Source organism: Mesorhizobium sp. WSM4810, assembly GCF_055811235.1.
This window is the reverse complement of record NZ_JBVVQV010000008.1, coordinates 1-54716: the sequence shown is the minus strand read 5'-3', so window position 1 is coordinate 54716 and position 54716 is coordinate 1. Positions and strand designations below refer to the sequence as shown.

At 62.8% G+C, this 54716-nt stretch carries 58 protein-coding genes, 1 tRNA gene and 1 pseudogene (1 of these 60 running past the window's edge); 29 read left to right on the top strand and 31 right to left on the bottom strand.

What is annotated here, in order from left to right; translation table 11 throughout:
* The 12 genes and pseudogenes from AC0L3O_RS14235 to AC0L3O_RS14180 form a co-directional block, all read right to left on the bottom strand.
* A pseudogene (locus AC0L3O_RS14235) lies at positions 1–855 on the bottom strand (DUF4118 domain-containing protein) (it extends 1862 nt beyond the left edge of the window).
* Between the two features lie 69 nt (positions 856–924).
* Entirely contained in the window at positions 925–1494 is a 570-nt protein-coding gene (gene kdpC, locus AC0L3O_RS14230; RefSeq protein ID WP_023797475.1) for a potassium-transporting ATPase subunit KdpC, read from the bottom strand.
* Positions 1495–1506: 12 nt separating this feature from the next.
* On the bottom strand, positions 1507–3600 hold the full coding sequence (gene kdpB, locus AC0L3O_RS14225; RefSeq protein ID WP_473615874.1) for a potassium-transporting ATPase subunit KdpB: 2094 nt from the start codon (positions 3598–3600) through the stop codon (positions 1507–1509).
* Positions 3597–3809 carry a hypothetical protein gene (locus AC0L3O_RS14220; RefSeq protein WP_473535396.1) on the bottom strand — a complete coding sequence of 71 codons (213 nt, stop codon included), beginning with the start codon at positions 3807–3809 and terminating at the stop codon, positions 3597–3599. The genes kdpB and AC0L3O_RS14220 overlap by 4 nt, the downstream gene beginning before the upstream one ends.
* Before the next feature lie 24 nt (positions 3810–3833).
* Positions 3834–5537: a potassium-transporting ATPase subunit KdpA gene (gene kdpA, locus AC0L3O_RS14215; protein ID WP_473615873.1), complete on the bottom strand. Its 1704-nt coding sequence runs from the start codon at positions 5535–5537 to the stop codon at positions 3834–3836.
* Between the two features lie 33 nt (positions 5538–5570).
* The gene (gene kdpF, locus AC0L3O_RS14210) at positions 5571–5660 is read right to left on the bottom strand and encodes a K(+)-transporting ATPase subunit F (protein WP_287230395.1); all 90 of its coding nucleotides are present in this window, start codon (positions 5658–5660) and stop codon (positions 5571–5573) included.
* 514 nt (positions 5661–6174) lie between these two features.
* Positions 6175–6357, bottom strand: a complete 183-nt coding sequence (locus AC0L3O_RS14205; RefSeq protein WP_473535394.1) for a hypothetical protein — start codon at positions 6355–6357, stop codon at positions 6175–6177.
* Entirely contained in the window at positions 6357–6545 is a 189-nt protein-coding gene (locus AC0L3O_RS14200) for a DUF3606 domain-containing protein (RefSeq protein WP_023797481.1), read from the bottom strand. The genes AC0L3O_RS14205 and AC0L3O_RS14200 overlap by 1 nt, the downstream gene beginning before the upstream one ends.
* Before the next feature lie 195 nt (positions 6546–6740).
* Positions 6741–7001: a DUF982 domain-containing protein gene (locus AC0L3O_RS14195; protein WP_287230391.1), complete on the bottom strand. Its 261-nt coding sequence runs from the start codon at positions 6999–7001 to the stop codon at positions 6741–6743.
* Positions 7002–7530: 529 nt separating this feature from the next.
* Entirely contained in the window at positions 7531–8292 is a 762-nt protein-coding gene (locus tag AC0L3O_RS14190) for an NYN domain-containing protein (protein ID WP_091595693.1), read from the bottom strand.
* Positions 8293–8378: 86 nt separating this feature from the next.
* On the bottom strand, positions 8379–8651 hold the full coding sequence (locus tag AC0L3O_RS14185; protein ID WP_473535476.1) for an Atu4866 domain-containing protein: 273 nt from the start codon (positions 8649–8651) through the stop codon (positions 8379–8381).
* 85 nt (positions 8652–8736) lie between these two features.
* Complete coding sequence (locus AC0L3O_RS14180) at positions 8737–9480, bottom strand: SDR family oxidoreductase (protein WP_473535393.1); 744 nt, start codon at positions 9478–9480, stop codon at positions 8737–8739.
* A 121-nt stretch (positions 9481–9601) separates the two neighbouring features.
* Here AC0L3O_RS14180 and AC0L3O_RS14175 point away from each other — a divergent pair, with 121 nt between their 5' ends.
* From AC0L3O_RS14175 to AC0L3O_RS14165, 3 genes are all read left to right on the top strand, one after another.
* Complete coding sequence (locus AC0L3O_RS14175; RefSeq protein ID WP_287295534.1) at positions 9602–10492, top strand: LysR family transcriptional regulator; 891 nt, start codon at positions 9602–9604, stop codon at positions 10490–10492.
* 227 nt (positions 10493–10719) lie between these two features.
* The gene (locus tag AC0L3O_RS14170; RefSeq protein WP_128173515.1) at positions 10720–11127 is read left to right on the top strand and encodes a hypothetical protein; all 408 of its coding nucleotides are present in this window, start codon (positions 10720–10722) and stop codon (positions 11125–11127) included.
* A gap of 208 nt (positions 11128–11335) precedes the next feature.
* Positions 11336–11791: a YybH family protein gene (locus AC0L3O_RS14165; RefSeq protein WP_236392813.1), complete on the top strand. Its 456-nt coding sequence runs from the start codon at positions 11336–11338 to the stop codon at positions 11789–11791.
* Positions 11792–12046: 255 nt separating this feature from the next.
* On the opposite strand, the gene AC0L3O_RS14160 is transcribed toward AC0L3O_RS14165, so the two are convergent.
* Complete coding sequence (locus AC0L3O_RS14160; protein WP_287230387.1) at positions 12047–12235, bottom strand: DUF3606 domain-containing protein; 189 nt, start codon at positions 12233–12235, stop codon at positions 12047–12049.
* Positions 12236–12306: 71 nt separating this feature from the next.
* Here AC0L3O_RS14160 and AC0L3O_RS14155 point away from each other — a divergent pair, with 71 nt between their 5' ends.
* The 3 genes from AC0L3O_RS14155 (at position 12307) to AC0L3O_RS14145 (ending at position 15312) form a co-directional block, all read left to right on the top strand.
* Complete coding sequence (locus tag AC0L3O_RS14155; RefSeq protein ID WP_473481005.1) at positions 12307–13203, top strand: ATP-dependent DNA ligase; 897 nt, start codon at positions 12307–12309, stop codon at positions 13201–13203.
* A gap of 357 nt (positions 13204–13560) precedes the next feature.
* The gene (locus AC0L3O_RS14150; protein WP_287230423.1) at positions 13561–14277 is read left to right on the top strand and encodes a hypothetical protein; all 717 of its coding nucleotides are present in this window, start codon (positions 13561–13563) and stop codon (positions 14275–14277) included.
* Positions 14278–14955: 678 nt separating this feature from the next.
* Complete coding sequence (locus AC0L3O_RS14145) at positions 14956–15312, top strand: hypothetical protein (protein WP_473615872.1); 357 nt, start codon at positions 14956–14958, stop codon at positions 15310–15312.
* Between the two features lie 1075 nt (positions 15313–16387).
* Here the strand turns inward: AC0L3O_RS14145 and AC0L3O_RS14140 are convergent.
* Positions 16388–16477, bottom strand: a tRNA-Ser gene (locus AC0L3O_RS14140).
* Positions 16478–16904: 427 nt separating this feature from the next.
* Between AC0L3O_RS14140 and AC0L3O_RS14135 the strand changes: the two genes are divergently transcribed.
* The 3 genes from AC0L3O_RS14135 to AC0L3O_RS14125 all read left to right on the top strand — a co-directional run bounded on the left by AC0L3O_RS14135 (position 16905) and on the right by AC0L3O_RS14125 (position 19108).
* Positions 16905–17222 carry a hypothetical protein gene (locus tag AC0L3O_RS14135; protein WP_287230361.1) on the top strand — a complete coding sequence of 106 codons (318 nt, stop codon included), beginning with the start codon at positions 16905–16907 and terminating at the stop codon, positions 17220–17222.
* A 47-nt stretch (positions 17223–17269) separates the two neighbouring features.
* Positions 17270–17932 carry a peptide-methionine (S)-S-oxide reductase MsrA gene (gene msrA / locus AC0L3O_RS14130; protein WP_473615870.1) on the top strand — a complete coding sequence of 221 codons (663 nt, stop codon included), beginning with the start codon at positions 17270–17272 and terminating at the stop codon, positions 17930–17932.
* Positions 17933–18118: 186 nt separating this feature from the next.
* Positions 18119–19108: a BMP family lipoprotein gene (locus tag AC0L3O_RS14125; protein WP_473615869.1), complete on the top strand. Its 990-nt coding sequence runs from the start codon at positions 18119–18121 to the stop codon at positions 19106–19108.
* Between the two features lie 66 nt (positions 19109–19174).
* On the opposite strand, the gene AC0L3O_RS14120 is transcribed toward AC0L3O_RS14125, so the two are convergent.
* On the bottom strand, positions 19175–19384 hold the full coding sequence (locus AC0L3O_RS14120) for a SlyX family protein (RefSeq protein ID WP_128247401.1): 210 nt from the start codon (positions 19382–19384) through the stop codon (positions 19175–19177).
* A gap of 163 nt (positions 19385–19547) precedes the next feature.
* Here AC0L3O_RS14120 and AC0L3O_RS14115 point away from each other — a divergent pair, with 163 nt between their 5' ends.
* The 6 genes from AC0L3O_RS14115 to deoA all read left to right on the top strand — a co-directional run bounded on the left by AC0L3O_RS14115 (position 19548) and on the right by deoA (position 25904).
* On the top strand, positions 19548–21080 hold the full coding sequence (locus AC0L3O_RS14115) for an ABC transporter ATP-binding protein (RefSeq protein WP_287222401.1): 1533 nt from the start codon (positions 19548–19550) through the stop codon (positions 21078–21080).
* Positions 21077–22216, top strand: a complete 1140-nt coding sequence (locus tag AC0L3O_RS14110; protein WP_287064698.1) for an ABC transporter permease — start codon at positions 21077–21079, stop codon at positions 22214–22216. The genes AC0L3O_RS14115 and AC0L3O_RS14110 overlap by 4 nt, the downstream gene beginning before the upstream one ends.
* Before the next feature lies 1 nt (position 22217).
* The gene (locus tag AC0L3O_RS14105) at positions 22218–23189 is read left to right on the top strand and encodes an ABC transporter permease (protein WP_023797500.1); all 972 of its coding nucleotides are present in this window, start codon (positions 22218–22220) and stop codon (positions 23187–23189) included.
* A 153-nt stretch (positions 23190–23342) separates the two neighbouring features.
* The gene (gene cdd / locus AC0L3O_RS14100; protein WP_287064696.1) at positions 23343–23735 is read left to right on the top strand and encodes a cytidine deaminase; all 393 of its coding nucleotides are present in this window, start codon (positions 23343–23345) and stop codon (positions 23733–23735) included.
* Between the two features lie 31 nt (positions 23736–23766).
* Positions 23767–24585, top strand: coding sequence for a purine-nucleoside phosphorylase (locus AC0L3O_RS14095; RefSeq protein ID WP_473535388.1), 819 nt, complete (start codon positions 23767–23769; stop codon positions 24583–24585).
* Positions 24585–25904: a thymidine phosphorylase gene (gene deoA / locus AC0L3O_RS14090; protein WP_287230354.1), complete on the top strand. Its 1320-nt coding sequence runs from the start codon at positions 24585–24587 to the stop codon at positions 25902–25904. The genes AC0L3O_RS14095 and deoA overlap by 1 nt, the downstream gene beginning before the upstream one ends.
* 59 nt (positions 25905–25963) lie before the next feature.
* Here deoA and AC0L3O_RS14085 read toward each other — a convergent pair whose 3' ends face one another.
* From AC0L3O_RS14085 to AC0L3O_RS14075, 3 genes are all read right to left on the bottom strand, one after another.
* A complete protein-coding gene (locus AC0L3O_RS14085; protein ID WP_473535387.1) occupies positions 25964–26515 on the bottom strand; it encodes a TIGR02281 family clan AA aspartic protease in 552 nt (183 codons plus the stop codon).
* Positions 26516–26625: 110 nt separating this feature from the next.
* On the bottom strand, positions 26626–27255 hold the full coding sequence (upp, locus tag AC0L3O_RS14080) for a uracil phosphoribosyltransferase (protein WP_023797505.1): 630 nt from the start codon (positions 27253–27255) through the stop codon (positions 26626–26628).
* A 156-nt stretch (positions 27256–27411) separates the two neighbouring features.
* On the bottom strand, positions 27412–28386 hold the full coding sequence (locus AC0L3O_RS14075) for an adenosine deaminase (RefSeq protein WP_473615867.1): 975 nt from the start codon (positions 28384–28386) through the stop codon (positions 27412–27414).
* A 148-nt stretch (positions 28387–28534) separates the two neighbouring features.
* Here AC0L3O_RS14075 and ubiE point away from each other — a divergent pair, with 148 nt between their 5' ends.
* From ubiE to coaBC, 6 genes are all read left to right on the top strand, one after another.
* The gene (gene ubiE, locus AC0L3O_RS14070) at positions 28535–29311 is read left to right on the top strand and encodes a bifunctional demethylmenaquinone methyltransferase/2-methoxy-6-polyprenyl-1,4-benzoquinol methylase UbiE (RefSeq protein WP_473615866.1); all 777 of its coding nucleotides are present in this window, start codon (positions 28535–28537) and stop codon (positions 29309–29311) included.
* A gap of 70 nt (positions 29312–29381) precedes the next feature.
* Positions 29382–30956 (top strand): 2-polyprenylphenol 6-hydroxylase, encoded by a 1575-nt coding sequence (ubiB, locus tag AC0L3O_RS14065; protein WP_473535385.1) that lies wholly within the window; start codon positions 29382–29384, stop codon positions 30954–30956.
* 76 nt (positions 30957–31032) lie between these two features.
* Positions 31033–31242, top strand: a complete 210-nt coding sequence (locus AC0L3O_RS14060; protein ID WP_473615865.1) for a FitA-like ribbon-helix-helix domain-containing protein — start codon at positions 31033–31035, stop codon at positions 31240–31242.
* A gap of 2 nt (positions 31243–31244) precedes the next feature.
* Entirely contained in the window at positions 31245–31499 is a 255-nt protein-coding gene (locus tag AC0L3O_RS14055) for a FitA-like ribbon-helix-helix domain-containing protein (RefSeq protein WP_023797510.1), read from the top strand.
* The gene (locus tag AC0L3O_RS14050) at positions 31496–31903 is read left to right on the top strand and encodes a type II toxin-antitoxin system VapC family toxin (RefSeq protein WP_031254220.1); all 408 of its coding nucleotides are present in this window, start codon (positions 31496–31498) and stop codon (positions 31901–31903) included. The genes AC0L3O_RS14055 and AC0L3O_RS14050 overlap by 4 nt, the downstream gene beginning before the upstream one ends.
* 19 nt (positions 31904–31922) lie before the next feature.
* Complete coding sequence (gene coaBC / locus AC0L3O_RS14045; protein WP_473535383.1) at positions 31923–33140, top strand: bifunctional phosphopantothenoylcysteine decarboxylase/phosphopantothenate--cysteine ligase CoaBC; 1218 nt, start codon at positions 31923–31925, stop codon at positions 33138–33140.
* 139 nt (positions 33141–33279) lie between these two features.
* Here coaBC and AC0L3O_RS14040 read toward each other — a convergent pair whose 3' ends face one another.
* The 4 genes from AC0L3O_RS14040 to rpsU all read right to left on the bottom strand — a co-directional run bounded on the left by AC0L3O_RS14040 (position 33280) and on the right by rpsU (position 36973).
* Complete coding sequence (locus AC0L3O_RS14040; RefSeq protein ID WP_473615864.1) at positions 33280–34785, bottom strand: MFS transporter; 1506 nt, start codon at positions 34783–34785, stop codon at positions 33280–33282.
* A gap of 284 nt (positions 34786–35069) precedes the next feature.
* The gene (locus AC0L3O_RS14035) at positions 35070–35543 is read right to left on the bottom strand and encodes a DUF992 domain-containing protein (RefSeq protein WP_287077006.1); all 474 of its coding nucleotides are present in this window, start codon (positions 35541–35543) and stop codon (positions 35070–35072) included.
* 164 nt (positions 35544–35707) lie between these two features.
* Positions 35708–36553 (bottom strand): tetratricopeptide repeat protein, encoded by an 846-nt coding sequence (locus tag AC0L3O_RS14030; RefSeq protein WP_287230343.1) that lies wholly within the window; start codon positions 36551–36553, stop codon positions 35708–35710.
* A 153-nt stretch (positions 36554–36706) separates the two neighbouring features.
* Entirely contained in the window at positions 36707–36973 is a 267-nt protein-coding gene (gene rpsU, locus AC0L3O_RS14025; RefSeq protein ID WP_023797519.1) for a 30S ribosomal protein S21, read from the bottom strand.
* Between the two features lie 406 nt (positions 36974–37379).
* On the opposite strand from rpsU, the gene AC0L3O_RS14020 reads away from it, so the two are divergent.
* Entirely contained in the window at positions 37380–37889 is a 510-nt protein-coding gene (locus tag AC0L3O_RS14020) for a ferritin-like domain-containing protein (RefSeq protein ID WP_023797520.1), read from the top strand.
* Positions 37876–38319 (top strand): DUF6766 family protein, encoded by a 444-nt coding sequence (locus AC0L3O_RS14015; protein ID WP_023797521.1) that lies wholly within the window; start codon positions 37876–37878, stop codon positions 38317–38319. Before AC0L3O_RS14020 ends, AC0L3O_RS14015 begins: the two co-directional genes overlap by 14 nt.
* Before the next feature lie 88 nt (positions 38320–38407).
* Here AC0L3O_RS14015 and AC0L3O_RS14010 read toward each other — a convergent pair whose 3' ends face one another.
* Both AC0L3O_RS14010 and AC0L3O_RS14005 read right to left on the bottom strand, forming a co-directional pair.
* Entirely contained in the window at positions 38408–38794 is a 387-nt protein-coding gene (locus AC0L3O_RS14010; protein WP_128169930.1) for an SET domain-containing protein, read from the bottom strand.
* An 83-nt stretch (positions 38795–38877) separates the two neighbouring features.
* Positions 38878–39636: an SDR family oxidoreductase gene (locus AC0L3O_RS14005; RefSeq protein ID WP_473615862.1), complete on the bottom strand. Its 759-nt coding sequence runs from the start codon at positions 39634–39636 to the stop codon at positions 38878–38880.
* Positions 39637–39895: 259 nt separating this feature from the next.
* Between AC0L3O_RS14005 and AC0L3O_RS14000 the strand changes: the two genes are divergently transcribed.
* The 5 genes from AC0L3O_RS14000 to AC0L3O_RS13980 all read left to right on the top strand — a co-directional run bounded on the left by AC0L3O_RS14000 (position 39896) and on the right by AC0L3O_RS13980 (position 45377).
* Positions 39896–41149, top strand: coding sequence for a sarcosine oxidase subunit beta (locus AC0L3O_RS14000; protein ID WP_091600443.1), 1254 nt, complete (start codon positions 39896–39898; stop codon positions 41147–41149).
* An 88-nt stretch (positions 41150–41237) separates the two neighbouring features.
* Positions 41238–41534, top strand: coding sequence for a sarcosine oxidase subunit delta (locus AC0L3O_RS13995; RefSeq protein ID WP_023797525.1), 297 nt, complete (start codon positions 41238–41240; stop codon positions 41532–41534).
* Positions 41531–44521 (top strand): sarcosine oxidase subunit alpha, encoded by a 2991-nt coding sequence (locus tag AC0L3O_RS13990; protein WP_473535380.1) that lies wholly within the window; start codon positions 41531–41533, stop codon positions 44519–44521. Before AC0L3O_RS13995 ends, AC0L3O_RS13990 begins: the two co-directional genes overlap by 4 nt.
* Positions 44514–45095, top strand: a complete 582-nt coding sequence (locus tag AC0L3O_RS13985; protein WP_473535379.1) for a sarcosine oxidase subunit gamma — start codon at positions 44514–44516, stop codon at positions 45093–45095. The genes AC0L3O_RS13990 and AC0L3O_RS13985 overlap by 8 nt, the downstream gene beginning before the upstream one ends.
* A 51-nt stretch (positions 45096–45146) precedes the next feature.
* Positions 45147–45377: a hypothetical protein gene (locus AC0L3O_RS13980; protein ID WP_473535378.1), complete on the top strand. Its 231-nt coding sequence runs from the start codon at positions 45147–45149 to the stop codon at positions 45375–45377.
* An 83-nt stretch (positions 45378–45460) separates the two neighbouring features.
* Here AC0L3O_RS13980 and AC0L3O_RS13975 read toward each other — a convergent pair whose 3' ends face one another.
* Together AC0L3O_RS13975 and AC0L3O_RS13970 are read right to left on the bottom strand one after the other, a co-directional pair.
* Positions 45461–45706: a DUF680 domain-containing protein gene (locus AC0L3O_RS13975; RefSeq protein ID WP_473615861.1), complete on the bottom strand. Its 246-nt coding sequence runs from the start codon at positions 45704–45706 to the stop codon at positions 45461–45463.
* Positions 45707–45945: 239 nt separating this feature from the next.
* Complete coding sequence (locus AC0L3O_RS13970; RefSeq protein ID WP_473615860.1) at positions 45946–46590, bottom strand: TetR/AcrR family transcriptional regulator; 645 nt, start codon at positions 46588–46590, stop codon at positions 45946–45948.
* Between the two features lie 214 nt (positions 46591–46804).
* Here AC0L3O_RS13970 and AC0L3O_RS13965 point away from each other — a divergent pair, with 214 nt between their 5' ends.
* Positions 46805–47500, top strand: a complete 696-nt coding sequence (locus AC0L3O_RS13965; protein ID WP_473615858.1) for a hypothetical protein — start codon at positions 46805–46807, stop codon at positions 47498–47500.
* Between the two features lie 5 nt (positions 47501–47505).
* Here the strand turns inward: AC0L3O_RS13965 and AC0L3O_RS13960 are convergent, their stop codons facing one another.
* From AC0L3O_RS13960 to AC0L3O_RS13940, 5 genes are all read right to left on the bottom strand, one after another.
* Entirely contained in the window at positions 47506–48000 is a 495-nt protein-coding gene (locus AC0L3O_RS13960) for a MaoC family dehydratase (protein ID WP_031254237.1), read from the bottom strand.
* 26 nt (positions 48001–48026) lie between these two features.
* Positions 48027–48842 (bottom strand): SDR family oxidoreductase, encoded by an 816-nt coding sequence (locus tag AC0L3O_RS13955; RefSeq protein WP_023797533.1) that lies wholly within the window; start codon positions 48840–48842, stop codon positions 48027–48029.
* A 347-nt stretch (positions 48843–49189) separates the two neighbouring features.
* Positions 49190–52321: an efflux RND transporter permease subunit gene (locus AC0L3O_RS13950; protein ID WP_473615856.1), complete on the bottom strand. Its 3132-nt coding sequence runs from the start codon at positions 52319–52321 to the stop codon at positions 49190–49192.
* Positions 52321–53481, bottom strand: coding sequence for an efflux RND transporter periplasmic adaptor subunit (locus tag AC0L3O_RS13945; RefSeq protein WP_128171160.1), 1161 nt, complete (start codon positions 53479–53481; stop codon positions 52321–52323). The genes AC0L3O_RS13950 and AC0L3O_RS13945 overlap by 1 nt, the downstream gene beginning before the upstream one ends.
* A gap of 300 nt (positions 53482–53781) precedes the next feature.
* The gene (locus AC0L3O_RS13940; protein WP_023797535.1) at positions 53782–54210 is read right to left on the bottom strand and encodes a CBS domain-containing protein; all 429 of its coding nucleotides are present in this window, start codon (positions 54208–54210) and stop codon (positions 53782–53784) included.
* Between the last annotated feature and the right edge of the window lie 506 nt (positions 54211–54716).

The following is a 54716-nucleotide window of genomic DNA, read 5'->3' as shown; positions in this document are numbered from 1 at the left end:
CGTCCAGGGAGCGCGGAGCCGGTCGGCCAATCTCCGCGCATAGCGGACGCGGGCCGCCCCGCCCGGACGCGCATCGACGCAGACGAGAACCCTTTCCCCCGCCGCCCAGGGCCCGGGTATGGCGTGGGCCTGCATGTGGGTCAGCAACTGCTCGTCGACGCGCTGGGCGGTGCGGCGCAGCGCCAGTTCCCTGAGCGCCGTCAGATTGCCCGGCGAGAAATAATTCTCGATCGCGCGCCGGGCGGTGCTGGGGATATAGACCTTGCCTTCCTCGAGCCGCTTGATCAGGTCGTCGGGCGTGAGATCGATGATCTCGATGTCGTCGGCCTGGTCGATGATGGAGTCTGGAACCGTCTCGCGCACCCTGACGCGCGTGATCTGCGCCAAGACATCGTTCAGGCTTTCGACATGTTGTATGTTGAGCGTGGTGTAGACGTCGATGCCGTGCGTCAGGATTTCCTGAACGTCGAGATAGCGCTTGGGATGGCGGCTGCCCGGTGCGTTGGTATGGGCAAGCTCATCAACGAGGACCAGCGCCGGACGCCGGGCAAGGATGGCATCGAGATCCATTTCCTCGAGGATGCGCCCCTTGTACTCGACCCGATGACGGGGAATCACCTCATAGCCGTCGACCAGCACCTGGGTTTCCTTGCGGCCGTGCGTCTCGACGACGCCGATCACCACGTCCACTCCGTCGGCCAATCTTGCACGGCCCGACATCAGCATTTCATAGGTCTTGCCGACACCGGGTGCTGCGCCCAGAAAAATCCGCAGACGACCGCGCGCCTCCCGCTCCGCACGGTCAAGCAGGGCGTCGGGTGAGGGTCGGGTTTCGTTGCTTCTGTCGTCCGGCATCACAATCGATCATGAATGGCGCCGGGGATGGTGTCGATCCCCAGCCTGCCACTCATTGCTTCCCACAATTCATTGCTTGATGGCCTCGTCCAGCGCCAGGTTAAGCGCCAGCACATTGACCACAGGCTCTCCCATGAAGCCGAGCTCGCGGTCCTCCACATGGCTGTCGACAAGCGACTTGACACTGGCTTCATCGGCGCCCCTGGCCCTGGCCACCCTGGCGACCTGGAAATAGGCGGCCTCGGGGCTGATATGCGGATCGAGGCCGCTGGCTGAAGTCGTGACCAGATCGATCGGCACCTTCTGGTTCGGATTTTCCGCATTCAGCCTGTCGGCATCGCTCTTGACGCGGTCGATCAGCCTGGGGTTGGTCGGCCCGAGATTCGAGCCGCTCGAAGCGGCGGCGTCGTAGCCGTCGCCCGCAGCCGACGGCCGGCCATGGAAATAGCGCTCGCTGGCAAAAGCCTGGCCAATCAGTTCGGAGCCGACGACCTTGCCGTCCCTCTCGATCAGGCTGCCATTGGCCTGGCGCGGGAACAAGGCCTGGGCGATGCCGGTCATGCCGATCGGATAGATCAGGCCGGTGAGGATGGTGAAGAAAACGATCATGGTGATGGCGGGTCTGATTTGCTTGAGCATCGACTTCATTCCTTATGCGAGGCCAAGCGCGGTGATGGCCATGTCGATCGCCTTGATGCCGACGAAGGGGACGATGATGCCGCCGAGGCCGTAGACAAGGAGGTTGCGGCTGAGCAGCGCGGCCGCGCCGATCGCGCGATATCTGACGCCTCTCAGCGACAGCGGGATCAGCGCGACGATGATCAGTGCGTTGAAGATGATGGCCGAGAGAATGGCGCTCTGCGGCGTTGCCAGATGCATGATGTTGAGCGCCTGCAGCGGGCCTGATGTCTGCCCCGGCGCAATGTAGAAGACGGCGAATATGGCTGGGATGATGGCAAAATACTTGGCCACGTCGTTGGCGATGGAGAAGGTCGTCAGCGAGCCGCGCGTCATCAGCAGCGCCTTGCCGATTTCCACGATCTCGATCAGCTTGGTCGGATCGCTGTCGAGGTCGACCATATTGCCGGCTTCGCGCGCGGCGACCGTGCCGGTGTTCATGGCGACGCCGACATCGGCCTGCGCGAGGGCAGGCGCATCATTGGTGCCGTCGCCGCACATGGCGACGAGCTTGCCCTTGGCCTGTTCGTCGCGGATGAGCTTCAGCTTGTCCTCGGGCGTCGCCTGGGCAAGGAAATCGTCGACGCCGGCCTCCGCCGCGATCGCCGCCGCCGTCATCGGGTTGTCGCCGGTGATCATCACCGTGCGGATCCCCATCTTGCGCAGTTCGGCGAAGCGCTCCCTGATGCCGCCCTTGATGATGTCCTTGAGATGGACGACGCCGAGCAGGCGTCCGTCGCGCTCGACCGCCAGCGGCGTGCCGCCGGATTTGGCGACGTCGTCGGCGATTGCCTGCAGATCGCGGACGGTGTCGCTGCCGGGGCGCGTGCCATGCGAGGCGACGGTCGACTGATTGACGTGGGCGAGCACCGAATCGACCGCGCCCTTGCGAACCGAAGAGCCATCGATGTCGACGCCGCTCATGCGGGTTTGCGCGGTGAAGGGCACGAAAGTGGCATGCAGTGTTGCCATGTCGCGGGCACGGATGGCGTATTTCTCCTTCGCCAGCACGACGATCGAGCGGCCTTCCGGCGTCTCATCGGCAAGCGAGGCCAACTGCGCCGCGTCGGCCAACTCCTGCTCGGTGACGCCCTTGACCGGGCGGAATGCCGTCGCCTGGCGATTGCCGAGCGTGATCGTGCCGGTCTTGTCGAGCAGCAGCGTGTCGACGTCACCCGCCGCTTCGACCGCGCGGCCCGACATCGCCAGCACGTTGAACCGAACCAGGCGATCCATGCCGGCGATGCCGATGGCCGAAAGCAGCGCGCCGATCGTCGTCGGGATCAAAGTGACGATCAGGGCGACGAGGACGGTCACCGAAATGGTGCCGCTCGAATAGGAGGCGAAACTCGGGATCGTCGCCGTCGCCAGCACGAAGATCAGTGTCATGCCGACGAGCAGGATGTTCAGCGCGATCTCGTTGGGCGTCTTCTGGCGCGCAGCGCCTTCGACCAGCGAGATCATACGGTCGAGGAACGTATGGCCGGAGGCCGCGGTGATGCGCACGCGGATCCAGTCGGACAGAACCTGCGTGCCGCCGGTCACCGCCGAACGGTCGCCGCCGGATTCACGGATCACCGGAGCGGATTCGCCGGTGATCGCCGCCTCGTTGACCGAAGCGACGCCTTCGATCACCTCGCCGTCCGATGGAATGATGTCGTCGGCCTCGACGAGCACCACGTCGTCGACCTTCAGGCTGGTGCCGGGCACCAGCTTGAACGTGGTGCGGTCGTCGCCGCTCAACAGCTTGGCCTGGCTCTCGGTGCGAGCCTTGCGCAGCGAATCGGCCTGCGCCTTGCCTCGGCCTTCGGCGATCGCTTCGGCGAAGTTGGCGAAAAGCACGGTGAACCACAGCCAGATGATGATCTGCAGCGAGAAGCCGAGATCGCCGCCACCAGTGACGAGATCCTTGACGAACAGGACTGAGGTGAGCGCCGAGACGACGGCGACGACGAACATCACCGGATTGCGCATCAGGGTGCGCGGGTTGAGTTTCCTGAAGGCGCCGTTGATGGCGGGCAGCAGGATGCGGGCATCCATGATGACAGCGGATTTGGACTGGCTCATTTGGTGGCTCCAGTATCGATATTATTGGACGGCACCGATCGATCGGATGCCGAACGAAGATGCGGAAGCCCGGAGGCCAGCAGCCAGATCACGATCATGACTGCCGCAATGCCGAAGAACGTGGACATGGTCGGGAAAGGAGGCGGGGTCGCCCCTTTCCGATCGTCTCGATGCCGAATCTTGCGACGTATGGTTTTGAGCCAGGACATGACATTGATCCAAGGTGGGACGGTTCAGAAAGTCTGCCCGTGGATGCCGGCCAGGTGCTCCACGATCGGTCCGACTGCCAGCGCCGGGAAGAAGGTGAGGCCGCCGACGATCAGAATGACGCCGACCAGCAGCCCGACGAACAGCGGCCCGTCGGTCGGAAAGGTGCCGGCGGAGGCCGGCACCGTCTTCTTGGCGACCAGCGAGCCGGCGATCGCCAGAGCCGGGATGATGACCAGGAAGCGGCCCATCAGCATGCCGATGGCAAGCGTGACGTTGTACCAGGGCGTGTTGCCGGTCAGGCCGCCAAAGGCCGAGCCGTTGTTGGCGGCAGCCGAGGTGTAGGCATAGAGAACTTCGGAGAAGCCGTGCGGGCCGGCATTGGCCATCGAAGCGACGCCTGTCGGCAGCACCACCGCGATGGCGGTGAAGATCAGCATCGCCAGCGGCAGGCAGAGAATGGCGAGCATCGCCATCTTGACCTCCTTGGCCTCGATCTTCTTGCCGAGATATTCGGGCGTGCGTCCGACCATCAGTCCGGCGACGAAGACGGCGATCACGATATACATCAGGATGCCGTAGAGACCGGCGCCGACACCGCCGACAATGACCTCGCCGAGCTGCATGTTGATGATCGGGATCATGCCGCCAAGCGCTGTGAAGCTGTCATGCATGGCGTTGACGGCGCCGCAGGACGCGGCGGTGGTGATCACCGCAAACAGCGCCGACAAAGCGATACCGAAGCGCGTTTCCTTGCCTTCCATGTTGCCGCCGTCGATGCCCAGCGCATGCACCAGCGGATTGCCTGATGCTTCCGCCCAGTAGCAGACGGCAACGCCGGCGATGAACAGGACGCCCATTGCAGTCAAGATCGCCCAACCCTGGCGCTGGTCGCCGTTCATGCGGCCGAAGACGTTGGTCAGCGCCGCACCGATGGCGAAGATCGAAACCATCTGGATCAGATTCGAGATCGCGTCGGGGTTTTCGAAGGGATGCGCGGCATTGGCGTTGAAGAAGCCGCCACCATTGGTGCCGAGCATCTTGATGGCGATCTGCGAGGCAACCGGCCCGACCGCGATAGTCTGCCGCGCGCCCTCCAGGGTTGTGGCGTCGAGATAAGCGCTGAGCGTCTGCGGAATGCCGAGATAGACATAGACCAGCGTCAGCACGATGCAGAGCGGCAACAGCAGGTAAAGGGTGCACCGGGTCATATCGACCCAGAAATTGCCGATCGATTTGCCGGAGGCCTTGCTGAAACCGCGGATCAGCGCGATTGCGATTGCGATGCCGGTCGCTGCGGACAGGAAGTTCTGCACGGTGAGGCCGGCCATCTGCACGAGATAGGACATCGTGCTTTCACCGCCGTAGTTCTGCCAGTTGGTGTTGGTCATGAAGCTGGCGGCGGTGTTGAAGGCGAGCCCGGGTTCGACGGAGCTCATGCCGGCCGGATTGTAAGGCAGGCTGCCTTGCAGCCGTTGCAGGGCGTAGAGCACCAGGAAGCCGGCGAGGTTGAAGAACAGCACGGCCGCCGCATAGGTGGTCCAGTGCTGCTCCTCATGCTCGCTGGTCCCCGAGATGCGATAAAGGCTGCGCTCGACAGGACCCAAAATCGGCGAGAGGAATGTGCGGTCGCCGCTGAAAACGCGATACATGTAGCCGCCGAGCGGCTTCACCAGCAAAACCACGATCCCGCAATAGACGAGAATCTGCATCCACCCGTTGAAAGTCATCGAAATAGCCTTCCGTGCCTGCGCCAGTTGCCGTTAGAAACGTTCTGGGCGAATGAGGGCGTATGTCAGGTAGGCGAGAAGGAACAGGGTCACAGCGCCACCGAGGATAAAGTCGACAAGCATGTTGCGGTCCTTCCGCCTAAAGACTGTCGCAGGCTTTGACGAAGGCGAAGAACAGGGCGAAAAACAAAAACCCTATCCCGAGAACGATGATGTCCATCGGAGCTGTTCCTTATTTTCGTTTTTGCACTGGCTTGCCTGCAGCCGGGCAGCGTTGAAGTCATGTGAAGACACTCTGTCGCGATGATAATGGCGACCGAGATGTGTCCTTCCCGACCGAATATGATCCGAACCCCATAAAGGTTCGAGACGTGGCGAAGAGGAAAGAAATAAGAATGCTATAAAGGATTTGCCGTCGCGGCTCTCAGCGCGGCGCTCAAAGATAAGCCGTGCGGCGGGGCGAAGCCGCCGAAAATCAGCGATTTCGCGTATAGATCACGGCATAGTCGTCCGCATACGCCGCTTCCAGCCGAGTTCATCGAAGAATGGGATGGGGCTGTCGTCCAGCGTGCGAATGGCTGGCGCGTGCGAAGCTGATGCGGGAACGAGGGCGGACTCGCTCCGCCAAATCGGCTGCTCAGCCTTCGGCCTTGAAGTTCTTGGCTTCCTTCTCGACCTTGGCGCTGTCCTTGCCGTGCTTGCGCATCAGATCCTTCGCCTGGTTGGGCGAAACGTCAGTTGTCTCGGCCAGTCGCAGGGCCTCCTTGTCGTCCGGTTCGCGTTTCTTCCGATCGGCCATTACGGTCCGTTTGTCAGCCATCACAATGCCTTTATGCTCTTGGCGATTTCGTTCAGCACCTTGCGGTCGGTGCCGTGGCGCTTGATCAGCGTGCGAGCCTGGTCGGGAGTGATGCCGGCTTCCTCGGCGAGATGCCTCACCTCATAGTCTTCGTCGCCGGCTACTTGTGAGCGATCGCGGTTGTCGGTCTTGGTCTTGTCGTCGGGCATGGCAGTTCTCTCCTCGCTTGGACCTTGAGCATAACGGCGGAGATTTCGTGAGGTTCCTTAATGCATGTCGCCCAAAAGTGCGCAGCGGTTTTGGGACAACGACATGCATAAACAGGAGCAATGCATGTCGCCCAAAGCTGCGCAGCGGTCTTGGGCAACGACATGCATAGCGACAGCAATGCGACGTGACGCGCTTTAACGCCGCCCTTCGCGCACAAACACATGGGCTTCCTTGGCTGCCGCCGTGAATGCCCGCCGCGCAGTCCCAACCGCCCGCCGCTGCTCCATCGCATCCATCATGGCTTTCAAGGCCGCGCGATATTTCGGCCCGCGCTTTTCTTTTGGCCATTTGTCGACCAGAAGCGAGGCCGCCTGGACCGTCCTCGTCACAGAAAGCCGGCGTCCGGTGCGTTCGCTCTCGATCGTCACCGGAACGTCGAATTGTTCATCACGCATTGCCGCCACTCCTCGACTCCAAGGACAGCAACGGCGCAGCCGGATTATTCGTTCCGATAGCGAATGGCGCGATCAATCCCGGTCACAATTCATGGTTACTGAACAGCTTACGTCGCCGGTGTCGTCCGGACAGTGCGCAAGCCAATTGCGGGCCGGGCGATGTGTATTAGCGGCACCGATGGTCGAACACGATCCCCATGGTCCTGCCAATTGCGGTCATGACGATAAGCTCGACCAGTTGGTCGTCGCTGTCCGTACAAGCTGGGCCTGCCCGGCGGATGGTATCTATTGCGGCTCTGGTCGATATGGTGTCGCCGGCGCGGAATTTTGAAAGCGCAGATGAAACAAGTTCATGGGCCGGCAAGTCAACGACAGGCGCTCTCGAAACGATGTCCATTGGCCTCCTCCGCCATGAACTCTCTGCCACGAGAATAATACGCCGAATGGTGGTTTTCGCCAGCGAAATTGTGGTCCGACCAGAGGCCGATCGGACACCAATTGGACTGGGACAGCTAGCTTTTTGCAGGGCTCAGCGCGATGCTGCCGACCTCGATTTCTCTCTGCCCTTCGCAGCTGGCTTGACCCTTATACGCATCGCTCCGCCCTCGGGATGATCGATCTCAAAGGCATTGGTCTTGCGCACGAGATCGCTCAGCTTGCGAAAGCCGAAGGTTCTGGGATCGAAGTCCGAAGCCAGATTGGCGAGCTGATTGCCGACAATGCCGAGCGGCACCCAGCCGTCCTCGGTTCCCATCTGTGAAATGACCCTGGTGATGATCGGCGTCGCGGCGCTGGGCGGCTGCAAGGACTTCGTTGGCGCCGCATCGTTCGCGTTGGCTGGCGCAGTCGGCAGCAGGTTCTCGGTGTATACGAACCGGCGGCATGCCTGCCGGAAACTCTCCGGCGTCTTCTGCTCGCCAAACCCATAAACGTCGATCCCGTGCTCCCTGATGCGAGCGGCAAGGCGGGTGAAATCGCTGTCGGACGACACCAGGCAGAAGCCTTCGAACCGCCCGCTGTGGAGAAGGTCCATGGCGTCGATGACGAGCGTGATGTCGGATGCGTTCTTGCCGGTGGTGTAGGCGAATTGCTGCTGCGGGATGATCGCATGCTTCGACAGCACATCGGCCCATGCCTTTGAGCGGGTGCTGGAGAAATCGCCGTAGATGCGACGAACGCTTGCCTCGCCGATCTTTGCGATCTCCTCGAACAAGCCGTCGGCAATCTTGGCCGAGGTATTGTCCGCGTCGATCAGCACTGCAAGCCGTGGAGAACGTGGTTCGGTTGGCAAGGTGAGCCCCTGTTTTTGGCTGCGCACCAGAGACATATGGTGCAGCGGAGCCATGCGAAACCTCTTTATCGAGATACGGACGTCATCTACTTCTCCAGATACAAGATCATGCCGGCGTGGTGCAGCACACCGTCGATGAACGTTCCGTCCGCGGTAAAGCCGGTGTCGTCCCAGTAGTCGATGTGATTTCCCCGGATCTCATAGCGCCCCTGGTATGCGCTGTCACGGTTCCCACGCGCTTCGTCATAGCGACCATTTGGAAGCAAGTTGTGGCGGATATGGCCATCCGCCGTGACCCACATCCCGACATAGGAGTGGCTTGCCGAAGCTGGGGTAACGGAATTTTGCGCGATATTCATTTGGGCGAGGCCTTTCTGTGCGGATAAGCCGGCCGCGCCGGCAACAAGCACGGCAGCGGCAAGTATGGAAATCTGTTTCATAGAACTACTTGCTGGCTGTCGGCCGGATGACGATCTCGTTCACGTCGACATCGTCCGGCTGTTCGATGGCAAAGCGCACGGCACGGCCGATCGCGTCGGGCTGCAGCGCAATGGCGCGATAGGTCTTCATCGCTTCCACTGCGATCGGATCGGTGATCGTGTCGGCGAGCTCGCTCTCGACCACGCCGGGATGAATGCAGGTGACGCGGATGTTGTCGTGCTCCTGCCGCAAGCCATCGGAGATGGCGCGGACCGCGTATTTGCTTGCGCAATAGACAGCGGCTGTCGGCGATACCGAAAGCGCGCCGATGGAGGCGATGTTGACGACATGGCCGGAGCCTCGGGCCGTCATCTGCGGCAGCACCGCAGCGATGCCGTAGAGCACGCCCTTGATGTTGACGTCGACCATTCGGTCCCATTCATCGACCTTCATCGAGATCATCAGCGACAACGGCATGACGCCGGCATTGTTGACGATCACATCGACGCGTCCCCAGGCCTGGCGCGCCGCATCGGCAAAAGCGGCGACATCGTCGCGGTCGGTCACGTCCAGGCGGCGTGTCATTGCCTCCCCGCCCTTTGCCCTGATCTCTTCTGCGAGCGCGTCCAGCCGACCGGTGCGGCGCGCACCGAGCATGACCTTTGCTCCTGCGGCACCGAGCTCCCGGCCGATGGCGGCGCCAATGCCGCTCGAAGCCCCGGTGATGAGCACGACTTTGTTGGGGGAAAAGTTTGGGTTGAGGGACATGTTCGGTCTCCGTCTGGTTGATTTTGCGAACCGCGATGCAGCGGTTGCCACGAAGATGGATCTGTTTCACTGTAGCGATAAGACGACCATTTGTTTACAGCGTCGAAAGCACAGCTAACCAATGCAGCCGGATCTCAATGCGCTTGCCGTCTTTGCCCTCGTCGCCGAGGAGCGGAGCTTTCGCGCGGCTGCGGACCGGATGGGCGTCACCCGCTCGGCGGTCAGCCAGACGATGAAGCGGCTGGAAGAGACGCTCGGTATCGGGCTGGTCCAGCGCACGACGCGAAGCGTCAGCCTGACCGAGGCTGGCGAACGCCTCTACGCCGAGATAGCGCCCGCCATCGCCGACATGCGCGCCGCAATGGAGAGCACCGGGGACCTGCGCGGGCGTCCGCGCGGGCAGTTGCGGCTCGCCGTCTCGTCGATCGCCGAGCGCTTTCTTTCAGGGCCGTTCCTGGCGACCTTTGCCGAAGCCAATCCGGAGGTCCGGATGGACATCACGGTGACGGACGAGGAATTCGATATCGTCGCCGAGGGATACGATGCCGGCGTCAGGCTCGGCGAGGTGATCGAGCAGGACATGATCGCGGTGCCTGTCGCCGGTGACGAGCGGCAGCTGGCCGCCTGCGCGCCGGCCTATCGTGATCGGTTTGGCGAGCCGTCGCATCCGCAGGAACTCGCGGGCCATCGCTGCATTGGCTGGCGTCGCGCCCCGAAGGTCGCGCCCTATCGTTGGGAATTCGCCGAGGACGGCAAGGAGTTCAGCGTCGCGGTCGCGCCGGCGATCACGACCAACGACATGGCGTTGATGATAAAGCTCGCCATTGCCGGAGCCGGCATCACTTTCGGCATGGAGGAAAGCTTTCGCCCGTGGATCGCTCGGGGCGAACTGGTGCCGGTTCTCGTCGACTATTGCCCGCGCTTTGCCGGCTTCTACCTTTATTATCCGAGCCGTCGCAACGTCGCGCCGAAGCTGCGCGCGCTTGTCGAACACCTGCGGCGTCCTGGCTAGCGTTTTCCACGCGGACGATTGAACCGAAATCGCTTTCCGGCCGCCCGCTTTGGGACGGGAGTCCAGATCGTCAAACTCCGCTGTGCGCACCCGGTATCTCGATGTTGCATTTATATTAGTGTGAGCGCATGTTTTCATCAGCCGGCGCAAGCCGGTTAGGCCCGGCGGCCAGCCGGTCACCCCCAACAGGCTGCCGGGCCGCCTGCAACGGCTTGGGAGGACATGACATGCCGAAAATCTCGGAACTCTTTTTCAAGACAGCGATCGTCTTTCTTATTCTGGGAATTGCAGCCGGCCTGCAAATGGCAATTTCAGGCAATCACGGCGCCTACCCGGCTCACGCACACATCAATCTCCTGGGATGGGTAACAAGTGCAATATTCGGTGGGTATTACGCCCTGAACCCGACAAAAGCCGCCCGCAGTATCGCAATGGTCCATTATGGCGTCTATAATTTTGGCCTGGTGGTGATGTTGCCGGCCCTCTACTTGATGCTGCATGGAAATCCGGCGCTTGAGCCGATCGTCGCCACCGGCTCGATGATCGTCGCTGCCAGCGTGCTCATCTTTGCCTTCGTGGTTTTCTCCGCCGAAACGGCGCGCTCAGTCTCGGGAATGCCTGCGGTTCCACGCTAAACGATGTCAGGATATTGCTGAGCCAGGCCCGCGCCTCTGGCGGAGAAGGCGGGCCGATCGGGTAGTGGGCTGAGAGCGTCTGGCGCTTGCGTAATTAGATAAGCCTAATGCAAATCAGGTCTGGCCGATTGAGTGGGCGCGGCGGTGCACTCGGGTTGGGCGTGCTATTCATCCGATAGATATGTCGATCACGCAAAGGGAGGACGAGATGAGACCGGTTAAGTCATTCGCATTTGCTGCTGTGCTGCTTCTATCGTCTGCATTGTCTGCGGCCGCCCAGTCGGCTCGCGAGGACATCGAAGCGGCGCTGCCGAAATTCACGGACGCCTTCAATAGCGGAAACGCGGCGGCGGTGGGTCAATTGTATACCGAGGACGCTGCCTTGCTGCCGCCCGACGGCAAGCGCGTCGATGGCCGCAAGGGCGTGGAAGAGTTCTGGCAGGGCGCGATCAAAGGCGGGATGAAGAATCTCACCCTTAAGGCGCTGGAAGTGGAAGAGAGCGCGAACCTCGCCTACGAAGTTGGCGCATTTACGCTCGATGCGCCGAGCAAAGACGGCGCCCTCTCCACCCTTGTGGGCAAGTACATCGTCGTCTGGAAAAAGGGCGACGACGGGACATGGCGCCTGCATCGGGACATCTGGAATTTAGGTGCCGCCCAATAGGGATTGAAAATCCAGGCCTCATTGACCGGCTTGGCGAAAGGTGCGGCTGGTTTTTTGCGTTGGAACAAAGGCTTAGGTAGAAAGTTCGGCTTCCGCAGCATTATTTCCTGTGCAGACATGCTGCGAGATCGGCTCGTCCCTCCGATCAGCCCGCGTCCTCTTCCCCACCACGGGGCGCGGGCTTTTCTGCCTATCGTACGGAAATAGCCAATGACCAGCCGGCGATCGGCGGCCCCAGGTCTGAGAGTTTTGTCATCATTGTGCCGGCAATGCCTTCGCGGCAGCGGTCAGAGTTGCCCGATCGTTGCCGTGCTTGCGGATCAGCTCGCGCACCTGCTCCGGCGTGATGTTGTTCTGCAGAGCGAAAAAGTTCACTTCATAATCATCGTCCGCCGATATCTTGTTGCGGTAGCGAAAGTCGCGTTTGCTTTTGTCGTCTGCCATATCGCACGTCCTTTTAGAACTTTATCATATTCACTATGGCTAATATACGCAGCTGACCTAGACTGGGTTCCATGCGTAGGCGGGCAGAGGCCGGCACCGGCCGGCTAGAGTTCATTCCCCCGATGGAGCCCAAGCTGGTGGCCATGCCGCCCGCGGGTGACAACTGGATTCATGAGATCAAGCTGGATGGCTACCGCGCCCAGATCATTATCAACGGCCACGAGGATATCCGCGTCTATACCGAAACCGGTAAGGACTGGACGCGTCAATATCTGGGCATCGTGGAAGCCGCGGGTGAGCTTGAGGTCAAGAACGCCATCATCGACGGCGAGGCGGTCGTCACCGACAAGGCCGGCATGCCCGACTTCAACGCGCTCCAGAACGCGGTCCACAACAATCCCTACGGCATGTACCTGTGCGCATTCGACATTCTGCACCTGAACGGCCATGATCTGCGCGACATCGGCTGCAAGGCACGCCGTGAACTTCTCAGCGGTATCATCAAGCCGCACAGCCGCATTCGGTTCAGCGAGGCCCTGCCTGGTGACGCGCAGTCGCTCTTCCACCTCGTCGAGGAGGTCGAGCTTGAGGGAATTGTCTCGAAGCGCGCCGACAGCAAATATCGCAGCGGCCTGACCTCGAACTGGCTGAAGACCAAGAGCTTCACGGTCGATGAATTCGAACTGCTGGGCGTCGAGCGCCAGCCCGGCGAGGCAGCCTTCGCCCTTTTGGCACAGCCCGGCACCGGGAAATATGTCGGTTCCGCCCTGATCAGCCTGGGCTGCGACATGAAGGAGCGGCTGTTCAAGCGGGTTCGGGAGCACGCCGGGCCGCCGCCAGAGGCCATGAAGAAACGGCCGGGGACACAATGGCTCAGGCCCGGGGTGAAGCTGCGCATCAGGCATCTTCGCGGCGACCACAGCCACATACGCAATGCGTCGCTGCTGGGTTTCGGTGACGAGAGCTAGTGCGCTTTGTCTGCCCCTTTGAGCGACGGGCGCTTCGGCGCCGCAGCCAGAAGGACGTCGTGACCTGGGAGTGGTTCACGCGGCTGGCCAACGACTGGCTGCCCAAACCGCGCATCCTTCATCCTTGGCCGCACCAGCGCCGTCAATTACCCGAGGCAGGAGTTGTATGCGCTAATCGGGCTCGTCGGATTTGTGCGGGGCGCGCTCGGCAATGGGAGTGCCACCGCGATCTGTATTATGTGACGATCGAGCCGCTACGGACATGCCCGGCTGGGCGGCAACCAGGCCGCGAATTGGCCGCCATGCCCCGGTTCAACTACCTGCCGTGGCTCATGCTATCGCTGAGGTGCGTGAAGTATGAAGTATCTGTTGTCTCTGGGCATTGTGCTCTTTTCGGTACCTTTATCGGCATCGGAGATCATCCTGGAGCAGGTCACATTGCGCCGAGGGATGGAAGGCGACACCAGGCAGTCGGGAGCCTTGGACGATCCGAAAACCTACAGCAAAAACAAGGTGTACCGTGAGGAAAAGGCGCTCGCAGCGAACGCTGGCGTCGAGCTAGACCAATTCCTGGATGATTACTATGCGAAAGGATTTCGGAAGGAATCTGGAGCCAACAGAGCAGTACACTACCTGATATTCTACAATTCAATCTCGGCACCACGGTGCAAGAGGGAATATTTGATCCAGCGGGTAAGGCACACCAAAATATACTACAGAAATAATAGAAGGATTGCGGATAAAACAGTCGAGTATCTTGTGGAAGTTTTCAAGCTGAACAACTACGGGCATACCAAACGCGCGGACGGTCACGTTCAGCTTCATTTTCTGGGGGACGTCCAATCGCGAAAGACTGTCGTCGACATCGAGGTCGGTTGCGGCGAGGTGCGCAGCGTGGCCGATGGAATGGCTAGGCCTTTCGAGCAGAAAATCCTGTTTAAAGAGTTGCAGGATTATTCCAGCAAACCCGGCCTCTACGACAAGGTCAGCTTCGAGTTCTCCAGGTCTTACAGCTTTGCTTCGGAATTCGACCGAAATGGACACACGATAACGTTGCCGGATTTTCTCCAGTAACCTTCCTCGAAGTAGATCCGACCTTGCTGCCTTTCTGCCGCCGGACCCGAAGGTTTTTTCCGGTGACAGTGCACCTTATTGCCTTCAGTTCCCGCATTCCACCCGTCGCCCGCTGCCTCACGGTGGCGGGGCCTTTTGATGGGCACACCGGAACCAGAGCTTGGCGATCCGGTTAACTGGATATGCCAAACAAAATCAAAGACCCGCCACCGAAGCCCGCCCCGAAGAAGACACCTGTCCGTCGTCCCGACAAGGAAGCGTCGCCGGAGCCTGAACATGTGGACCCGCCGCCACGAGACGTGCGCGAGGCTCCGGCACCAAATCCAAACGGCGACAGGAAGTCATAACCGCCGCGCAAGAACGACGTAGCGCCTCGCCGCCTCATGACGGCGGCCTTCATTTCGAACCGGAATGACCCCTCAAAAGCAAGCTTTCGCCTGATCTATAGGCAACTACGGTGACAGTGCACTATTTCTTTCCTCGCCTGCTGCGTCCCCATTACGCTGCGTGTTTTCAGTTTTCAGAGGCCCAACCGGCCAGCAGTAGGCGAGGCAAGCAACTGCGGGAACGGATACATTTTTGTCAGCAGACAACGCTGCCCCATTCCATAGCGCCTCTCCGAACTGTTGTTTCGGTGCTATGGTGTTCCTGCATGATCAGACTGCAAGGATATGAGGCATGCCCGAAATCACCCGCCGTACACTTCTTGCGTTCACCGCCGTAGCCTCGGTCGTTGAACCGACGTTTGCTGAAAGGGAAGGTGCCTCGCGCGAATTGCAGGCGCTGATTGGAGCCCATGAGGCGGCCTATGTCGCGCTCCACAGGGTTGTTCATCGAACGGACAGCAGCAGCCACGACCGCAAGAGGGCAGACCGGATTGAAGAGGAAGCATTGCTGGCCATCTGCTCCTATCCTGCGATCAGTCGAGGCGACCGCCGAGCCAAGGCCGAGTACCTGTTAGCCACTGAGGCACGGGGCGAACTTGACCTGGAAGAGCACATGCAGGCCATCCTGCACTCGATGATGCGTGGCTGATACCATTGTCACCGGCAGCCACCGCAATTCGATGGCTCCGGCGAGTTCAATGGAAAGCGGATGGTTCTGCGGCTCTCTTGGACTGCTCGGCCCGACGATGTGGGTGCCCGAACACGTGGGAGAGCATCACATCGAGCCCTTGAGACCGGTTCGAGGTGCAGCCCCCCGGTATCTGCTTACGCGGCGCGTCGTTGAGCGAGGTGGAAACCCGAACGGGCTCGACGAGGCTCGACGGCGGTCACGATGCTGTGGTGGTGATCGCAGTACACGCGGTCAGGCGAAGTTGGCCCAGCACAAAAGCGGTGACCGCCGGGCACTGACCGATCTTCGCGAACCGGGAAGCGGCATTGACAACTGCCCAGCTTGATGAGGGGGACGTCACTTGTTGGCAGTCTGGTATTTTCAGGCATGATGTCTTTCTGGTTCCTAAAGGTTGGCCGTACGTCTCGCCATGATCCAATAGTCTGATTTCCACCGTGGAGGGCAGCGACTGCGTCGGGCGAGTTCATCTCGCTTGGCTGGCTATGGAACACCATGTGGTGTCGGGAACTGCTTCAAGCAATTGCTTGCGGCTAGAAGCCACACCGCCGCTGATGGGTGCGCGAAGCAGGCATCCTTGTCCGTGCCGGTTGACCCCCGGGGAAGCTTGTCCGAAGGCGGGGTGGGTGCGGATTGTGGGGCCCACCACGCTGCGTTCTTTTCGGCTTTTAGGGAACCGGCCAGCAATGCGGATACATTTTGTCAGCAAACGATGTAGTCGCGTCCTAGAGCGCCTCTCCGAAGTGTTGCGCCGGCCGGCCTGTCAGATAGCAAGGATATGACGCATGCCCGAAGTCACCCGCCGTACACTACTTGCGTTCACCGCCGTGGCGTCCGTCGTTGAACCACGTTTGGTGAAGGGGAAACTGCCTGACGCGAATGCAGGCGGAAGCGTCGTTTCGGATGGTTCGAGAATGCGGCAGGCTGTCGCGGATCGGGCCTGCGCAAAGCGCCAACCGAAGGTGCAAGGAAGGTGCAAATAAATTCGACAACGATCGATATTTCTTAGCTAAAACAACCTTTTGGTAGGGAAATGTGGCGGAGAGAGCGGGATTCGAACCCGCGTTACGGTCTCCCGTAAACACACTTTCCAGGCGTGCGCCTTCAACCACTCGGCCACCTCTCCGTCCTGGCATTTTCGCTGCGGCCGGTTTCGCCGCGCGGGTTGGGGAGATGCCGTCTCCTTGTTGGGGGATTCCCGGTCCGGAACTTCGCACCGTAGGCGCCGTCAACCAGCGGACACCTTTTCCCCACACCTGAGCCGTCAAAGCAAAAGGCGCGGGGCTCATCTAGTCGATCCGGTGCCGAATGCCAAGACATAACAGCACTCTATTCGCTTTGTCGGATAGGGATGCACTGTCCATGCCGCCAGCGCTGCTTGGCAAGCCGATCGCCGCGATCGGCGGCGTCGTCTTGGCCGACCGGCGCCTCAGCGGCGAAACCGGCGGCGCAGGTTCAACTTCGCGTGTCGCGATTGCGGATAAAGCGCGCAGATCCTATTTATCAGGCCGATACAGATATTTCTGAAAAGCTTGCGGGGAGGTAGGGTCTGGATGTTCCGCTTCGTCTTCCGTCTTGCCGCAATGGTTGCGCTTTCGGTTTCGGTCATCATGGCGGTGGTCGACGCGACGCGCTCGGTGGCGGCATCCGCCCTCGTCATGACCCCGCTCAACACCAGCTGGCTCGCCGTCTCGCCGGATACGCGGAGCGCCTTCGAAAGCTTCGTCCGCGACAGGCTTGGTCCGCTGCTGTGGGACGGCGCCATCGCCTGGGTGCTCAACCAGCCCGGTTTCGCGGTGTTCGCGGTGCTTGCCTTCATTCTCTACATGATAGGCTACAGGCGGGAGCGGGCGACCGGGCGGTTCGCCTAGACTTGAATTTTCCAGCGTTCCCAACCAAAGAGAAAGGGAGACTGCACATGTTTCTCAGCGACATGCTGAACAAGAAGCTCAACCTGCCGAAGCCTGCCGAGGCGCTGCCGGGCCGCGCCAATCCTATCCCGACGGCATCCAATCACTTCGTCTCGAAGCGGCCGTTGAAGGGGCCCTACCCAGACGGGCTGGAGAAGGCCATGTTCGGGCTGGGCTGCTTCTGGGGTGCAGAACGCCTGTTCTGGCAGGCCGAGGGCGTATGGGTCACGGCCGTCGGCTATGCCGGTGGCGTCACCCCCAATCCGACCTACCAGGAAACCTGCACCGGTTTGACCGGCCATGCCGAAGTCGTGCTGGTCGTCTACGACCCAAAAATCGTGTCCTATGTACAGCTTCTGAAGCTGTTCTGGGAAAGCCACGATCCGACGCAAGGCATGCGCCAGGGCAACGATGTCGGCACCACCTACCGCTCGGCGATCTACACCTTCGGCGATGCGCAATACCAGGCGGCGATCGCCTCGCGCGATGCCTACGAGGCCTCGCTGCGCGGCGCCGGTGGCGGCAAGATCACCACCGAGATCGCTCCGGCACCGGAATTCTACTTCGCCGAGGAAGACCACCAGCAATATCTGGCGAAGAATCCCTACGGCTATTGCAATCTGCAGGGCACCGGCGTCACCTGCGCCATCCCGGCTGCCGTCTCCGCCTGAGGCCTTGGCGGGACAATGATCCCGGCTTTTCCAACAGGTCAAAATTCCGCGTGAATTTTGCTTCGGGCCGTGCCAGATTGGCCCGAAGCGGGAGGAAGACACTCCTGTCTGATGTCGCATGCCTGCCGGAGAACCGGGCAGGCAGGCGGTGCATAACGGAAAAATAACCGACAGGGTGTGGATCACATGAAACGTATCGTTCTCGGCCTCCTGGCCGCAACTGCGATGGTTCTTCCGGCCTTCGCCGCGGACATCCAGCCAGCACTTCTCTACGATCTCGGCGGCAAGTTCGACAAGTCATTCAACGAAGCGTCCTACAACGGCGCCGAAAAGTTCAAGGCCGAAACCGGCATCGCCTATGTGGAATTCGAGGTCTCAAACGCCACCCAGCGCGAGCAGGCGCTGCGCCGTTTCGCCGAGGATGGCCGCAATCCAATCGCCATGGCGGGCTTCTCCTGGGCAGATGCGCTGGAGAAGATCGCCGTCGAGTTTCCCGAGACCAAATTCGCCATCATCGACATGGTCGTCGACAAGCCCAACGTCCGCTCCGTCGTCTACAAGGAGCAGGAAGGCTCCTATCTCGTCGGCGTGATGGCGGCGATGGCCTCGAAGACCAAAAAGGTCGGCTTCATCGGCGGCATGGACATTCCGCTGATCCGCCGATTCGGCTGCGGTTATATCGGCGGCGCCAAGGCGGCCGGCGCGACCGATGTCATCCAGAACATGACCGGCGACACGCCGGCAGCCTGGAACGATCCGGCCAAGGGCGGCGAGATCGCCAAGACGCAGATCGACCAGGGCGCCGACGTGATCTACGCAGCGGCAGGCGGCACCGGTGTCGGCGTGCTGCAGGCAGCGGCCGACGGCGGCAAGCTCGGTATCGGCGTCGATTCCAACCAGAACGGCCTGCAGCCCGGCAAGGTGCTGACCTCGATGGTCAAGCGCGTCGATGTTGCCGTCTACAACACGTTCATGGATGCCAAGAACGACAAGTTCACCGGCGGCATCAACGATCTCGGCCTCAAGGAAGGCGGCGTCGACTATGCCATGGATGACAACAACAAGGCACTTGTCGACGACGCGATGAAGGCCGCGGTCGAAAAGGCCAAGGCCGATATCATCGCCGGTACCATCAAGGTGCACGATTACATGTCGGACAATGCCTGCCCCTATTGACCGCGAGATTGCCGATCTGCTCGACGCCGCCGGGTGAAAACCCGGCGGCTTTTCTTATCCGCAAGCTCACCAGTGCGGCGGCTTGGTCACCGGCACGTCGGGCGCGGCCTGATCCTCCAGCTCCAGGAAGCGGTCGGCCAGCGCATCGAGCTTGCGCTGCATTCGCTCGATCACCTTCCACTGCTCGGCGATCTGGCCGGACAGTTCCTCGATGGTCTTCTCCTGCTCGGCGGCGCGGATTTCCAGCGTCGTCAGCCGGTCGTCGGGCATGGTCATTTGAAATCCTCGATCCAGGCGATTGTGCAGGCTGCGGCCACGTTCGAAATTGACAAGCGCGCGGGGATTTGTCGAGAGTGAACGCTGCTCCGGCAATTGGCACGGGCGGGGCGTCATGCTAGGCGTTTTGACCAAGCGATAAAAATACGATGGGAAAGGCTGCATGGCGCAAGCCGCAATCGAGCTGATCGGCATCAACAAGAGTTTTGGCGCCGTGCGCGCCAATCGCGACATCAATCTGGAGATCGCGCGCGGCACCATCCACGGCATTGTCGGCGAGAACGGCGCCGGCAAGTCGACGCTGATGTCGATCCTTTATGGTTTCTACCAGGCCGACAGCGGCGAGATCCGCGTCGGCGGCCAGCCGGCGTCGATCAAATCGCCCAACGACGCCATCGCGCTCGGCATCGGCATGGTGCATCAGCATTTCATGCTGGTCGACAATTTCACGGTGCTGGAAAACGTCATTCTCGGCGCTGAAAGCGATGCGCTGCTGAAGAAGAGCATCGCCAAGGCGCGGTCCGAGCTGGAACGGCTCGAGCGCGAATATGGGCTGGAGGTCGATCCCGATGCGATCATCGAGGAGTTGCCGGTCGGACTGCAGCAGCGTGTCGAAATCCTCAAGGCGCTGTATCGCGGCGCCGAGATCCTGATTCTCGACGAGCCGACGGGCGTGCTGACGCCCGCAGAAGCCGACCATCTGTTCCGCATCCTCAGGCAGTTGAAGGAGCAGGGTAAAACGATCGTGTTGATCACCCATAAGCTGCGCGAGATCATGGCGATCACCGACACGGTCTCGGTCATGCGCCAGGGCACGATGGTGGCGACACGGGAAACCACGAAGACCACGGTCGGGGAACTGGCCGAGCTGATGGTCGGGCGCCGCGTGCTGCTCAGGGTCGAGAAGGGCGAGGCTGAAGCCGGCGGGGTCAAGCTCGCGGTGAGGAACCTGACGGTGAAGGATTCGCGTGGCGTCACCATGGTGGACGACGTCTCCTTCGATGTGCGCGCCGGCGAGATCGTTGGCATCGCCGGCGTCGCCGGCAACGGGCAATCCGAAATGCTCGAGGCGATTTCCGGCATCAGGCGCGCCGTCTCGGGCTCCGTCATGCTCGACGGCAAGCCGATCGATCTGACCGGGGCCGCCGATCCCGGCGAACTGCGCGACCGCGGCCTCGCCCATGTGCCGGAAGACCGTCATCATGTCGGGCTGGTGCTGGCCTTCGAGGAGAACGAGAATTCGATACTCGGCTATCACGACGATCCGCGATACCTGAAGGGACCGTTCCTCGACATCGACGCGATCCGCGACGACGCGAGGGACAAGATCGCCAAATACGACATCCGCCCGGCGGACTGCCGTCTCAAGACCGCGAATTTCTCCGGCGGCAACCAGCAGAAGATCGTGCTGGCGCGGGAAATGGAACAGGACCCGGGCGTGCTGATCGTCGGCCAGCCGACGCGCGGCGTCGATGTCGGCGCCATCGAATTCATCCACAAGCGGCTCATCGCCATGCGCGATCAGGGCAAGGCGGTGCTGGTGGTGTCGGTCGAGCTCGACGAGATCCGTTCGCTCTCCGACCGCATCCTGGTGATGTTTGCTGGCCGCATCGTCGGCGAGCGCGGCCCCGAGGCGAGCGAAGGCGAGCTTGGACTGCTGATGGCCGGCGTCGAGCACCGGGAGGCGGCGGAATGAGTACGCCTTACGCCAAGCTGCCGGCCTGGGCGGATTACGGGCTGATCCCGGTGATCAATCTCGCCGTTGCCTTCGTCGTCGCCGGCCTCGTCGTGCTTCTGGTCGGCGAAAATCCGTTCCGCGCTGCCGCCGTCCTGATCGAGGGCGCCTTCGGCCGTGGGCAAGGCATTGCGTTCACGCTGTTCTACGCCACCACCTTCATTTTCAGCGGGCTGTCGGTGGCGGTTGCCGCGCATTGCGGCCTGTTCAACATCGGTGGCGAGGGCCAGGGCTATATCGCCGGTCTCGGCATCGGCATCGTCTGCCTGGCCTTCGACAGCGTGCTGCCATGGTGGCTCACCTTTCCGCTGGCGATCATTGCCGCTGCGGCGATGGGGGCGCTGTGGGCGCTGATCCCGGCCTATCTGCAGGCCAGGCGCGGCTCGCACATCGTCATCACCACCATCATGTTCAATTTCATCGCCGCCAGCGTCATGGTCTACGCGCTGGTCGGATTCTTGAAGCCGGCCAATTCGATGGCGCCGCAGACACGCACCTTCCTCGACGGCGCGCAACTGCCGAAGCTCAACTGGGTCATCGAATTGTTCGGCGCCAAGATCCGCTCGGCGCCGTTCAACATCAGCTTCCTGCTGGCGCTGGCCATGGCGTTTCTGGTCTGGATGCTGATCTGGCGCACCAGGCTCGGTTACGAGATGCGCACCTACGGCCACAGCGCGAAAGCGGCGCGCTATGCCGGCATTTCGGAGACCCGCATCATCATCGTCGCCATGATGATTTCGGGCGCGCTGGCCGGCATGATGGCGCTCAACCCGACGATGGGCGACCAGCACAATGTCGCGCTCGAATTCGTTTCGGGCGCCGGTTTCGTCGGCATCGCAGTAGCGCTGATGGGACGCCTGCACCCGGTCGGCATCGTGCTCGCCGCAATATTGTTCGGCATGCTCTACCAGGGCGGCGCCGAGCTCGCCTTCGAGATGCCGGCGATCAGCCGCGACATGATCGTCATCATCCAGGGCCTGGTCATCCTGTTCGCCGGCGCGCTCGAGCACATGTTCCGGCCCTATGTCCAGGCGCTGTTCGCCTCGCTCAGCCCGAGATCTGTCGGCATCGAAGCGATCAAGGGGAAGGGCGCCTGAGATGGATCTGTTCAACGCCATCATCCAGGTTCTGGACTCGACCATCCGCCTGTCGGTGCCGTTGCTGCTCGCCTGCCTCGCCGGCCTCTATTCGGAGCGGGCCGGCATTTTCGACATCGGGCTCGAGGGCAAGATGCTGGTCGGCGCCTTCGCCGGTGCTGCCTCCGCCTCCGTCTTCCATTCCGCCTATATCGGCCTCGGCATGGCCATCCTCATCTCGGTCGCTTTTGCGCTGGTCCACGGCTTTGCCTCGATCACCCATCGCGGCAACCAGATCGTCTCCGGCGTGGCGATCAATTTCATCGCCGCCGGATCGACGATCATGCTCGGCCAGGCCTGGTTCCAGCAAGGTGGACGTACGCCGGCTCTGGCCTCGGACGAGCGGTTCGGGGCGATCGTCTGGCCCGGCGCGGACGCGCTCAGGGGCGTGCCGATCCTCGGACCGATATATTCGGAACTGATCTCCGGTCATTCCGTGCTGGTCTATGTCGCGTTCCTCGCCGTGCCGTTCACCTGGTGGGTGCTGTTCCGCACCCGTTTCGGCTTGCGCATGCGCGCGGTCGGCGAGAACCCGGCCGCGGTCGACACCGCCGGCATCTCGGTCGCCTGGCTGCGCTACCGGGCGCTGATCTGCACCGGCGTGCTCACCGGTATTGCCGGCGCCTATCTGTCGATGGTGCAGAATGGCGGCTTCGTCAAGGACATGACTGCCGGCAAGGGCTACATCGCGCTTGCCGCGCTGATCTTCGCCAAGTGGAAGCCGGTCAACGCCATGTTCGCCTGCCTGTTGTTCGGCTTCCTCGACGCGCTGTCGATCCGCCTGCAGGGCACGCCGCTGCCGCTGATCGGCAAGGTGCCGGTGCAGCTCATGCAGGCGCTGCCCTATATCCTCACCGTCATCCTGCTCGCCGGCTTTATCGGCAAGGCAATTCCGCCGCGCGCCGGCGGCGTGCCCTATGTCAAGGAACGCTAAGCGTGATTTCGAACCGCAGGTCAGCGAAAAGCGGAAGCCGGTTTCCGGACAGGATCATGCAATGGAAAAATATGAGCATGATTTCGAACCGCAGGTCCGCGTCAGCGAAAAGTGGAAGCCGGCTTTCGGACAAGATCATGCAATGGAAAAACAATGTCGCATGATCTGTTCGAAGAGGCCAAGGCCGCCATGGCCAAGGCCTATGCGCCCTATTCGAAATTCCCGGTCGGGGCGGCACTGCGCACCGAGGACGGCCGCGTCTTTACCGGCGCCAACGTCGAGGTCGCGTCCTATCCGGAAGGTTGGTGCGCCGAAACCACCGCGCTCGGCCACTTCATCATGGCCGGCGGCGGCAGGATAACGGAAATCGCTGTCATCGCAGAGCGCATGGCGAAATGCTCGCCCTGCGGCGGCTGCCGGCAGCGGCTGGCCGAATTCTGCCGGCCGGACACCAAACTCTATCTTTGCGACAATGACGGCGTGGTCGAAACCGTGACCATGGGCGAGATGCTGCCCTACGGCTTTCAGGGCGATATGCTGAAATGAAGAGCTTGGTTGAAATGAAGAGCTGGTTGACATGAAGGAAGCGCTTGATCGTCTGGTCGAAAGGCTGGACGGGCTGGCGCCCGCCACCGCGCTGGTGCTGGGTTCGGGCCTTGGCGGGCTTGTCGACCAGGTCGAGGATGCTGTCCGCATTTCCTATGGCGAATTGCCGGGCTTTCCCAGAAGCGGCGTCACCGGCCATGCCGGCGAGGTGGTGGCGGGACGTTTTGCCGGCACGCCTGTGCTGATGCTGTCCGGCCGCGCTCACTACTACGAGCACGGCAACGCGGCGGCGATGCGGCCGGCGCTTGAAGTGCTTGCCGGCCTCGGCATCTCGCAACTGATCCTCACCAATGCCGCCGGCTCGGTCGATCCGGGCATGGGGCCGGGCTCGGTGATGCTGATCACCGACCACATCAATTTCTCGGGTTCCAATCCGCTGATCGGCGAGCCGAGCGACCGCCGCTTCGTCGGCCTGACCGAAGCCTATGATGCCGGTCTTCGCTCAGCGATCGAGACGGCGGCGAAGGCGACGGACACCGCGCTGCACAAGGGCGTCTATATGTGGTTTTCGGGGCCGTGCTTCGAGACGCCCGCCGAGATCCGCATGGCGCGCGTCATGGGCGCCAATGCCGTCGGCATGTCGACCGTGCCGGAGGTCATCCTCGCCCGTTTTCTCGGCCTGCGCGTCGCCGCCTGCTCGGTCATCACCAATCTCGCCGCAGGGATGACAGGGGCGGAGCTTTCGCACCAGGAGACCAAGGACATGGCGCCGATTGGCGGCGCGCGGCTGGCGACGATCCTCCAGCGTGTGTTCCAGGATGGGTTGCCGGAGCGTAAGGTCCCGGCCTGATGCTTCCCCAGGAAATCATCCGCAGCAAGCGCGACGGCCACAAGCTGTCGACGCAGGAGATCGCCAGCTTCATCGAAGGCCTCACCGCCGGCACCGTCTCGGACGGGCAGGTCGGGGCCTTCGCCATGGCGGTGTTCTTCAACGGCATGAGCCGCGACGAGGCGGTGGCGCTGACCCTGGCGATGCGCGATTCCGGCGACGTGCTCGATTGGTCGGACCTGCCGGGCCCGGTCACCGACAAGCATTCGACAGGCGGCGTCGGCGACAATGTCTCGCTGTTGGTGGCGCCGATCGTCGCTGCCTGCGGCGCTTATGTGCCGATGATTTCCGGCCGCGGCCTCGGCCATACCGGCGGCACTCTGGACAAGATGGACGCCATCCCGGGCTATACCAGCCAGCCGGATGTCGCGGGATTCCGCAAGGCAGTGCTCGAAGCCGGCTGCGCCATCATCGGCCAGACCGCCGATCTCGCGCCCGCCGACCGCCGGCTCTATGCGATCCGCGACGTGACGGGAACCGTCGAATCGGTGCCGCTGATCACCGCCTCGATCCTCTCGAAGAAGCTGGCCGCCGGCCTGCAGTCGCTGGTGCTCGACGTAAAGGTCGGCAACGGCGCCTTCATGGAAAAGTCGCGCGACGCAACGACACTGGCGAACAGCCTGGTCGAAGTCGCCACTGGCGCCGGCCTGAAGACCTCGGCGCTGGTCACCGGCATGAACGAGCCGCTGGCCTCGGCAGCCGGCAACGCGGTCGAGGTACGCAATGCCGTCGATTTCCTCACCGGCCGCTTCCGCGACCGGCGCCTGGAGGATGTGACGGTGGCATTGGCCGCAGACATGCTGCAGTCGGCCGGGCTGGTCTCGTCCAACCAGGACGGCATGCGGCGCGCCGCCGAGACGCTTGCCGGCGGCGGTGCCGCCGCCGTCTTCGCGCGCATGGTGGCGGCGCTCGGCGGTCCGGCCGACTTCGTCGAGAACCCGGAAAAACACCTGCCGAGGGCGGCGATGGAGTTTGCGGTCAAGGCGACCGAAAACGGCTTCGTCACCGGTATCTCCACCCGCGACATCGGGCTTGCCGTCGTCGGGCTTGGCGGCGGGCGCATCCGGCCGGACGACAGGATCGACCATGCGGTCGGCATCACCCGGCTGCTGCCTGTCGGCGCGGAGGTGCGGGCCGGCGAGGCGCTGGCGCTGGTCCACGCCCGCAATGCCGGGGATGCCGAGGCGGCCGCCGCCGCCGTGCTTTCGGCCTATTCGATCGGCGCTTCGAAGCCGCCCGCGGAAAAAACCGTCATCCGGCGCATCCTGCCGCGCGGATGAAGTTTTTTTATTGGACCATGATCTTCCGAAAACCGGTTTCCACTTTTCGGGATCATGGTTCACTGGACGAGCAGCAGCGCGCCGTTCTCGACCTGGTATTTTTCCAACCTCTGGAGAAAGCTCAGGCCGATCAAATTGGTGCGCAGCGCCTTGTCGTCGAGCACGACCGCCTGGACGCCGTCGAGCGTGATCTTGCCGATCTGCAGCCGATCGACGGTCACCAGCGCAGCCTTGATCGCGCCGTTGGCGGTGTTGACCTGGTGCTTGAAATCCGACGCGTTCAGCGAAACGCCGATCCTGCGCGCCGTCGAACTGTTGATGGCGACCAGCGTTGCGCCGGTGTCGATCATGCCGTCGACCGTTCGACCGTTGAGCTTGAACGCCGACGTGAAATGCCCGCGCGCGTCAGCCGGGATCACGACCTTGCGGCCGAGCGGCTGCGCCGGCCTGTCGGGAACCGTGGCCAGGTTCAGGTCCGTTTCGACCGCCGGGCTGGCCCCGACCGCCGATTTCAGCAGGCCTTCGAGCATCTGCGGATTCGACTGGTAGAGCATCGGGAACGACGCCGATGCTACGGCGAGCACGCCAAGGATGAGAAGATTGCGCAGCATGGACCGGCCTTCGTGAAGACCCATGCTTATCGCGGCATGGTGTTTGCCGCTTTAACAGATGCAGAAAGCGGTCGTTTGCGTAAACGATCGGTAAACGAGCGGCGCCACGGTCATTTGGTCCCGTACATGCGGTCGCCAGCATCGCCGAGGCCTGGCATGATGTAGCCCTTCTCGTTGAGCTGGCGGTCGATGGAAGCGGTGAAGACCGGGACATCGGGATGCGCCTTGATGAAGCGATCGAGGCCTTCTGGCGCCGCGAGCAGGCAGAGGAAGCGGATGTTGGTGGCGCCGCGCCCCTTCAACTTGTCGATCGCCGCGATCGCCGAATTGGCGGTCGCCAGCATCGGATCGACGACGATCACCAGCCGGTCGGCGAGATCGCTCGGCGCCTTGAAGAAATATTCGACCGCTTCCAGCGTTTCGTGGTCGCGGTAGAGACCGATATGGGCGACGCGCGCCGCCGGCACCAGGTCGAGCAAACCCTCGAGCAGGCCGTTGCCGGCGCGCAGTACTGAGGCGAAGACCAGCTTCTTGCCCTCCAGCGTCGGCGCTTCCATCGTCTCGATCGGCGTTTCGATCGTCGTCGTCGTCAATTCGAGGTTGCGGGTGACCTCGTAGCCGAGCAGCAGCGAGATCTCGCGCAGCAGCCGCCGGAAGCCGGCCGTCGAAGTTTCCTTCTTGCGCATGATGGTCAGCTTGTGCTGGACAAGCGGGTGGTCGACGACGGTGACGCCCTGCATGGTGGTCTCCTAGCTGCGCAGGTGAAAAGTGAGTAGTGAATGGTGAATAGTGAATAGTGAACAGGTTTGCGAGTCCTTGGTTCAGCGGAGAACTCGCGGTTGACGGACCGAAGCGCCGGGTGGACCATTCACCATTCACCATTCACCATTCACCATTCACCTGCCCTTGACGTCGAGCCGGCCCAGCAGCATTGCCTTGGTCTTCCTGTCGACGAAGGCGGCGTCGATGGCGGTTCTGGTGACGGAGGCGAGCGCCTTGTCGTTCATCGAAAAATGCTCGGCGGCAATGTCGTATTCGCGCTTCAGCGACGTCCGGAAATAGGGCGGATCGTCGGAGTTAAGCGTCACCTTGCAGCCTGCCGCCAACAGGGCCGGAAAAGGGTGATCGGCGAAACTGTCGAACACCCTTAGCGCGATGTTGGAGCTCGGACAGCATTCGAGCACGACGCCTTCATCGGCGATGCGACGGACAAGGTCGGGGTTTTCGATGGCGCGCACGCCATGGCCGATGCGAGCGGGGCGGATGTGATCGAGCGCGGCCTTGACGCTCTCCCAGCCCATCAGTTCGCCGGCATGGACGGTGATGCCAAGGCCGGCCTCGCGGGCGATTTCGAAGGCCCTGACATAGTCCTCCAGATCGCCCATCCGCTCGTCGCCGGCGACGCCGAAGCCGGCGACCAGCGGATGCCCGCAGCGGGCGGCGAAGCGCGCCGCCTGCTCGATCGATTCGACGCCGGCATTGCGCACGCCGGTGACGATCATGCGGCCCTCGATGCCGGTCTTGGCCTTGGCGCGCGCCATGCCTTCGCCGAGCGCGTCCGTATAGGCCCTGGGCGACAGCCCGGCCTTCCCGGCGTGGTCCGGCGAGGTGAAGATCTCGGAATAGATGGCGCCGTCGCGGGCGAGGCTGGTCAGATAATGATCGGCCAGCCGGGCATAATCCTCTTCGGTGCGGAACAGGTCGGCGGAGAAGTCATAGGCGGCGAGGAAGGAGGTGAAATCGTGCCAGACGAAAGAGCCGTCCTGAATGTAGGGCGAGGCGTCCTTGCCGTATTTCTGCGCCTGGCGGATGACGAGTTCGGGCGCCGCTGCCCCTTCGATATGGCAGTGCAGTTCCGCTTTCAAAGGCATGCAATCATCCCATCAGGTCAGTCCAGGACATGGAGCCATAAGCGTGATCCCACGACCGGGAAGCGCGGCCGAACACCGCGCCTTAAACAATAGCGTCGGCACCATCGATCGGCTATGGTCCCGCCGGTTTTATGGCGGATCAAAAATAATGTCGGTTGAGAGAACCACGGCCGTTGGCGGCATGGAAACCTCCTATGGTTTCAAGCGCGTAGGGGCAGGCGAGAAGCAGTCCCTGGTCAACGACGTTTTCCACAAGGTGGCGAACCGCTACGATCTGATGAACGACCTGATGTCGGGCGGCCTGCATCGGCTGTGGAAGGACGCCATGGTCACATGGCTCAATCCACCGAAACGACCGGGCTGGAGCGTTCTCGACGTTGCCGGCGGCACCGGCGACATCGCCTTCCGCATCGTCGAGGCGAGCGGCAGGAACGCCCATGCGACGGTTCTCGACATCAACGGCTCAATGCTCGCCGTCGGCCGCGACCGGGCCGAGAAAAAGGGCCTGACTGATAACACCGATTTCGTCGGGGCCAATGCCGAGGAGCTGCCTTTCGCTGAGGCCAGTTTCGACGCCTACACGATCGCGTTCGGCATTCGCAACGTGCCGCGCATCGATGTGGCGCTTGCCGAAGCCTATCGCGTGCTGAAACCCGGTGGGCGCTTTCTCTGCCTCGAATTTTCCGAGGTCGACATGCCGCTGCTCGACAGGGTCTACGAGGCGTGGTCGTTCAACGCCATCCCCAGGATCGGCAAGGCGGTGACCGGCGAAAACGAACCCTATTCCTATCTGGTCGAATCGATCCGCAAATTTCCCAATCAGCAGAATTTTGCCGCGATGATTTCCCGCGCCGGTTTTGACCGCGTGTCTTTTCGCAATTATGCCGGCGGCATAGCTGCGCTTCATTCGGGCTGGAAGCTTTGAGGCTGGCCCGTATTTTTTATACGCGACCTGCCCTTCGCCGGTCTAGAAAACCGGCAGGACAAGCGCAGTCATGAGCAGCGTCGGCGCTGGTTTCAGGCTCGTACGGGCCGGCTGGGTGCTGGTCCGCGAAGGCGTCGTCGCGGCGTTGCCGGGCGATGAGCTGTTCGGCCTGCCGAAATTCGGCTGGCGGGTGGCACGGCTGTTCACCCGCCGCCGCGCGCTTGCCTATGAACGTGGCGATCGGCTGGCCAAGGCCGTCGTCCGGCTCGGCCCATCCTATGTCAAGCTCGGCCAGTTCCTGGCGACACGGCCCGATGTCGTCGGCAACGACATAGCGCTCGATCTCGCCATGCTGCAGGACAAGATGCAGACATTTCCGCAGGCCGAGGCCATTGCGGCGATAGAGGCCTCGCTCGGGCGCAAGGTCGGCGAGCTCTACGCCAGTTTCGGCGAGGCGGTCGCCGCGGCCTCGATCGCTCAGGTCCATACCGCCGAAACCTTGCAGAACGGCGTCGGTTCGCGGGTGGCGGTGAAGGTGATCCGGCCGGGCGTGCGGCGCCGTTTCTTCCGCGATCTCGAAAGCTATTTCCTCGCCGCCCGTCTCCAGGAAAAATACATCCCGTCGTCGCGCCGGCTGCGGCCGGTCGAGGTGACCCAGACGCTGGCGCAGACCACCAAGATCGAGATGGATCTGAGGCTTGAGGCGGCAGCGCTTTCGGAGCTCGGCGAAAACACCAGGGACGATCCCGGCTTTCGCGTGCCGACGGTCGATTGGGAACGCACCGGCCGCGACGTGCTGACCATGGAATGGGTCGACGGCATCAAGATGAACGACATTGCCGGCCTGACTGCCGCCGGCCACGATCTGAAGGCGATCGCCGCCAATCTGGTCCAGTCGTTCCTGCGCCATACGCTGCGCGACGGTTTCTTCCACGCCGACATGCATCCGGGAAACCTGTTCGTCGAGCCCGATGGCACCATCGTCGCTGTCGATCTCGGCATTGCCGGCCGGCTCGGCAAGAAGGAGCGCCGGTTCCTCGCCGAAATTCTCTACGGCTTCATCACCCGTGACTATCTGCGCGTCGCCGAAGTGCATTTCGAGGCCGGCTACGTGCCGCGCCTGCATAACGTCGCGGCATTCGCCCAGGCGATCCGCGCCATCGGCGAGCCGATCCACGGCCAGCCGGCCGAAACCATCTCGATGGCCAAGCTCTTGGCGCTTCTGTTCGAGGTCACCGACCTCTTCGACATGGCGACACGGTCCGAACTGGTGCTGCTGCAAAAGACCATGGTGGTGGTCGAGGGCGTTGCCCGCACGCTCGACCCGGCATTCAACATGTGGAAGACGTCAGAACCGGTGGTCGGAGGCTGGATATCAGGCAATCTCGGCCCGCGTGCCCTGCTGGCCGACGCACGCGACGGCGCCAGCGCGTTGCTGGCGCTGGCCCGCCAGGCGCCGGACCTCGTCGCCCGCACCGAGCGGCTGTCGCGCGAGATCGATCTGATGGCCGAACACGGGCTGCGTTTCGATGAAAGGACGGCGCACGCCATCGGCAAGGCCGAGGCGCGCCACACCCGCTCAGGCAGGCTGGCGCTGTGGGTGATCGCGCTGACGCTGGTCTTTATCGCCTCGAAGCTGCTCTGACTGCAAGCAATGACAGCAGTGCTGTCATTGCAGTCATGCTCCGGTGTCGCTATATTAGGTTCGCGGGAGCGCGATCATGGCCCGGATTACTGTTCGCAATGTGGATGAGAGTGTCATGCGGCGACTGCGGGAGCGTGGCGCCGCGCGTGGCGTTTCCATGGAGCAGGAGGCGCGGGACGTGCTCGCCGCATCCGTAGGGCTTCCGACCACCAAAGGTTTCGACTCGTCGGGCATTGCAGCCGAGGACGAAGCCAAGTTCAGACCGACCACACGGGGGCAAGAGTAGTTATGGGCACCCTGACCATTCGCAATCTCGACGACGATCTGAAGCAAAAACTGCGCGAGCGGGCTGCCAGACATGGCGTGTCAATGGAGCAGGAGGCAAGAAATCTCTTGCTGAAGGATGTGGCAGTCACCAAAGAACGTGACGGGGATTTTGTTACGGCGGAGGAAATCCTCGAATTCGGCCGACGATTGCAACAAGCGGATTTCGATCAGAAGAAATTCACTGATGACCTCTGGTCCTTCATCGAGGAGGAATGACCGTGGTGGTCGACACCTCAGCGATCGTGGCCATCCTGAAGCAGGAGCCCGACGCTCCGGCGATCGCCCAGCGCCTCGCCGGAAATCAGCGGATACTGATGAGCGCCGCAACCCTGATGGAATGCGGCACAGTAATTGTCCGCCGCTATGGCGCGGCTGGCACGGCCGAGTTGACGGGCCTTCTTGCTAGACTCAAAGTCACAATCGTCGCGCTCTCCGCCGAACATGCGCAAGCCGGAATTGAAGCCTATGCACTGTATGGCCGAGGTACTGGCCATCGCGCCAATCTCAACATGGGCGACTGCTTCGCCTACGCCTTGGCCAAGACGCGAAACCTGCCGCTGCTTTTCAAGGGCGACGATTTCATCCATACCGACATCGAACCGGCGCTGAAGCCGGCATGACATCGGACAAGAACTGGGCATGACCCTCTCCGGCAAGCGCATCCTGCTGATCATCGGCGGCGGTATCGCCGCCTACAAGGCACTCGACCTGATCCGCCGGCTGCGCGAGCGGGGTGTTGTGGTGCGCGTGGTGATGACCGCCGCGGCGCAGGAATTCGTCACCACGCTGTCGGTCGGGGCGCTGTCGGCCGACCACGTGTTCACGGATTTGTTCGACCGCAATGACGAGCACGATGTCGGCCACATCCGCTTGTCGCGCGAGGCCGATCTTGTCGTCGTGGCGCCGGCTACCGCCGACCTGATGGCGAAGCTCGCCAACGGCCATGCCAACGACCTTGCCTCGACCGTGCTCATTGCGACCGACAAGCCGGTGCTGATGGCGCCCGCCATGAACCCGAAAATGTGGTCGCATCCCGCGACCCGGCGAAACCGGGCGACGTTGCGGAAGGACGGCGTCGCATTCGTCGGCCCGGCAAAGGGCGAAATGGCCGAGAGCAACGAGGCGGGCGAAGGCCGCATGGCCGAGCCGCTGGAAATCGTCGCTGCGATCGAGGCGCTGCTCGATATCAGTCCGAAGCCGCTGGCAGGCAGAAAGATCATCGTCACCTCAGGGCCGACGCATGAGCCGATCGACCCGGTGCGCTATATTGCCAACCGTTCGTCCGGCAAGCAGGGCCATGCCATCGCGGCGGCGCTGGCAAGGCTGGGCGCCGATGTGCGCCTCGTCTCCGGTCCGGTCGGCATTGCCGATCCGGCTGAGGTCACCACGTTGCATGTCGAAACCGCCAACGAGATGAAGGACGCGGTCGAACGGCTTTTGCCGGCGGACGCGGCGGTGTTCGTCGCGGCGGTTGCGGACTGGCGCAGCGAGACTTCGGCCGGCGAGAAGATAAAGAAGGTGGCGGGCGAGGGGCCGCCGGCGCTGCAGATGATCGAAAACCCTGACATCCTTGCCGGTGTCGGCCATCACAGAAAGCGGCCCAGCCTGGTCGTCGGCTTCGCCGCCGAGACGCAGGATCTCGTCAGGAACGCCGAGGCCAAGCTCAGGAAAAAGGGCGCCGATTTCATCGTCGCCAACGATGTATCCCACGAAAGCGGGGTGATGGGCGGCGACCGCAACAAGGTGCGGATCGTCTGGAAGGCCGGTGCCGACGAATGGCCCGAGATGAGCAAGGACGAGGTGGCGACGCGGCTCGCCGCACTTATAGCGGAGCGGCTGAAGACGATCGTCGTCTAGTCAATCTCCCCCCTTGTGGGGGAGATGGCCGGCAGGCCAGAGGGGGGCGCTGTCCCGCCGACGTTTCGAAAGATCGTGTCCCGCAGCGGCGCTCGAAATAACAGGATCCCAGGAATCTGCGCTGTCTCGTATGGGTAGGTTAAGCCCACGTTTGGCGATCCTTCGCGCCCCCCTCTGCCCTGCCGGGCATCTCCCCCACAAGGGGGGAGATTGGCAGCTCCGCCGGCCGTGGGGTTGCCGGCCCCGAGATCCTCAGCGCGGCGAGGCAGCCCAGATTCCCGAGCGGCACGAAGGCGAGGAACAGCCAGGTGGCGACATTCGCCGCCGCCTCACGGTTCAGGCCTTCGGAAAAACCGCTGGCATTGGCGACGATGCCGGTCAACGCGGCACCGACCGCATAGCCGATGCGCTGCATGGTCGGTACGGCGGCGGAAGCGATCGTCTGCTCGCCGTCACTGGCCGACGCGACGATCACGCGTGTGACGAAGGGCCAGGCAATGCCGAAGCCGCCGCCCTGCAGCAAGGCGCAAAACAGGATCAGCGGAATCGAACCGGCCGACACGGCATAGGCGAAACCGGCGATGCCGGCCGCGATCATCAGCGCGCCGCCGGTGATGATCAGTCTTTCCCGCTCCGGCGGCGCATTGGCGACGAGGATCGACAGGATCGACCAGGCGATCGATTCGGCGGCGATGATATAGCCGGTGGTGAGGATCGGAATGTCATGCAGGCTGGTCAGAAGCAGCGGCCCGTAGACGGCGAAGGAACAGATCGCCACCGAAAAGGCGGCGACCATGGTCATGCCTGCGCCGACCGGCGAGCGCCAGGAGAACAGCCGCGACGGGAACAGCCGCGAGTCCGGCTTCAGCGCATCGATGCGGATGAACAGCGCGAGCCCGATCAGGCCGAGGATGAGCAGCAGGGACGAGCGCAGCAGGGCAATGTCGACACCGGCCGTGGCGATCAGCACGACGCTGACGGCAAGGCAGCCGAGCGCGGCAAAGGGGAAGGGCGGCGCGGTTCCAGTGATCGCCTGCGGCCGGGTCGCCTCGGGCGTGTCGAGCACGATGAAGCTCGCCAACGCCATGGCGGTGCCGCCAAGCGTGAAGACGCCGAAAGCCCAGCGCCAGGAGAGCAACTCGGTCATCAACGCACCGAGCACCGGCCCGCTGAAGGCGGCGACGCCCCAGATCGCCGACATAACGCCGAAAAGCTGCGGCCAGATGGCGCGTGGAAACAGCCGCTCGACCGAGACGAAGGCCAGCGACACCAGCGCGCCGCCGCCAAATCCCTCGATCAGTCGCCCGGCCAGGAACAGCGGCATGGACGGCGCGATGGCGCAGACCAGGGCGCCGGCCGCGTAGAGCAGGGCGGCAACCACCATGTTGGTGCGCAACGCGACATAGCTCACCAGCCGTCCGGCGGCAGCGCCGGCGACGATGGCGCCGAGCTCGTAGATCGCCAGCGACCAGCCGACCAGCTGAACCCCGGCGAGTTCGCCGACCATCGCCGGCATCACCGTTGCCACCATGGTTTCGTTGGTGGCGTGCAGCAGGATGCCGAGGCTGATGAAGCAGAAGCGCGCCAGATCGCCGCTCGCCCACAGCGCCCGCCAGTCGACCCTGTTTGTGCTGGTTTTGGTCACCCCGCCCTCCCGAACTTTCTTATATGCCAATTCAAAAAATGGTTGAGCGCTCTTCGTCTCCAACGGGCACGCGGCGCTTCGGGGACGGGTTGTAGAACCTCAACCGCAGTTGAGCTCAAGCGGTTTTTTCGGGGTGCGCTGAGGGTGCTATGAAGGCGGGATGGCAAGATTGGCGATCATGGCGTCAGCGATGATCTTCCCTCGCATGGCGGTTCCCCAAAAGTCGTGCGGCGCGGAACAGTTCTATCCTGTTCCGCGCCGCATGCAGAGCTACGCTGTGGCGTTCATTTGAAAGAGTGGATCAGTTGCAGTGAGGTGACGGCGACTGCCAGGTTGACGCCGGTCTGCGCCTGTACGTTGAGAGGCTGCAGCGAGAAGGCGCTGTTCAGCCCGCCGACCAGAAGGTTGGCGCCGCCGCCGGTTACCACGCTGGCCTCGGCGTTGACGCCATAATAGCTGCCGGCAAGATCGCCGGCATCACGGTCGCGGGTGGCCGCCAGAACCGCCCATATCAATTCGCCCTGGTGCGTCCTGCCGACGTCGACGCCAAGCTTGGAAATGACCCCGGTATAGGCTTCGGGGGGACCGCCATGATGAGGGCGAAAGGTGCAGGCCACGCCTTTGTTGGATGTGACGATATAGCCGGTGCCGCCGTCGATGGTGCAGTCGAGCACGCCGAGCTGTAGCCTGCCCGCGCTGGCAGGGGCGGCGAGAACCGTAGCGGCGAGGGCGGCGGCACAGGCGAGTTTCTTGATCATGGGAGGGGTCCTTTCGCGAATAGCCTTGAACAACGGCTAAGCGTCGCGAGCGTTCCGCCGAGAACTTGGCGCGATCAAGGCGGGCGTCAATGCACAGTCGTTGAAGGTTTCGAAGCCATGCCAAACAGCAGGCCCGCCATATCAGGCCGAAAAGCCGCCGTCGGTCAGGCGGCGCTGGTACGCGCCAGGCCGTCCTTGGCCGGCTGGTAGGTGGGGCTGAGGCGCACGGCCTCTCGATAGGATTTTGCCGCCTTGGCCTTGTCGCCGCGCCGCTCGTAGATCAGCGCCTGGTTGGACCAGGCCTCGGCATTCTTGCCGTCGAGCTTGATCGCCATGTTGATGTCGGCGAAGGCGTTGTCCTCGTCGTTCGTCGCGAGATAGGAGAGGCCGCGGCCATTGTAGGGATCGGCGGCGTCCGGCGCCAGCGAAATGGCGGTCGAGAAATCCTCGATGGCGAAAGCGTGCTGGCCCTGGCTCTGATAGATCAGGCCGCGATTGTGATAGGCGCGCGCATCTGTCGTGTCGAGCTGGATGGCCTTCTGGAAATCGTTGAACGCTTCCTGGATGCGGTTGGCTTTGCGGTAGAGATTGCCGCGGCCGATATAGGCTGCGTCATAATCGGGATTGATCTGGATCGAGCGGTTGTAGTCGGCAAGGGCGGCCGCCTGATCGCCGAGGAAGCGCTGGATGAGAGCGCGGTTCGAATAGGCCTGGTAGAAATTCGGATTGAGCTGGATGGCGGTGTTGAAGTCCTTGAGCGCCGCCTGATACTGGCCGCCGCGGCCATAGGCCGAGCCGCGCACATTGTAAGCTTCCGGGTCCTGAGGACTGCGCTGGATAACGGCCGATAGCGAGGAGATGTTCTCGGCCGACCCTTGTGCCTTGTCGATGTTGGTGAATTCGCCGGTCGGGGCTGTCTGGCAGCCGGCGAGCGCCAAGCCGGAAAGCAGGGTTGCCGTCAGGGCGAAGCGGCGCATAACGGTTCTGCGCTCCACGCTAATTGCGTTCATGTCTGCTCTGTCCTCACTGCCCGCCCGCGCCGTCAGGTCTGTTCCCTCTCCGAACCGGTCCTCTGCGAACTGGTCGAATTCAAAACAAAAAGGTGGCGGCGATTATACATCGCGCCACCCTTGGTATCCTTCGAAAAGGACGAAAAATTGACGTCAGAACCGCGGCGGACGCGGCGCGCCAGCAGCACCAGCCGCCACCGGGCGCGGCGTCATCGGCAGCAGGCCTTCGCGTTGAGCGCGCTTGCGGGCCAGCTTGCGGGCGCGTCGAACGGCTTCCGCCTTTTCGCGGGCGCGCTTCTCGGAAGGCTTCTCATAATGTCCGCGCATCTTCATTTCGCGGAAGATGCCTTCGCGCTGCATCTTTTTCTTGAGCGCGCGAAGCGCCTGATCAACATTGTTGTCGCGGACGAGTACCTGCACGGGCAATCCTGTCTTTCGGGTTTGTTAACAACAGGCAAGTGGCCATAGTCGCTTGCCTCCGCGGCGGTCTACACCACGAATTGTGGCGGCTGATAGCAGAATCACGCCGCTCTGTCCACTGCCGAAACGAAAAACCCGCCTCGGCGGCGGGTCGTCGGCGCAATCAGCACCATGCGCAAATCATTAGCATAACTGCCGTCAGAAAGCAAGGAATTACGACCCTTGGTAGTAGATTTGCCTTATCGGGCGGGCTCTCCGCGCCGATGAGAGCATCGTTGACGTTTTCTCAGCCACCGATAAAACCTGCTGCCTCAATCCGGCAAAACGGTCCGCCCGGCTTTATCGACGAAGGAACAAACCTCGTTCCCCATGGTTGTTTCGCATACGCAAGCACAGGAGAAAACCGATGTCAGAGACCCGTGAATGGCTCGTCCAGTGGCTCAGGGACGCGCATGCGATGGAGGAGCAGGCCGAAACCATGCTGAACGGCCAGCTGAGCCGGCTGGAGAGTTATCCCGAACTCCGTGAGCGCATCAGCCTGCACCTCAACGAGACGAGAGGGCAAGCCGCGCGCCTCAGGACCTGCCTGGAACAAGTGGGCGAAGATACGTCCACGCTGAAGGACGCCGGCGGCAAGCTGCTGGCGATGGCACAGTCCCTAAGCGGCGTCTTCGCCGGCGACGAGGTGATGAAAGGCTCACTGGCGAGCTACACCTTCGAGCACATGGAGATCGCATCCTACACGATCCTCATCGCAGCCGCCGAATCCCTAGGCGAAACAGAAGTCGCCCGGGCCTGCGAAGAAAATCTGCGTGAGGAGGAGGCGATGGCCGAGTGGCTGAAAAACAAGCTGCCCGCGACTACGGAGCAGTTCTTGGCTCGCTCGGGGTCGGACAGCGACAATGCCAAACGATGAGGACGACAGGCCGGCGGCCAAGGTGACACCACCTTCGGTGTGGCGGGCTTACAGCTATGCCTGGATTACCCTCGGCTTCTTCATCATTTCGATCGTCGGCCACTGGGTTTTCGGCTGGTTCGCCTATCTCGACGAGCAGCGAGCGCTGAGCCAACCGCCAGAGTTCGGCGGCTATCTGATCGAGATGAGCCGCGACACGCTCGAGAACTGGCAATCGGAATTCCTGCAGCTGCTCTGGCAGGTCGGTGGCCTGGCGTTCCTGCTCTTCGTCGGTTCGCCGCAATCGAAGGAGAGTACCGACCGGATGGAGGCCAAGATCGACGCGCTTCTCAGGCTTGTCGATCCGAAGAAAGGCAAGGAGGCGATTCGCGAGCTGGACCTGCAGTATGACGGCCGCCACACCGACGAGCCGCACGCCCACCGGAACTGATCTGGGAATGGAAATGTGGCCCGGAGCCGCTCACCACTCCGGGCCCGTTTGATGGTCCTTGCATTCGCAAGCGGCGACAGGCGCTCCTCTATGCCGTGGCCAAATGAAGCCGCTCGAAATCTTCGAAGAACTCGCCGTAATCGCAGGTTATTTCCTCGCCCGCCGCTATGGCGCGGATCGCGGTTGCCCCACCATGCCGAGAAAAATCCGTGTTCGGCCTTTCAGAATGGTTCATGAAGCGGCCATTGTCGACCTCATAGACGATGAATCCGGGCCGGTCCGGGCTTGGATAGGCATATCTGTCGAGCAATTCCCTGAGGTGCGGCGGCGCGGCCCCATATTTTTCCAGCGGGATCAGCCGATCGAAGTCGGGATCGAGCCGCCAGATCGACGCTCCCTTCCTGATCGGCTCGGCGGCGAACACGCCGACGCCCTCGATTGCGCTAGCAGCGATGTAGGTCCTGATCAGCAGCATGTTCTAGGCCTGTCTTCGAACAGAAGTGTCCGAAGAAATCGCCAAATCGCACCGGAAAGCAAGACCGCTTTTGCGAGATTGCCTCACGTCCGATTGATCGAGACCCCGCCATCGGCAAACAGCGCAGTTCCAGTGGTGAAGCTCGATGCGTCGGAAGCCAGATAGAGCGCCGAATGGGCGATCTCCTCAGGCTCGGCGACGCGCTTCAAGGCATGCAGGTTTTCGACGAAGGCTCGCGATTCAGGTGTCTTGAACGTTGCCGAAGGCGTGTCGGTGCCGCCCGGCAGGAGCGCGTTGACCCGCACGCCTTTGGCGCCATTTTCGGCGGCAAGCACCTGCGTCAATCCGATCAGCCCGGCCTTGCTTGCGGCATAGCTGGTCATGCCGGGCATGCCGACGGTATGGCCGACAAAGGTAGAGGTAAAGATCAGCGATCCGCCGCCGCGTTCGACCATCGCCGGGACCTGATATTTCGCGCCGAGGGATGCGCTGGTCAGGTTGGTGTCAAGCGTCTCTCGCCAGCCTTCCAGCGACAGCTCCGAGATTGGACCCATCTTGCCGGTCGAGCCGGCGTTGTTGAAGGCGATATCCAGCCCGCCGAATTTCTCGACCGCCAGGTCGACAAGGGCTTTGGCATAGGCTTCGTCGCGAACGTCGCCGGCAAGGGCGATCGCCGAGCCGTCGGCTTCCTCGATTTCCGCGACGAGCGCGTCCAGCTCTGCCTGGCGACGGGCAGCGACGACCACCTTGGCGCCTTCCTCGGCAAAGAGTTTTGCCGTGGCGCGGCCGATGCCGGAACTGGCGCCGGTGACGATGGCGATCTTGTTGGCGAGTGCGAGCATTTTTGCATCCTTCTTTCGCGCCAGCTTTCGCCGGCAATCGGATGCTTCGTCGCAGATCGAGGCGGCACGAGCCACCCGATACCTGAAGGCGTCCGGATGCGTCGTTCGGCTCGTTGCTCGACAGGTCTTTTTGGCCGTGGCGCAAAACGGCAAGCGCCGTCGCAAACAGCGCAAGGGTGGCAGCGCTGTTTCGCTAGTGATACACCTCGCGCGCCGGGGCTCGATTGGATGTCCGGCCGCTATCTGCGAGGCTGGAACGTTGAAGAAATACTCGGTATTCGCCATCGCCCGCGAGGCCATGCGCGGCCACAAGGGCTGGGAGGAACAGTGGTCCTCGCCAGAGCCGAAGAAGGAGTACGACGTCATCATCGTCGGCGCCGGCGGCCATGGCCTGGCCACCGCCTATTATCTCGCCACGGTGCACGGCATCACCAATGTCGCGGTGCTGGAAAAGGGCTGGCTCGGCGGCGGCAATACCGGCCGCAACACCACCATCATCCGCTCCAACTATCTCTATGACGAGAGCGCCGGCATCTACGACCACGCGCTGAAGCTGTGGGACGGGCTCAGCCAGGAGCTCAACTACAACGTCATGTATTCGCCGCGCGGCGTCATGATGCTGGCCCACAATGTGCACGACATCCAGGTCTTGAAACGCCACGTCCATGCCAACCGTCTGAACGGCATCGACAATGAATGGCTGACGCCGGAAGCCGCCAAGGAATTCTGCCCGCCGCTCAACATTTCGCGCGATGCCCGCTATCCGGTGATGGGCGCGACCCTGCAGCGTCGCGGCGGCACCGCCCGCCACGATGCGGTCGCCTGGGGCTATGCGCGCGGCGCTTCGGCGCGCGGCGTCCACATCATCCAGAATTGCGAGGTCACCGGCGTCAAGCGGGCGCCGAACGGTTCGGTCACCGGCGTCGAGACGACGCGCGGCTTCATCGGCGCCAAAAAAGTCGGCGTCGTTGCCGCCGGCCATTCGTCCGTCATCATGGACATGGCCGGCGTGCGGATGCCGCTGGAAAGCTATCCGCTGCAGGCGCTGGTTTCCGAGCCTGTCAAGCCGGTCTTCCCCTGCGTGGTGATGTCGAACACGGTGCACGCCTATATCTCGCAGTCCGACAAGGGCGAACTGGTCATCGGCGCCGGTACCGACCAGTATATCTCCTATTCGCAGACCGGCGGCCTGCACATCCTGCAGCACACGCTCGACGCCATCTGCGAGATGTTCCCGATGTTCACGCGCATGAAGATGCTGCGCTCGTGGGGCGGCATCGTCGACGTGACGCCCGACCGTTCGCCGATCCTGGCCAAGACGCCAGTGCCCGGCCTCTATGTCAATTGCGGCTGGGGCACGGGCGGCTTCAAGGCGACGCCGGGCTCGGGCCATGTCTTTGCCCACACCATCGCCAGGGACGATCCGCACCCGATCAACGCGCCCTTCACCATCGAGCGCTTCCGCACCGGCCGCCTAATCGACGAGGCAGCGGCGGCAGCGGTGGCGCACTGATGATGGCCCGCTTTGTGATGTTGGGCCAGAGGCTTTGCGATCAACCGGCCGGCGCCTGCGTCGGCCACGGCGAATTGTAGGAACAACCATGCTTCTCATCCGCTGCCCCTATTGCGAGGAAGAGCGTCCGGAACTCGAATTCCGCAACGCCGGCGAGGCACATATCGCGCGTTCGGCGGATATGGCCGCGACAAGCGACGACGATTTCGAAAAGTTCTTTTTCATCCGCTCGAATCCCAAAGGCATCATCTATGAGCGCTGGCGGCACATGCATGGCTGCGCGCGGTTCTTCAATGCCGTGCGTGACACCGTCAGCGACAGGTTCCTGATGACCTACAAGGCCGGCGAGCCGAAGCCGGCGAAGCTGCCGGGAGCCTCCGAATGATCGCGACGTTCCGCATTCCCGGCGCCGGGCGCCTCAAGCAGGCAGAGACCGCGCGGTTCAGCTTCGACGGCCAGTCCTATGCCGGCGTCGAAGGCGAAACGCTGGCCTCGGCGCTGCTCGCCAACGGCGTCCATCTGGTCGGCCGTTCGTTCAAATATCACCGGCCGCGCGGCTTCCTGTCCGCCGGGGCGGAAGAGCCCAACGCGCTGGTTGAGATCAAGCGCGACTCGGCCAGGAGGACGCCAAATGTCCGTGCCACCGTGCAGGAGCTCTATGACGGGCTGACGGCACAGTCGCAGAACCGCTGGCCGTCATTGGCCTTCGACGTCAGCGCGCTCGGCGACATCGCCTCGCCGTTGCTTTCGGCGGGCTTTTACTACAAGACCTTCATGTGGCCGAAGTCCGCCTGGAAGAACTTTTACGAGCCCAGGATCAGGGCTGCGGCAGGGCTTGGCGTCGCTCCCGACCAGCCGGATCCCGACCACTATTCGGCGCGTTTCGCACATTGCGACGTGCTGGTGCTGGGCGGCGGTGCTGCCGGCATCGCCGCGGCACTTGCCGCGGCCGAAACCGGCGTACGCGTCATCCTTGCCGACGAGCAGGTGGATTTCGGCGGCAGCCTGCGCTTCGAAAGCGGCGCCAGGATCGACGGCCAGGATGGTTTTGCCTGGGCGCAAGGCGCAGTCGCGACGCTCAGGGCCATGGACAATGTCCGCGTGCTGTCGCGCACCACGGCCTTCGGCTATTACGCGCAGAATTTCGTCGGGCTGGTCGAGCGCGTCAGCGACCATTTGCAGAACCCCGGCCGCGAGCTGCCGCGCGAGCGGCTGTGGCAGGTTCGTGCCAAACGCGTCGTGCTGGCGACCGGTGCCATCGAGCGGCACATGGTGTTTGCCGACAACGACCGGCCAGGCATCATGCTGGCGTCGGCGGCGCGCACCTATCTCAACCATTTTGGCGTCGCGGTCGGCAGGAATGTCGGCGTCTATACGGCCAATGATTCCGCCTATGCGGCGGCGATCGACCTGAAGAAGGCCGGCGTCGGCGTGGCGGCGATAGTCGACCTGCGCGACAACCCGACCGGGTCGGTAATCGACGAGGCGAGGTCGCTCGGCATCGAGGTCAATTTCGGCCGCGCGGTGATCCGCGCCGGCGGCAAATTGCGGGTTTCGTCGATGACCGTTCAGCCGAAGAATGGCGGCGGCGAGCGCACCATCCCGGTCGACGCCATCCTGATGTCGGCCGGCTGGACACCGTCGGTGCATCTGTTCTCGCAATCGCGCGGCAAGGTCGCCTTCAACGACGAGACAAAGCGTTTCGTGCCCGGTACCTACGCGCAGGATTGCGTGTCGGTCGGCGCCTGCAACGGCACGGACGGACTGTCGGCGACGATCGACGAGGCCTATGCGGCGGGCGCCAAGGTGGCCAAGGATGCGGGCGTCAAGAATGCCGGCGCCAAGCCGAAGGTCGACGCCAGCGAGAGTTGGTCGCGTGGCATGCTGGGCGCGGCGCCCGGCGCCGGGCCGGACACGACGGTAAAAGCCTTCGTCGACTTCCAGAACGACGTCACCGCCAAGGACATCCGCCAGGCGGTGCATGAAGGCATGCGCTCGATCGAGCACGTCAAGCGCTTCACCACCAACGGCATGGCGACCGACCAGGGCAAGACCTCGAACATGCACGGCCTGGCGATCGCCGCCGAGACGCTGGGCAAGCCGATCCCGCAAGTCGGCCTGACGACGTTCCGGGCGCCTTACACGCCGGTGACCTTCGGTTCGATCGTCGGGCACGCGCGGGGTCCGCTCTTCGACCCGACCCGCAAGACGGCGATCCATCCGTGGGCCGAGGCTCAAGGTGCGGTGTTCGAGGATGTCGGCCAATGGAAGCGCGCCTGGTATTTTCCCAAAGCAGGCGAGGACATGGACGCCGCGGTCGATCGCGAGTGTGTCACGGTGCGCAAGACGGCCGGCCTGTTCGACGCCTCGACGCTGGGCAAGATCGAGGTGGTCGGGCCGGATGCGGCGAAGTTCATGGAGCTGCTCTATACCAATCCGTGGGAGAAACTGGAGCCCGGCCGCTGCCGCTATGGCATCATGCTGCGCGAGGATGGTTTCATCTATGACGACGGTGTCGTTGGCAGGCTTGCAACCGACCGTTTCCACGTGACGACGACGACGGGCGGTGCGCCGCGCGTCATGAACCATATGGAGGATTACCTCCAGACCGAGTTTCCGCATCTCAACGTCTGGCTGACCTCGACCACCGAGCAGTGGGCGGTGATTGCCGTGCAAGGACCGAAGTCGCGAGACATCATCGCGCCGCTGGTCGAGGGCATCGACATGTCGGACGGGGCGCTGCCGCATATGTCGGTGCGCGAGGGCAGGATTTGCGGCGTGCCGACAAGGCTGTTCCGCATGTCGTTCACCGGCGAGCGCGGCTTCGAGGTCAACGTGCCGGCCGACTACGGCCAGGCCGTCTGGGAAGCGCTGTGGGCCGAGGGCCAGAAGCACGGCGCCTGTGCCTACGGTACCGAGGCGATGCACGTGCTGCGTGCCGAAAAAGGCTACATCATCGTCGGCCAGGACACCGACGGCACGGTGACGCCTGGCGATGCCGGGCTCGACTGGGCGGTCGGCAAGAAGAAGACCGATTTCGTCGGTATCAGGGGCCTGGCTCGGCCCGACCTGGTCGCCAAGGGCCGCAAGCAGCTTGTCGGCCTGAAGACCAAAGACCCAAAAGTCGTGCTGGAAGAAGGCGCGCAGATCGTCGGCGATCCGAAGCAGGCGATCCCGATGACGATGATCGGCCATGTCACCTCGAGCTACTGGTCGGAAAATTGCGGCCGCTCGATTGCGCTGGCCCTGGTTGCCGGCGGCCGCGACCGGATGGGCGAGACGCTCTACGTGCCGATGCCCAATGCGACGATCGAGGTGGAGGTCACCGGCATGGTGTTCTTTGACGACAAGGGGGAGCGCCTCAATGGCTAAGGCTGCCGCGAAGGAATCTGCCGCCGCTGCGCCGTCGGTCGAACGCCGGCCGGCTCTCGCCGGTCAGGAGCTTTCCGTAACCGGAGTTACGCTTGCTGTGTTGCCGCCGGCGCAGCGTATTTCGCTGCGCGCGCCGGACGCCTCGGTCGCGGCGCTTTCGAAGGCGCTTGGAGTGAACCTGCCGCGGAAGCCCAAAACCTCGGCGGCAAATGCCGGGCGCACGGCATTGTGGCTTGGGCCGGACGAATGGCTGGTCATCGACGAGGTGGGAAAAGACCCGCTCGCCGATTGCGCCGAGGTCACAGTGCTGCATTCGGCGGTCGGCATCTCGCATCGCAACGTCGCCATCTCGGTTATCGGTCCAGCGGCGGCGGCGACGATCAATTCAGGCTGTCCGCAGGATCTGTCGCTGGACGTCTTTCCGGTGGGCGCGGCCTCGCGCACCATCCTGGGTAAGGCCGAGATCGTGCTATTGCGCATCGCAGCCGACGCGTTCCGGGTTGAATGCTGGCGCTCTTTTTCCGATTATGTCTTTACTTTCCTGTCGGAGGCGGCCGGCGACGCAGCGGCTTAGGAATGTTCGCTGGGCTCGACCGTTTGCCGGAGCAAGTCGGGGAGAATGTCGATGCCGTCGAAATCCGTGCCGAATCCAGCGGCTCAGAAGACGCCGGCCGTGCGCTCGTTCGAACACGAGCAGCACAAAGAACCAAACATTGAAGAGGAACTCGAGGAAGGGCTCGAGGACACGTTTCCGGCCAGCGATCCGGTGTCGATCACCGGGACTTCGATTCCCGGCGCTCCTGCAAGACCTGGCAAGGCCAAGATCGTGGCCGGAATGAAGAACCGCAGGAAATAACATTCATCAGGCTCCGGCGAGCCGGGTCGCCGGCCACGAGAGCAGGCGGTCAGGATTTCCTGTCGTCGCTTTTGTTTCGAACGTCAGAACGTGCTGGGCACGATCCACGGGTCGATGTCGATGCCGAGCCGCGGGCCCTTGCTTTCCGTTGAGCCCTTGTGGGTGGCCGCGCCTGCCGTCTCGACCGATCCGGTCGCGCCGCAATCGAGCTTGATGCCGGTCTCGGCGCAGGCCGCGGCCGGCGCCTGTTTGCCGGGCTGACTCTGGTCGGCGAAGGCAGCGCCCGAGAATGCAAGCACTGCCGCGACGGTGAGGATTGTCCTTTTCATGGTCTGTCTCCGGGCTGGATGACTGGATTTGTACATGTACGACATAGCGTACATATACGACCGGCGAATATGAAGTTCAAGTCGGAAATTGTACATGTACGAAATTTTTGACGGCGAGCGTGGCGCTAGCCCGCCGGGCCGCGATCCCAGCCACCAGGGTCCTACACGCATAGATTGATTCCCCGAGCCTTCGCCCTGTTTCGCTTGCCTGTCAGCTATCCGAAACCGAACAAAAACCTTCAGCAGTTGACCGGCGTCTCGGTCAGCGGCAGCACGTCCTGCGTGGCCAGAGCGGCAAGCGTGAAGTCGCACATCCGCTTGACGAAAGCCTGCTGGTCCCCGAACGGATAGAAGGGAAAGGTGATCAGCAGCGAGATCGTGCCGTGGCCGACCGACCACAGCATGGTGGCGATGGCGCGCGGATCGCCCCTCAGCCTGCCGGCGGCCACGCAGGCTTCGACCCTCTTGATCAGCACCTTCATCAATGGGTTGCCCTCCTGCATCTCGGCGAAGGTCCTGCCTTCCGGGGGCTTGACCTTCTCGGTCATGAATATCGTGCGATACTCGTTGGGGTTGCCAAGGCCGAAGGCCGCATATTCGGTCATCACCACTTGCAGCGCCTCGATCGGATCGTCGGCCGGGTGATCCTCGATACGCTTTGCCAGAGTCTTGAACGCGTCCTCGGCCAACGCGAACAAGATGTCCTGCTTGTCGGCAAAATAGGAATAGACCGACATCGGCGCATAGCCGACACGCTTGGCCAGCTTGCGGATGGTGAGGCCTTCATAGCCTTCTTCCTGGACGAGCTTGTGCGCGGCGTCGACAAGTTCGGAGCGCAGTTCGGCCTTTTGTTTCTCGCGGCGTGTCTGGACGCTAAGCGGCAATTTTCGCCTGCCTTCTGTTTGTGGCTGGCTAAATTATATACGCTGTACGGAATCGGACAAGGCGCGGTCAAAAATCGGCGTCCTTCTCAGCCATTTTCGCCTAAACATCGATCACACGTGTTACCCGGGCAGAAACGACGCGGCATCGGACTGTTACAACCAGAGGTTAGCTGCGGCCCGGCCAAGAGATTTTGTTGCTAGGGCCGAGATGACCATGACCGAGCTTTCTTCCGTTGCGCCAAACGCAGATCCACTTTCTCACGATGCCATGCTGGCCCTCAGGCGGGTGGTCATGGTTGCATCGTTGGCGATCGCGCTCGGATTCGCCATGGAGGCGCTTACTCTGGCTGGCAGGCTTGCAGCGGGTTCTCACCCGGCTACCACCCTGATCCTGATCGAATTGGCGCAAGGCGTGACGTGGGCGTTCTTCGTCTGCGCCGGTCTCAGCCTCGGCACGGCGATCGCCAAGGTACGAGCCTCGCTCGGCGGCCTGATCGCTGCAATCTCGGCACCACTGGCGATGGCCATCGCCAAGGGGTCGCAAACGGTCATGGTGACTGCTCTTGATGCGGCCACAAAACCGGCCACCCTCTCGCTCACCACGCTGGGCGTGCTGCGGGCGATCGAATACGGCCTGCTCGGCTGGATCCTGGCCTCGCTGGCGTCGAAGGAAAGGCCCCGTCCGATCCATTTCGCGCTGGCAGGCACCGCGATCGGCGCGGTGTTCGGCGGCGGAATCACGGTCCTGACGATTGAGACGGCCGCGGTGAACGGCGTTGCGCTTGAATTGCCGCGGGCGATCACAACCGGCCTCAACGAGATCGTGTTCCCGATCGGTTGCGCGCTGGTCGTCTACATCGCCCTGCAGGTCGGCCGGCACATGAAGATGATCTCTGGCGAGGTTCGTTGAGCCGTTCAGGCCGCTTCTGGCTCGCGCTCGATCAATGTCAGCGTCAGCCAGCGCGCGGTCAGCGCCGGCTTTTTCGAGCCCTCGATCTCGATCGTCACGTCATGCGCGGTCTGCACCCACCCCGACGGCCTGACCTTGACGTCGGCCAGCACGAAACGGGTGCGGATGCGCGCGCCGGTCTTCACCGGCGCCAGGAAGCGCAGCGAGTCAAAACCATGGTTGACGCCCATCTTGCTGTTTTCGAGCGGCGGCATGGTCTCGAAGGTCATCGCCGATAAAAGCGAAAGCGACAGAAAACCATGCGCGATGGTGCCACCGAACGGCGTCTCGCGCTTGGCGCGCTCCGGGTCGCAATGGATGAACTGGTGGTCGTCGGTGGCGTCGGCGAACTGGTCGATCATGCGCTGCGAGACCACCCGCCACGACGACACGCCGACCTCCTTGCCGACGCTGGCCAGAAGCACATCGAGACTGATCGGTTCCACGCTGATGTCCTCCATTTCAACCGTCCGGAGCGCGAGCGGCTTCATTCCTTGAACAGTGTCAGCCCATGCTGCACCGACTGCCCGCCATCGATCGGCAGGATGGCGCCGGTGACATAGCTGCCGGCACGGCTGCACAAATAGAGCGTTGCGCCGGCAATGTCATCCGACGCGCCGATGCGACGAAGCGGAACATGGCCGCCGACTTGTCTTGCCTGTTCCTCGCTCGCGGTGGCAAAAGCTGTCATCCGGCTCTGGAAGGGGCCGGGGGCGAAGGCATTGACGGTGATGCGGCGGGCGGCGAACTCGATCGCCAAGATGCGCGTCAGATGGTGAACAGCAGCCTTTGAGGCAGAGTAAGAGTAGGCGTCGTCGGCCAGCGGCTGCGTGCCCATCACCGAACCCAGATTGATCACCCGGGCCGGATCGGCATCGCTGGCGGCGGCATCGAGCAGCGGCAGAAGCTCGCGCGTCAGTTGGAAGACCGCAGTGACGTTGACGCCGAACACCCTGGCCCAGGCATGGTAGGGAAAACTTTCCAGCGGCGCCCCCCAGGAGACGCCGGCATTGTTGACCAGGATGTTCAGCCGCTCGGTCCGCGCCTTGACCTCGTCGACCAGCGCCGCGATGCCAGCCTCGCTGGAGACATCGCCGGCAAAGCCTTCGGCCCGGCCGGTGCCGCCGAGGCCGTTCAGTTCATCGGCAACCCTGATGCAGTCCTCACCCTTGCGCGAGGCGATCATCACGGTGGCGCCGGCACTGACCAAAGCGGTCGCCGCCATGCGGCCGATGCCGGTCGCAGCCCCGGTCACCAGCGCGGTCTTGCCGGCCACCGAAAACAGCTCGTCCAGATAGCTCATCGCAATTCCTCCGCGCGCCCGTGCCTCGCCCAGCAAAAGGCTGCCATGGTCAGGGCCGCAAATCTCTTCAGGCAAATGATAGTGCCCAATTTGTATTGGAGATCAACTTGTTGAAGTCGGCGCCGCCCCTTATCGCCCTGCCGGGCACTTCTCCCCGTATAGTGACGGGGAGAAGGAGCTGATCGCAACGCCGGCGCCCTTCTTGCGACGCCAGTGATTGGCGAAATCGGTGACGAGAGCCCCTCTCCCCGTCCCTATGCGGGGAGAGGATGCCGGCAGGCAGGTGAGGGGCAGCGCAAACGCTCGGAATGAGCGGTCACCGGTCTAAGCTGAAGCGATTGTCCTGCCTACTCAGCCGGCTCGACATTGGTGTAGGCGGCTTGTTCGAGTTCGCGCTTCAGCCGTGACGCCTCTTCCACCTTCGGCGTGACGAAGCGGCCGAGCAGGAGATAGGCGACCGGCGTCAGGAACAGCGTCGAGACGGTGGCCAGACCCAGGCCGCCGACGATCACCCAGCCGAGCGCGATCCGCGCCTCGGCGCCGGCGCCGCTCGCCAGCACCAGCGGCACGCCGCCGAGCACGGTGCAGATCATCGTCATCATCACCGGCCGCAGCCGGATGGTGGAGGCCTGCTCGATCGCCTCACGCACGCCGAGCCCGCGGTCTCGCAACTGATTGGCGAACTCGACGATCAGGATGCCGTTCTTGGCCATCACGCCGACCAGCAGCACCAGGCCGATCTGGCTGTAGGCGTTGAGGCTGGTGCCGCTGAGCAAAAGGGCAAAGATCGCGCAGGCGAGGCCGAGCGGCACCGTCGCCATGATGATGACCGCGCTGACGAAGCTCTCGAACTGAGCGGCGAGCACCAAAAGGATGATGACTAGCGAGAAGCCGAAGATGGTGATCATGGCGCTGTTGGTCTCGCCCAGCGTCGCCGCCTCGGCCAAGGGGACGATGCGGCTGCCCGGCGGCAGAAGCGGCGTGGCGATTGCCTCGGCGCGGGTGAGCGCCTGGCCGAGCGCGAAATCGCCGCTGAGGTTGGAGGTGATCGCCACCGACGGCTGCTGCTGCTCGCGGGTCAGCGAGGGCGGTACGGCGCGCTCGGTCAAAGTGGCGATGGTCGACATCGGCACGAAGCGGCCGTCGGCCGTCTTCAGGAAGATGTTCTCCAAATCGGTCGGATCGTTGATCGGGTTGGTCGTCGAGACGAGCTTCACGCCGTAGCTGCGATCGGCGATATAGACGTCGACGACATCATTGCCGTCGAGCATGGCCTGGAAGGAATCGGCCAGCCTGGTGATGTCGATGCCGAGGTCGGAAGCGCGCTCGCGGTCGATGGCGACGGAAAGCTGGGGCTGCGTCGGGTCGACGGAGAGCCGGGGCGACTGGAAGCGGGCGTCCGTCTGCATCTCGGCGATGATCTTCACCGCAGCGTCGCCGAGCGCCGCACGGTTGTTGCCGACCAGCGCGAACTGCAGGCCGTTGCCGGCGCCGCGAATCCCGAGGCTGTTGGGCTGCATCGGAAAGACGCGCACGCTCGGCACCTGCCGGGTGAGCCGTCTGATGTCGGCCATGATCTGCTGCTGGCTGCGGGTGCGCTCGTCCCATGGCGCCAGCGTCATCACCATGAAGCCGGCATTGTAGGCGCCGTTGCGGCCGGCGCTCTCGAACGTATTGCGGATTTCGCCGGAATCGCGCAGCGGCTCGATCAGTTTTTCGATCTTCTGCATCTGCTGCGTCGTGTAGTCGAGGCTGACGCCTTGCGGCGCGTCGACGCGCATGAGCACGACGGCACGATCCTCGGTCGGCGTCAGTTCCTGGCGAATCGTGCCGAACAGCGTGAAGGCGGTGGCTGCAAACAGCAGCGCGACCAGGAGCACGATCCACGGCGCATCGAGGCAGGTGCGCAGGCAGCGCCGGTAGAGCCTGTTCAGCGCGCCGCCGATGCGGGCGCCGATGCCGCTGCCGCCTTCGTGATGAAGCGGCGCGACCGACAGCATGCGCGAGGCAAGCATCGGACAAAGGGTCAGCGCCACGACGGCGGACAGAAGCACCGATATGGCGAGAACGAAGCCGAATTCGCGAAACAGGCCGCCGGTCTGGCCGGGCAGGAAGGAGATCGGCACGAAGACGGCGACCAGCGTCAGCGTCGTGGCGATGACGGCGAAGAACACTTCCTGGGCGCCAAGCACGGCCGCGGCGCGTGGCCCCATGCCTTCGTTGCGTCGTCGCACGATATTTTCCAGAACAACGATGGCGTCGTCGACGACCAGGCCCGTCGCCAGCACCAGGGCCAGCAGCGTCAATATGTTGACCGAGAAGCCGGCAAGATAGATGGCGGCGATCGTCCCGATCATGGCGACCGGCATCGCAAGCCCAGGAATGAGCGTCGCGCGCCAGTCGAGGAGAAACACATAGATGACGATCAGCACGATGGAGACGGACAGGCCGAGTGCGATCTCGACCTCATGCACCGCGCCGTTGACGAAGACCGCATCGTCGCTGGTGACCTTGATCGACATGCCCTGAGGCAGATCCGCCTGCAGCGCGGCGACGGCGGCCCTGACGCCGGTCGAAATATCCAGCGTGTTCGATTCCGCCTGGCGGATGATGCCGAGACCGATGCCGGTCTTGCCGTTCGATCGCAATGTGGTCTGACCGATGTCGGGGCCGAGCGTGACGGTGGCGACGTCGCGGATGCGGGTCGTGCCGCCGATGATGATGTTTTCGAACTCCTCCGGCGTGGTCACGTCCGCCGTCGGACGCACGATCAGATCCTGGTTGGTCGTGGTGATCGAGCCGGCAGGCGAATCGAAAGCGACCGAGGCCAGCGCTGTCCTCAGGTCGGCGACGGTGAAGCCCAGGCCGGCGAGCTTGTTCTGATCGACATCGATGCGAAATATCTTGTCGCGGTCGCCATAGACCTGGACGTCGGCTACGCCAGGCACGGCGGCAAGCTCGTCCTCGATCTGGTCCTGGACCAGCACCGTCATGTCCTGCACCGACATGGTGTCGGAGGTGACAGCCAGCCGCATCACCGGCTCGGAATTGGCATCGGCCTTGACGATGCGAGGCGCATCCGCCGTATCCGGCATCTGGTCGGCGACGCGGCCGACGCCATCGCGCACATCGGAGGCGGCGACGTCGAGGTCGACGCCGTCGTTGAATTCGATGGTGACGCGGCTTGTGCCGAAGGACGAGGTGGACGAGATCGACTTCACACCAGAGACGCGGGCGACCGCGCCCTCAATCACGTCGGTCAATTCGCGGTCGACGGTCTCGGCTGCAGCGCCTTCAAAGGTCGTGTTGACGGTGACGACGGCGCGATCGACATCCGGCAGTTCGCGGATTTCGACACCGTAAAAGGCAGCAAGGCCGGCGACCGCGATCAGCGTGTTCAAAACGAAGGCCATCACCGGCCTGCGGATGAACAGCGCGGTGAATCCTGTGTCGCTGGCTGCGTTGTTGGTTGCGGTCATCAGCCGTCGGCGTCCGCGGCGCGCAGTTGTTCGCCGGCGATGCGGACCTCGCCGCCTTCGCTGACACTCTGGGTGCCCTCGGTCACCACCATGTCGCCGCTGACGATCGGGGCATCGATCAGCACGGTCTCAGTGTTGCGCTGGATGATGCGCACCGCAACCCGCTTGGCCTTGCCGTCCACGATGGTCCAGATATAGGCGCCGTCCGAACCCCATTGTATCGCCAGCGGACTGACCGCAGGATAGCTGTCGCCGGGGAACTTCATGGTGATCTGGAAGGACATGCCGGCACGCAGCGAATCGGCCGGATTGGCGATCTTTGCCTTGACCAGAAGGGTACGACTGGCTTCATCGATGTGGTTGTCGATGGCGGAGACCGTGCCGGTATAGGCTTTGTTTGGGTTGGCGATTGGCGTCGCCGACAATTGCGCGCCGACTTTGACGACGGCGGCGAAGCGCTCCGGCACCCAGAATTCGACCAGTATGCTGGAGCGGTCGTCAAGGGTGGCGACCGCCGACTGGCTGGTCACATAGTTGCCGGCTGATATCGGCAGGATGCCGACGACGCCGGCGATCGGCGCGACGATCGAGCGGCGCTGCAAGGCCAGTTCCGCATCGCGAAGCGCCAGCTTGGCATTGGCCAGCACCACCTCGGCATCGGCAACAGAGACCGCCGTCGCAGCGTTGGAAGCCCGCAACGATTTGACCCGGTCGAGCTTGGCCTGCGCGTCCTGCAAGGCAACCTTTGCGCGGTCCTGTGCGATCACCTCGGTGTCGGAATCGAGGGTGGCAATGATCTGTCCTTTTTCGACATGGGCGCCGGACTCGACCAGAAATTCGACCAGGCGGCCTGAACTGTAGGGATTGACCGTCACCGAGGCGTAGGCTCGGCCGGTGCCGATTGCCCGCAGGCGATCATTGATGACGGCCGTGGCCGCCGGCAATGCGACGATAGTCGCCAGTTGGCCGGCGTCGCTGCGGCGGCCCGCTTGCCCGGCGTTGTCGACGGCGCTCGTCGCTGTCGGAGGCGTCGCGGCATCAGCCCATTCGATGCCCCAGCGCGCCAGCACATCCGGCGCGCCTGGAAAAAAGCGAACCCAGGCGGCCGCGGCCGCGACGAGGATCACAAATGCAAAAACAATCTGTTTCCAGGCGGCCATCGGCACTCCGGTTGGCAAAGATACCGTCTACCCCTTCCCAAGCTGAAGTAGACGCGACAGCACCCTCCGACACAGGGGATGGCCCGTCGATATCAAAGCTTTATGGCAATTCTCCCGCTCGCTTGCACATTAAATCGGTGTAACGTTGGTAAGGGCCCCGGCTGGCTCACCGGCCGATCGGCGCGGGCGGCAGAGATCACCAATGCGCTCGCCGTTTCGATCGCCGCCTCAGGGCCATGCCGACGACGCCGCTCGGCAGGTCGTCCATCGGATCCCGTCTGCTTGCCCGCGGGGATTTTTTTACGTCGCGTGTGCGCCGCCGGGCACGACGACGCCGGACATCGCGATTCCGGCGGTTGCCGGATCTTCCTTCAGCGCCGCGTCCGCGAGCGAGACCACGCCCACCAGGCGCTTGTCGCGATTGAGGACAGGCAACCGCCTGACCTGGATATCACCCATGTTCTGGACGACGTGCTCGATATCTTCGTCCTCGAAGCAGTATTTGACATCCTCAGTCATCACGTCGCGGACCGTCGCGTTGCCGTCTTTGCCTTCGGCGACCGCACGCACGACGATGTCACGGTCGGTGATCGTTCCGACGAGTCGGTCGTTTTCTCCGACGGGGAGGAATCCGACATCGTCAACCGCCATTCGTTTCGCGATTTTCTGCAGTGACTCGTCAGGACTGGCGAGATGGACGTTGGGGGTCATTATCTCAGCGACTTTCATGGTGAATCTCCCTGTTCGTGCCCAGAACAGCACCACCGCCTGCGGTCGTAGAGCGATATTGGCCTGGAAGACTTGCTGAGGACCTCAGGCCTGTCGCGCTGCGACGCTCGCTCGGCGGTCCCGTTCTTCGCTGATGGAACTAAAAGCCGGGCCGAATGGTTCCAGCCGTGATCCTTGAATTTTCCTGTTTTGTTCCCATATTAAGCTCACAGGACCGGAGACGGCTCCGCCGCATGGGACAGGTGAGTTCTTGGTCCCGTGCGGTTCAAATTTTCATGGTGAGAACCTTCGGATCGTGGCGATCCAGCCGGTCTACCGGAAGTTGTCCAGCCCGGAGACATAGGTAACAAATCGTACCTAAGACATGGTTGGTGCACCCTGAACTGAGACGCCAAAGCGAAACAGTTCTCCGCAAAAAAGATTGAAATCGTTGTTGACACTTTGGATGGGCGCCGACTATATACGCCTCACCAACGAGGGCGGCGCGCCGCTGGCGACGAAGAAGT

Coding starts and splice junctions, on each gene's coding strand:
- AC0L3O_RS14180 (WP_473535393.1), bottom strand. CDS start 9,480: ATGTCCCTCAACCCAAACTTTTCCCCCAACAAAGTCGTGCTCATCACC.
- AC0L3O_RS13990 (WP_473535380.1), top strand. CDS start 41,531: ATGATCGCGACGTTCCGCATTCCCGGCGCCGGGCGCCTCAAGCAGGCA.
- AC0L3O_RS14195 (WP_287230391.1), bottom strand. CDS start 7,001: ATGCGTGATGAACAATTCGACGTTCCGGTGACGATCGAGAGCGAACGC.
- kdpC (WP_023797475.1), bottom strand. CDS start 1,494: ATGCTCAAGCAAATCAGACCCGCCATCACCATGATCGTTTTCTTCACC.
- AC0L3O_RS14185 (WP_473535476.1), bottom strand. CDS start 8,651: ATGAATATCGCGCAAAATTCCGTTACCCCAGCTTCGGCAAGCCACTCC.
- AC0L3O_RS14170 (WP_128173515.1), top strand. CDS start 10,720: ATGCCGAAAATCTCGGAACTCTTTTTCAAGACAGCGATCGTCTTTCTT.
- AC0L3O_RS14105 (WP_023797500.1), top strand. CDS start 22,218: ATGGATCTGTTCAACGCCATCATCCAGGTTCTGGACTCGACCATCCGC.
- AC0L3O_RS13955 (WP_023797533.1), bottom strand. CDS start 48,842: ATGAGCTATCTGGACGAGCTGTTTTCGGTGGCCGGCAAGACCGCGCTG.
- AC0L3O_RS14005 (WP_473615862.1), bottom strand. CDS start 39,636: ATGCTCGCACTCGCCAACAAGATCGCCATCGTCACCGGCGCCAGTTCC.
- coaBC (WP_473535383.1), top strand. CDS start 31,923: ATGACCCTCTCCGGCAAGCGCATCCTGCTGATCATCGGCGGCGGTATC.
- AC0L3O_RS14010 (WP_128169930.1), bottom strand. CDS start 38,794: ATGCTGCTGATCAGGACCTACATCGCTGCTAGCGCAATCGAGGGCGTC.
- AC0L3O_RS14160 (WP_287230387.1), bottom strand. CDS start 12,235: ATGGCAGACGACAAAAGCAAACGCGACTTTCGCTACCGCAACAAGATA.
- AC0L3O_RS14060 (WP_473615865.1), top strand. CDS start 31,033: ATGGCCCGGATTACTGTTCGCAATGTGGATGAGAGTGTCATGCGGCGA.
- AC0L3O_RS14120 (WP_128247401.1), bottom strand. CDS start 19,384: ATGACCATGCCCGACGACCGGCTGACGACGCTGGAAATCCGCGCCGCC.
- upp (WP_023797505.1), bottom strand. CDS start 27,255: ATGCAGGGCGTCACCGTCGTCGACCACCCGCTTGTCCAGCACAAGCTG.
- AC0L3O_RS14095 (WP_473535388.1), top strand. CDS start 23,767: ATGAAGGAAGCGCTTGATCGTCTGGTCGAAAGGCTGGACGGGCTGGCG.
- AC0L3O_RS14165 (WP_236392813.1), top strand. CDS start 11,336: ATGAGACCGGTTAAGTCATTCGCATTTGCTGCTGTGCTGCTTCTATCG.
- cdd (WP_287064696.1), top strand. CDS start 23,343: ATGTCGCATGATCTGTTCGAAGAGGCCAAGGCCGCCATGGCCAAGGCC.
- AC0L3O_RS14020 (WP_023797520.1), top strand. CDS start 37,380: ATGTCAGAGACCCGTGAATGGCTCGTCCAGTGGCTCAGGGACGCGCAT.
- AC0L3O_RS14125 (WP_473615869.1), top strand. CDS start 18,119: ATGAAACGTATCGTTCTCGGCCTCCTGGCCGCAACTGCGATGGTTCTT.
- AC0L3O_RS14055 (WP_023797510.1), top strand. CDS start 31,245: ATGGGCACCCTGACCATTCGCAATCTCGACGACGATCTGAAGCAAAAA.
- AC0L3O_RS14110 (WP_287064698.1), top strand. CDS start 21,077: ATGAGTACGCCTTACGCCAAGCTGCCGGCCTGGGCGGATTACGGGCTG.
- AC0L3O_RS13960 (WP_031254237.1), bottom strand. CDS start 48,000: ATGGAGGACATCAGCGTGGAACCGATCAGTCTCGATGTGCTTCTGGCC.
- AC0L3O_RS14200 (WP_023797481.1), bottom strand. CDS start 6,545: ATGCCCGACGACAAGACCAAGACCGACAACCGCGATCGCTCACAAGTA.
- ubiE (WP_473615866.1), top strand. CDS start 28,535: ATGTCGGTTGAGAGAACCACGGCCGTTGGCGGCATGGAAACCTCCTAT.
- AC0L3O_RS14155 (WP_473481005.1), top strand. CDS start 12,307: ATGCGTAGGCGGGCAGAGGCCGGCACCGGCCGGCTAGAGTTCATTCCC.
- AC0L3O_RS14145 (WP_473615872.1), top strand. CDS start 14,956: ATGCCCGAAATCACCCGCCGTACACTTCTTGCGTTCACCGCCGTAGCC.
- deoA (WP_287230354.1), top strand. CDS start 24,585: ATGCTTCCCCAGGAAATCATCCGCAGCAAGCGCGACGGCCACAAGCTG.
- kdpA (WP_473615873.1), bottom strand. CDS start 5,537: ATGACTTTCAACGGGTGGATGCAGATTCTCGTCTATTGCGGGATCGTG.
- AC0L3O_RS14015 (WP_023797521.1), top strand. CDS start 37,876: ATGCCAAACGATGAGGACGACAGGCCGGCGGCCAAGGTGACACCACCT.
- AC0L3O_RS13950 (WP_473615856.1), bottom strand. CDS start 52,321: ATGACCGCAACCAACAACGCAGCCAGCGACACAGGATTCACCGCGCTG.
- AC0L3O_RS13940 (WP_023797535.1), bottom strand. CDS start 54,210: ATGAAAGTCGCTGAGATAATGACCCCCAACGTCCATCTCGCCAGTCCT.
- AC0L3O_RS13965 (WP_473615858.1), top strand. CDS start 46,805: ATGACCGAGCTTTCTTCCGTTGCGCCAAACGCAGATCCACTTTCTCAC.
- msrA (WP_473615870.1), top strand. CDS start 17,270: ATGTTTCTCAGCGACATGCTGAACAAGAAGCTCAACCTGCCGAAGCCT.
- AC0L3O_RS13945 (WP_128171160.1), bottom strand. CDS start 53,481: ATGGCCGCCTGGAAACAGATTGTTTTTGCATTTGTGATCCTCGTCGCG.
- AC0L3O_RS13985 (WP_473535379.1), top strand. CDS start 44,514: ATGGCTAAGGCTGCCGCGAAGGAATCTGCCGCCGCTGCGCCGTCGGTC.
- AC0L3O_RS13980 (WP_473535378.1), top strand. CDS start 45,147: ATGCCGTCGAAATCCGTGCCGAATCCAGCGGCTCAGAAGACGCCGGCC.
- ubiB (WP_473535385.1), top strand. CDS start 29,382: ATGAGCAGCGTCGGCGCTGGTTTCAGGCTCGTACGGGCCGGCTGGGTG.
- AC0L3O_RS14135 (WP_287230361.1), top strand. CDS start 16,905: ATGTTCCGCTTCGTCTTCCGTCTTGCCGCAATGGTTGCGCTTTCGGTT.
- AC0L3O_RS14150 (WP_287230423.1), top strand. CDS start 13,561: ATGAAGTATCTGTTGTCTCTGGGCATTGTGCTCTTTTCGGTACCTTTA.
- AC0L3O_RS14035 (WP_287077006.1), bottom strand. CDS start 35,543: ATGATCAAGAAACTCGCCTGTGCCGCCGCCCTCGCCGCTACGGTTCTC.
- AC0L3O_RS14115 (WP_287222401.1), top strand. CDS start 19,548: ATGGCGCAAGCCGCAATCGAGCTGATCGGCATCAACAAGAGTTTTGGC.
- AC0L3O_RS14050 (WP_031254220.1), top strand. CDS start 31,496: ATGACCGTGGTGGTCGACACCTCAGCGATCGTGGCCATCCTGAAGCAG.
- AC0L3O_RS14085 (WP_473535387.1), bottom strand. CDS start 26,515: ATGCTGCGCAATCTTCTCATCCTTGGCGTGCTCGCCGTAGCATCGGCG.
- AC0L3O_RS13995 (WP_023797525.1), top strand. CDS start 41,238: ATGCTTCTCATCCGCTGCCCCTATTGCGAGGAAGAGCGTCCGGAACTC.
- AC0L3O_RS14220 (WP_473535396.1), bottom strand. CDS start 3,809: ATGTCCTGGCTCAAAACCATACGTCGCAAGATTCGGCATCGAGACGAT.
- AC0L3O_RS13975 (WP_473615861.1), bottom strand. CDS start 45,706: ATGAAAAGGACAATCCTCACCGTCGCGGCAGTGCTTGCATTCTCGGGC.
- AC0L3O_RS14175 (WP_287295534.1), top strand. CDS start 9,602: ATGCAGCCGGATCTCAATGCGCTTGCCGTCTTTGCCCTCGTCGCCGAG.
- AC0L3O_RS14205 (WP_473535394.1), bottom strand. CDS start 6,357: ATGGCTGACAAACGGACCGTAATGGCCGATCGGAAGAAACGCGAACCG.
- AC0L3O_RS14075 (WP_473615867.1), bottom strand. CDS start 28,386: ATGCCTTTGAAAGCGGAACTGCACTGCCATATCGAAGGGGCAGCGGCG.
- AC0L3O_RS14030 (WP_287230343.1), bottom strand. CDS start 36,553: ATGAACGCAATTAGCGTGGAGCGCAGAACCGTTATGCGCCGCTTCGCC.
- kdpF (WP_287230395.1), bottom strand. CDS start 5,660: ATGCTTGTCGACTTTATCCTCGGTGGCGCTGTGACCCTGTTCCTTCTC.
- kdpB (WP_473615874.1), bottom strand. CDS start 3,600: ATGAGCCAGTCCAAATCCGCTGTCATCATGGATGCCCGCATCCTGCTG.